Below are 56,301 nucleotides of genomic sequence, written 5' to 3'. Positions count from 1 at the left end.
GGTTTTCGGGTCGGCGGCTTTCGCAGTGTCGATCAGGCTGAACGGGTCACTCCACAACGAGGCTTTGTTGTCGCGGATGCGCAACAGGCTGAAGGCGGCGTCGGCGGCGGTGATCGGCGAACCATCGGAGAATTTCGCGTCGCGCAGGGTGAAAGTGTAAGTCAGGCCGTCCTTGGAAATGTCCCAGCGTTCAGCCAGGCCCGGTTCCATCTTGGTGCCCAGGTTATCCACGCGCACCAGGGTGTCGTAGACATTGGCGAACACCCAGGTATCGCGGTTCTGCGCACTTTTGATCGGGTCAAAGGTGGTGCTGTCTTCACGGCAACCAATGGTGAGCACACCGGCGGCCTGGGCGAAACCGGCGGTCAGCGACCAGGCGGTCAGCGTGGCGGCGGCGAGTAACTTCAAGTGGTGGGATTGCATGTCATAACTCCTTGTTCATGAATGGCAGAGGGTTAAAGCAAAGGCGTTTCAAGCACGCAACTGTACCGATGCTCGTGCAGGTGATGGGTAGGCGGCAACGCCACGGAACACATTGCCCGCGCATGCCGGCAACGGGGGTGGAAGGCGCAGCCGGTCGGCAAATTCAGTGGGCTTGGCGGCTCGCCCGGCAGGGGTTCGGCCGGCAATGGCCGCTGCGGGTCGATCTCGGGAATCGCCTGGATCAACGCCGCCGTATACGGATGACGCGGCGCACTGAACACCGCTTCCACCGGCCCTTCTTCGACGATCTTGCCCAGATACATCACCGCCACGCGGTCGCACAGGCGCCGCACGATGGCCAGGTCATGGGCGATAAACAGGATCGCCAGGTTCATTCGCTGTTGCAGTTCCAGCAGCAGGTTGATGATCTGGCCTTGGATCGACACATCCAGCGCCGCCACGCATTCATCGGCGACGATCAAACGCGGCTCCACCGCCAGCGCGCGGGCGATGCCGACCCGTTGGCATTGACCGCCGCTGAGAGCACCGGGTTTGCGCGTAGCCAGTTCAGGTCGCAGGCCCACCAGGTCGAGCAGTTCATTGACCCGCGCCGGAATCTGCGACGCGGCGACCTTGCGCTGCACCCGCAACACTTCGGCCAGGGTCTCGCCAATGCTGTGCCGTGGATTGAGCGCGGCGTACGGGTCTTGGAAGATCATTGCGGTTTCATGGCGCAGGCGCGTGATGTCGACGGCGCTGGCGTGGGCCATGTCGACACCATCGAACAGCACCTGCCCGGCGCTGATGGGGTTGAGGTGCAGAATCGCCCGGCCCAGGGTGCTCTTGCCGCTGCCCGACTCGCCCACCAGGCCCAGGGTTTTGCCGGCCGCCAGGTTCAGCGACACACCGTTCACCGCCCTCACCCACTGCTTGTTCAGCCCGAACACGCCGCTGCCGGACGCCGCGAAGCGGACTTCCAGGTCCTTGATCTGCAACAGGCTCATGGGCGGTCTCCCAAGGGGTAGTGGCACGCCACCCGCGCGCCATGGGGCAACTGCTCGGTGCATAACGCGCCCACTTGCGGGCACCGCGGGCTGAAGCGGCACCCGGCGGGCAATGCGTCGAGCAACGGCGGCTGGCCGGGGATGGTACGCAGCAAGGCGTGGCCACTGCTATGGGCCGGCTGGCAGTCGATCAGGCCGGCGGTGTACGGATGCTGTGGATGCGCCAGCACCTCGTACTTGCTGGCGTGCTCGCACAAACGCCCGGCATACATCACTGCGATGGAGTCGCAGGTTTGCGCCACCACGCCGAGGTCGTGGGTGATCATGATGATCGACAAGCCGCGCCGGTCGCGCAGGTCCAGCAACAGACGCAGAATCTGCGCCTGCACGGTCACGTCCAGGGCAGTGGTCGGTTCGTCGGCGATCAGCACCTTGGGGTTGCAGCCCAGTGCCACGGCGATCATCGCGCGCTGGCGCATGCCGCCGGAGAATTCGTGGGGGTAATTGTCGACGCGGGCCTGCGGATCGGGAATGCCGACCTGCCGCAGCACCTCGACGGCCTGACGACGCGCGTCCTTTTTCGACGCGCCCTGATGCAACCGAATGCCCTCGGCGATCTGCTCACCGATGCGCATCAATGGGTCCAGGTGGCTGCTGGGGTTCTGGAAAATCATGCCCAACTGCCCGCCGCGCACCGCGCGCATGTCGGCCTCGCCCATGGCCAGCAGGTCCTGACCGGCCAGGCGCACCGCGCCGCCCTGCACGCGCAGGTTGGGCGATGGCAACAGGCGGATCAGGCCGCGACAGGCCATGGTCTTGCCCGAACCGCTTTCGCCCACCAGGCCGAGAATCTCGCCTTCGGCCAGGTCGAACGAGACACGGTCCACCAGGGTCACGTCATGCCCGGCGTTGTTGGCGATCACGCTCAGGTCGCGTACCTGCAACAGGCTCATGAGCGGTCCCCCAGGATCTGCGCCACACCGTCGGCCAGCAGGCTGAAGCCCATGGCAAGGGTCACGATGGCCAGGCCGGGAAAAGTGCAGATCCACCACGCCGTGGTGATAAACGCCTGGCCTTCGGCAACCATAGTGCCCCACTCGGCTGTCGGCGGTTGCACCCCCAGGCCCAGGTAGCTCACGGCTGCGCCATTGAGCAGCACCAGCACCGCGTCGGACATGGAAAACACAATCGAGCCGAACATCGCATTGGGCAGCAGGTGCCGAAACAGGATGCGCCCGTGGCCAAAGCCCAGGCTCTTGGCGGCCAAGGCGAAGTCGCTTTCCTTAAGCACCAGGATCTGCGAGCGGATCAACCGCGCGTAAGACACCCAACCCACCAGCGCCATGGCGATATAGAAGCTCTTCAGGCCCGGACCGAGGATCGCCATGATCGCCAGCATCAACACCAGGAACGGGAACGCCAGAATCACATCGATCACGCGCATGCACACGCTGTCAAAACGCCCGCCGATATAGCCCGAGACCGCACCGATAAACGTACCGATGAGAAACGGGAAGATCACTCCGACCACCGCCAATTGCAGATCAATACGCGCGCCCCAGATCACACGCGAAAGAATGTCTCGACCGTAGTTATCCGTGCCAAATGGATGGGCCAGACTGGGCGCCAACAGGCTTAGATCGGTGTTCTGCGCAATCGGATCGTACGGCGCGATCCACGGCGCAAAAAGCGCCAAGCCAAGCCACACGCCTAAAACCAGCAGGCCCCACGCGGCCGTCAACCGGCCATTGCGCAAACCGAATCGTAGCCGCAGGCGCCACGGGGCAATCAGGGGGCGGCTACTCATTGCATTTTTACCCGTGGGTCGAGGGCGACGGTTACCAGGTCGGCGACGAAATTGACCAGCACGGTAGCGCACGCCAGCACCATTGCCACGCCCTGCACCACCATGTAATCGCGGGTAAAGATGCCGCGCACCAGCAACTGGCCGATGCCGGGAATGGCGAACAGGCTTTCGATGACCACCGTGCCGCTGATCAGCCAGCCAATATTGACCGCCAGCAAGTTGACCGCCGGTACTAGGGAGTTGGGCAACACATGCCGACGAAACACTGCCGCCTCCGACAGCCCACGCGCCCGGGCGGCGGTGACGTGGTCGGCCTGCAGCTCCATCAACATGCTCGCACGCAGGTTGCGCACCAGCACTGCCGACAACGCCAGGGCGATGGTCAAGCACGGCAACACCATGTGGTGCGCCTTGTCCAGCCAGGTACGGCCGTAGCCGGAGACCGGGAACAGCCCCCATTGCACGCTGAGCAGTAGGATCAGCATCAAGCCCAGCCAGAACGCCGGCATGCCCAGGCCGACTGTGGTGAAGACACGAATCAGATTATCCGCCCAGCCGCCCTTATGCCGCGCGGCCACGCTGGCCAGCGGCAGCGCGATCAGCAGCGCCAGCAATACGCTGCCGAGCACCAGCATCAGGGTCGGTTCGATCCGGGTCACGATCAGTTTCAGCGCATCGACCTTGTATAACAGCGACTGGCCGAGATCGCCCTTGAGCAGGTTCTTCAGGAAGTAGAAATATTGCAGCCACAGCGGCTGGTCGAGGCCGTACTGGGCGCGGATTTTCAACAGCGCATCGGGTGTGCTGCGCGAACCCAGCAGCGCCCGCGCCGGATCGCCGGGAATCGAGCGCACCAGCACGAACGTGATCACGCTGATGCCAAACAGCACCGGCAGCAGTTGCAGCGGCCGGTACAGCACGAAACGGTAACGCGCCAGGTTCATCCGTCAGCCTCGATGGCGAGCGAGAAAGTCCAACAGCACCGGGAAGTATGCCTGGGGTTCTTCGTAGAACGGCATATGGCTACTGTTGGGGAAGACATGCAATTCGGCGTGCCGGGCCGCCATTTTCATGCGCATGGCGCAGGCCGGCGTGAGTTCGTCGTGCTGCCCGGTGGTGATCAGCATGGGCATCGTGAAGTCGGCCATTTCAGGGATGCGGTTCCAATCCTTGAGGTTGCCGACGTAGAGAAACTCGTTGGGGCCCTGCATGGTTTCATAAGGCCCCATATTCCAGTCGCCGAGGGAGCGCTTGACCGGCTCGGGCCATTCGTCCAGACGGCACACATGGCGATAGTTGAGCAAGGTGATCGCGGCCTGATACTGCGGGTGGTCGAGGGTGCCCATGGCTTCGTGGCGTTGCATCATGGCCACGGTTTCGCTGCCCAGGGCACCGCGCAGGCGCTCCAGTTCCTGGGACAGGTGCGGGATATCGCCGACGGTGTTTTCCAGGATCAGGCTTTTGAGCGCGTCGGGATAATGAATGGCGTATTCGATGCCCAGCCAGCCGCCCCAGGAATGGCCAAGCAGATGCACGCGGCCCAGGCCCAGGGCCTGGCGCACGGTTTCGACTTCTTCGACATAACGGCGGATTTCCCACAGGGAAACATCGGTCGGTCTGGCTGATGCCCCCGTGCCGAGCTGGTCGAATGCGACCACTCGCAGGTTATGCTCCTTGAGCCAGCCATGGGCGTCGCGCAAGTAGTCACACGGCAGGCCGGGGCCGCCATTGAGGCACAACAGCACCTCATCGCCCTGGCCAAAGCTGTAGACCACGAGGTTATGGCCATCGACTTGCACGTTGTACCGCTGGTCGGGGGCAATTTCACGCCACATGCATACATTCCTTGTGTTGTATCGGCCTGGCAGGTAGCGGCCGTTTATCAGGCCAACACTACCGAGGATGCCGTGCGTCCATAACCTAGTATTTCTTATAGGTTTGGCCTGGCAGTCCTTCGCCGGGGCGTGGCATTCTACTTGGCGCAAGTCGAGATTCAAATGAAAACGGGAGCAGAACGGATGCTGACCAAGCTAACTGCATTCAACGACCGTCTGATGCCGGGCAGGAGCCTGGATGAACAGATGGACAACACTTTCATCCTCGCCCGGCAACTGGGCTTCGACGCCTTGGTGTATGACTACACACCGGTGCCGATGGACCAAAACGGCGCGTTGATCACCCCTTCGGTGCTGGAACTGCGCAACACCCCGCAGGACTGGCACGCCTTATGGTGCAGCGAAGGCTTCTATCAGATCGATCCAGTGCAGCACCTGGCGCTGAGCACAGTGTCGCCGTTTGTGTGGTCCTACGACGTCAAAGCCGATACCCCGCTTAAAAAGGTCATGGACCCCTGCCATGCGCCAGTGTCTTCCTACCTGCACGACCAGCAACTGACCTGCGGGGTCAGTGTGCCGATCCATTTGCCCCGAGGCGGTTTTGCCTCACTGACCGGCCTGCGCGTCGGCAAGACCCGCACGGTGCTGCAGGATGCGCAACACACCCTGGCGGATTTCAGCTTGATCACCCATGCCTTGCAGGAAGCGGCCTACCCGCTGTTCGGCAAAGAACTGCGCAGCTACCCGCATATCCGCCTGACCAAACGCGAACGCGAGTGCCTCAAATGGGCCGCCGAAGGCCTGACCGCGGCGGAAATCGCCACCCAGTTGAGCCGTTCACTGGCCGTGGTGACCCTGCACCTGGCCTCGGCGATGCACAAACTGGGGGCCAAGAATCGCGTACAGGCCGTGGTGCGCGCTACCCATTACCGCCTGCTGGAAGACTGATCCACCGATAAAACCTAGCTGTTTTGCTAGTTACCTAAATGTGCGCGGCGGCTTATCGTGACCCTGATCCTTTTTTTCAAAGAGCAGGGTACGAAATGGAATTCATCGAAAAAATCCGCGAAGGGTATGCGGCGTTCGGCGCCTACCAGACCTGGTACCGCGTCACCGGAGACCTGAACAGCGGCCGCACGCCGCTGGTGATCATCCACGGTGGCCCCGGCTGCACCCATGACTACGTCGACGCCTTCAAGGACGTCGCGGCCAGTGGCCATGCCGTGATCCATTACGATCAACTCGGCAACGGCCGCTCCACCCATTTGCCCGACAAAGATCCGTCCTTCTGGACGGTCGAACTGTTCCTCGCCGAGCTGAACAACCTGCTGGACCACCTGCAGATCAGCGATAACTACGCGATCCTGGGTCAGTCCTGGGGCGGCATGCTTGGCAGCGAACACGCGATCCTGCAGCCGAAGGGCCTGCGCGCGTTTATCCCGGCCAACTCGCCGACCTGCATGCGTACCTGGGTCAGCGAAGCCAATCGCCTGCGCAAACTGCTGCCTGAAGGCGTGCACGAAACCTTGCTTAAACACGAAGCCGCCGGCACCTACCAAGACCCGGAATACCTCGCCGCGTCGCGGATCTTCTATGACCAGCATGTGTGCCGGGTCAACCCATGGCCGGAAGAAGTGGCCCGCACCTTTGCCCAGGTCGATTCGGACCCTACGGTGTACCACGCCATGAGCGGCCCCACCGAGTTCCACGTCATCGGCAGCCTGAAGGATTGGAAATCGATTGGCCGTTTGTCGAAGATCAACGTACCAACCCTGGTGATCTCCGGCCGCCACGACGAGGCCACACCGCTGGTGGTCAAGCCGTTCCTGGATGAGATCGCCGATGTGCGCTGGGCGCTGTTTGAGGACTCCAGCCACATGCCCCATGTGGAAGAACGCCAAGCGTGCATGGGGACTGTGGTGAAGTTTTTGGATGAGGCGTGCGCAGTACCGCACGCAACACTCAAGGCAGGTTGAGTTGAGTGTGGGAGCAAGCGGGCTTGCTCCCCCCCTTCACACCTCGGAAGTCTCAGGCTTTGATGGCTGCCTTGCCGGTTCAGCCATCAGCGGAATCTCTTTGCCCTCGGCATCAAACAGCTTGCCGCCCCTGAAGTAATCCCCATCCCGCAGCGCCGCCACATCGTGGAAGCACAGGCTGCGTTCTGTCCCCGCGACAAACACCGACTGCTGGTCCGAGTTGCCGGCGGTGAAATGGTTGAACGCCAGGTTCAGCAGGATCGCCATGATCGCCGACGAACTGATGCCGGAATGGAAAATGGTCGCGAACCAGCTGGGGAAGTGATCGTAGAAGCTCGGTGCGGCGATGGGGATCATGCCGAAGCCAATGGAAGTGGCGACGATGATCAGGTTCATGTTGTTGCGGTAATCCACCTTGGACAAGGTGCGAATCCCACTGGCTGCCACCGTGCCAAACAGCACGATCCCGGCTCCACCCAGCACCGACGTCGGCACCGCAGCAATCACCCGCCCCATAAACGGCAGCAATCCGAGAATCACCAGGAATAGCCCGCCGGTGGCCACTACGAAGCGGCTTTTCACCCCGGTGACCGCCACCAGGCCGACGTTCTGGGCAAAAGCGCTTTGGGTAAACGAACCGAAAATCGGCGCGAACATGCTCGACAGCATATCGGCGCGCAGGCCGTTGCCCAGGCGTTTGGAATCGACCTTGGTGTCGATGATTTCACCCACGGCCAGGATGTCCGCCGAGGTTTCCACCAGGGTCACCATCACCACGATGCACATGGAAATAATCGCGGCGATGTGAAAGGTCGGCATGCCGAAATGGAACGGCGTGGGGAAGCCGAACATCGGCCCTTGGGCGACGCCCGAGAAGTCGGCCATGCCCAGCAACACCGCGATCAGCGTGCCGATCACCATTGCCAGCAGGATCGATAAACGCGAGATAGTGGCGCTGCCGATTTTGCTCAGCAGCAACACCAGCACCAGGGTCAACGCCGCCAGACCGATATTGGACATGCTGCCGAAATCCGCCGCGCGGCTGTTGCCACCCATGGCCCAGCGCGCCGCGACGGGCATCAGGGTCAGGCCGATGGTGGTGATGACAATACCGGTGACCAATGGCGGAAAGAACTTGGTAATCCGCGAGAACACCGGCGTGATCAGCAGCCCGATCAAGGACGCGGCCATCACCGCCCCCAGGATCGCCGGTATACCGCCCGCTCCGTCACTGCCAACGATCGCCACCATGGTGGCCACACCGGCGAACGACACGCCTTGCACCAGTGGCAACTGACAACCGAAAAATGGCAGGCCAAGGGTTTGCAGCAGAGTCGCCAAGCCACCGGCAAATAGCGACGCAGCGATCAGCAGGCCGATATCCGCCGGCGATAAGCCGGCCGCCTGGCCGACGATCAACGGGACGGCGACGATGCCGCCGTACATGGTGAGTACATGCTGCAGGCCGTAAGCCATATTGGCTGCGACGCCGAGATTTTCATCTTCTGGCCGCTGCGGTGACGCCTTCGGGGTAGTCATGGTGAGGGGTTCTCTGTTTTTGTTGTGGGGCCACTGTATGCAATCCTATGACTGTATGTCCATAGAGTTGTATACAATCATTCAGACAAGATACCCTCCGCCGGCGTTACAAAAACCATTCGGCCGTGATGAGCCGCAACGCCAAAGGACACAAAAACAATGAAAAAGGCATTACAGGGCGCTACCGTCGCACTCACTCTGCTGGGCGGCGGGGAGGCTGTCGCGGTGGAGTGGATGAACAACAGCGTAGGATTTCGCTACGGCCAGCAGTTCACCAACCCGAACAACCCCGATGAATTCAGCAAGCGTATCTACAGCTTCACCCACGCCAGCGGCTACCGGTACGGCAGCAACTTCCTCAACCTGGATGTGTTTCTGTCCGACAGCCGCGACCCGCGCAAGGGCACCGATCACGGCGGCAGCGAGGTGTACGCGGTGTACCGGCACCAGCTCTATGCGTCGCGGGTATTCGACAGGCCGCTGGGCACGGGTGCGATCAAGGATTACGCCCTGACCCTGGGCTTCGACGCTAACCGAAATAACAACTTCGCCTCCGCGAAGAAACGCGCGCTGGTGATCGGCCCGACCGTGAAATTCAATACTGTCGGCGTATTGGACTTGAGCCTGCTGTATTACAAGGAGCGCAACCACACTGGCATTCCCGGCGCCCAGGAATCCGACCACACCTTCGACGACACCTACATGCTTAACCTGACGTGGATGCGCCCGTTCGAGATCGCCAACCATGGGGCGAAATTCCAAGGGTTCATCAATTACGTCGGGGCTAAAGGCGAGGACTACCACGGCCGCGACACCGCCGCCGAAGCGCTGATGCGCACCGCGTTGATGGTGGCCGTGCGACCGGGCAAAAGCGTCAAACCGAACCTGTACCTGGGCGTGGGTTACGAGTACTGGCATAACAAATTCGGCGTGGACGGCGGGCGCGGCAGCCGCACCTCCACGCCGACCGTGAATATGGAAATCACCTTTTAATCACGGGTGCTGCTGTGAGTCAGACACACCGCATTCGCAGCCATTAGGGCCGCTGCGCAGCCCAACGCAGGGCAAGCCTGCTCCCCACAAGGAAGCAGCCCCCCGCAAGTTGTGGTGAGCGGGCTTGCCCCGCGCTGGGGCGCGAAGCGGCCCTGTCTCCAGACACTGCGGTGTGCCAGGCATAAACAGTTTGCAGGCTGTGGGGCAGCCGCTACGCAAGTGTTCTTTCAATTCAGCTCTGTCATCAGCTCGGCGCGATTGGCCTTCGGTCGGGCCAGCCAATATCCCAACACCGCCAGCGGCGCGGTCGCCAGCATCACGATCACGGTGATCAATAGCGGATGTTCGAGCATCGATGACACCAGCAGGCTGCTCACAAAGCACAAGCCCAGTTGCAGGGTGTTTTGCAGCGCTGCGGCCTTGCCGGAGTTTTCCGCAAAGGGCATCAGCGCATTCGCCACCACGATGGGGTAACTGGCACCGTTGCACAGCGCCATCAGGCAGAACGGAATCAGTAAGGTGGTCAGGATCGGCACGGTCAACGTGGCAACCAGGTACAGCGCGCCCATGCTCACGCAGTAGGCCAGCAACAGCCACGGCAGCAACGTTTTGCCCGGCAGATGCTGCAAGGCGCTGCGACAGCTGTAGCCGCCGATCAGGAACGCCAAGGTCGGTAGTACATAACTCAAACCGATATCGTTAGGGCTGTAGCCCATGCCGCCGAGGATAAAAGGAGAAGCCGTCAGCCAAGCGAAGAAACTGGCCGAGCACGCGGCAAAGATCATCACATTGCCGCTGAACACCCGCGATTTGAGCAACTGCCCATAACCCAAACGTGCCGACGCCTGTGTCAGCCGTTTCGGCACGCTGCGCAGGAACAAGGTGGGCACCAGCAGCACCAGCGACACACCCAACAGCACGCCGAAGATTGCCTGCCAGCCCAGATGATTCAATACCACCGCTCCCAACAACGGCGCCAAAGCCGGCGACAGCGACATCAACGGCATGATGCTGGCAAATACGCGATGAGCCTTATCGGCGGGGTAGCGATCAATCACCAGTGCTTGCCAACTCACGGCGGCGGAACACACCCCAACCGCCTGGATAAAGCGCAGGGCCAGCAGTTGCGCAGCGCTGTCGACCCAGAACATCCCGACGCAGCCCAGCACAAACAGGCTCAGGCCCGCGAGCAGGATTGGCTTGCGTCCTAGCCGGTCGGACAGCGGCCCCCAAATCAACTGCCCCAGCGCAAAACCGGCTAGAAATACGCTCAAGCTCGCGCCAACTGCGCTCGCGCTGATCTGCAAGTGCTCGCCCATGGCGCCGAACGCCGGCAAGTACATGTCCATGGCGAGATAACCGAGCATGCTCAGGCCCGCTAGATACCCGGTGAAACCAAACGAATTTTTCATTGAAGCCTTGCTGACATTGCCATCAAACTATTTGCTGACTAGCGCCCATTATGAAGCTGATAAATTATGTGTGAAGCGATAATAATTGGGCACTCTTATCAATATTTTTGAAGGCAATAGCCATGTGGTCCGAATATTCTCTGGACGTAGTAGACGCAGTGGCTCGCCATGGCAGTTTCAGCGCCGCCGCTCAGGAATTGCACCGCGTACCGTCAGCCATCAGCTATACGGTGCGTCAGTTGGAAGAATGGCTGGCGGTGCCGTTGTTCGTGCGACGTCACCGTGACGTGGAACTGACCCCCGCCGGCCGCCTGTTTATCGACGAAGCCCGGGGGGTGATGAAGAAAATGCTCGGCACGCGGCGCCTGTGCCAGCAGGTGGCCAATGGCTGGAGCGGCCAGTTGAAGGTGGCAGTGGACTCCATCGTCAAGCCCCAACGCTGCCGGCAACTGGTGCTGGATTTCTATCGACAGTTCCCCGAGGTGGAGTTGCTGTTGGAATACGAGGTGTACAACGGCGTGTGGGATGCCCTGGCCGACGAGCGCACCGACATTGTGATCGGCGCCACCAGCGCGGTGCCGGTGGCCAGCCACTTTACCTTCCGCGACATGGGCCTGTTGAACTGGCTGTGCGTGGTCAGCGCAGAACACCCGCTGGCGAGGGCCGAAGGCTTGCTCAACGACGACCAGCTGCGTCCCTTCGCTTCGCTGTGCATGACCGATACGTCGCGCAACCTGCCCAAGCGCGATACCTGGACCCTGGACAATCAACGACGCCTGGTCGTGCCCAACTGGGCGTCCGCCATCGATTGCCTGCGCGACGGCCTGTGTGTCGGCATGGCGCCGGCACATCAAGTGACGCCGTGGATCGAACGCGGCGAGCTGGTAGCGCTGCGACTCACCCGCCCCTTCCCCGCCAGCCCGTCCTGCGTGGCCTGGGCGCAGAACAAGCTGTCCCCGGCCATGGCGTGGTTGCTGGAATACCTGGGTGACACCGAAACCCTCAACCAAGAATGGCTCAATGGCCCTGATCCAATAACCGGCTAATGGCCCGCACGATCATCTCGACTTCCTTGCCGTCCAGGGTCAGCGGCGGCAGCAGGCGGATGATCTTGCCCCGCGTCACATTGATCAGCAGCCCATGTTCCTGGGCGGCGCGCTGGGCCAGGTCGCGATACGGGTTGGCCAGTTCGATGCCGATCATCAAGCCCTGCCCGCGAATCGCCAGCACCTGGGGGTGTTCCGCCAGCTCCACGCGCAGCCGCGCCAGCAAGCGTTCGCCCTGTTGCGCGGCGTTGTGCAGCAAGCCCTGCTCTTCGATGATGTCCAGCACCGTGCAGCCCACCCGGCAAGCCAGCGGGTTACCGCCAAAAGTGCTGCCATGACTGCCCGGCGTGAACAAGCGCGCCACACCGGCCCGCGCCAGGCAAGCTCCGATCGGCACGCCATTGCCAAGGCCCTTGGCCAAGGTCATCACGTCCGGCACGATGCCTTCATGCTGGAACGCGAACCACGCACCGGTGCGACCGATGCCGGTCTGGATCTCATCGAGCATCATCAGCCAACCGTGGGCGGTGCAATGATCGCGCAGGCCACGCAAATAGCCGGGCGGCGCGGGCAGTACGCCACTTTCGCCCTGGATCGGCTCCAGCAACACAGCCGCGATACGTGCGCCGTGGGTCCGGGTGATCGCCTCAATGGCGGCCAAGTCACCGAACCGGACCTTGAGAAAATTCCCCGGCAAGCGCTGAAACCCAAGGCGTACCGACGGCCCGTCACTGGCCGCCATGGTGCCCAGGGTGCGCCCGTGGAAAGCGTTCTCCATCACCACGATCAACGGCTCTTCGATATCCTTTTTCCAGCCATGCAAGCGCGCCAGTTTGAGCGCGGTTTCGTTGGCTTCGGCACCGGAGTTGTTGAAGAACGCGCAATCCAGGCCGGACAGCTGCGCAAGACGCTGGGCCAGCCGTTTTTGCCAGTCGATGCTGTAGAGGTTGGAGGTGTGCAACAACAGACCGGCCTGCTCGCTGATGGCCGCCACTAGGCTCGGGTGGGAATGCCCGACATTAGTCACCGCCACACCCGCCACCGCATCGAGGTACTCGCGACCCTGCTGGTCCCACAGACGCGTGCCCAGGCCACGGGCGAAGCTCAGGGCCAAGGGTTGGTAGGTGGTCATAAGGCAGGCGGCGGTCATGGTGCGGGCTCCAAGTCATCAGGTTGATGGTCTCAGTATCGTTAGCCACCTGAGCTGGATAAACTGCGCATTTGTGCAATGACTTTAAATCAGGGCTTGATAATGGATCTGTTCCAGGCAATGTCGGTGTACGTAAAAGTGGTGGAGACCGGCAGCATGACAGCGGCGGCCCACGCCTGCGGCATGTCGACCACGATGGTCGGCAACCACCTGCGAGCCCTGGAACAGCGCCTGGGAGTCAGCCTGCTCAAGCGCACCACGCGCAAGCAGAGCCTTACGGAGTTCGGCGGCCAGTATTACCAACGCTGTCTGGAGGTGCTGGGGCTGGTGGCCGACTCCGAACAACTGGCCGAACAGGCCCACAGCGACGTGCCTAGAGGCACCTTGCGCATCACCGCCCCACCCGCCTTCGGCACCGAGCGCCTGGCGCCGGCGTTGAGCGAATTCTCCCAACGTTATCCGCAGATCAAGCTCTATGTGGTGCTCAGCAACCAGCGCATGGACCTGGTCGACAGTGGCTTCGACGTGGCGATCCGCTTGGGCGAGTTGGAACCGTCGAGCCTGATCGCCCGGCCCATGCAGGACTACACCATCACCCTCTGCGCTTCGCCGAGCTACCTGGCGCGACGCGGCACGCCGACCAAGCCCGAAGACCTGCAACTCCACGACTGCCTGGCATTCGCCTATCCGTCCACCGACGACTGGCGCAACGCCGACAAGCTCTGGCGCATGACGGGAGCGGACGGCGAAGTGGAAATCCCGGTGTCCGGATCGTTGACCATCAATAGCTCACAAGCCCTGCGCCAAGCGGCGGTGCAAGGCATGGGCATCGTGATGCTGCCCGATGCGCTGGTCCAGCCCGATCTGCACAGCGGCAACCTTGTGGCGTTGCTGACCGACTATCAATTGCCCAGCCGTCCCATGCATGTGCTGTACGGCCAGGATCGTTATCGCCTGCCCAAGTTGCGAGCGTTTGTCGATTTTGTGATGGAGAAATGGGCGCGCTAAAAGCCCACGCCCAATTCACGCAACCGTGCCGATGTCTGCTCGGCCGATACATGATGAATGCCCTGCCAACCCAAAGCGCTGGCGGCTTCGGCGTTGTCGGCCACGTCATCGATGAACACCACTTCGCTCGGCTGGATATCGGCCAGATGGGCACGCACCTGCGCGAGGCTGGCGTGGTAGATCGCCGGGTCGGGCTTGATCAGTTTCACTTCGCCAGACACGACGATGTCACGCAAGCACTGCAGGAACGGGTAGTGTTTACGAGCATAGGGGAAGGTTTCGGCAGACCAGTTGGTGAGCCCGAACAAGGGCATGTTTGCGGTGTGCAAGGCCTGGAGAATCGCCACGCCTTCAGGCAATGGGCCGCGCAGCATTTCGTGCCAGCGGTCGTAATAGGCCGTGATCAGGTATCTATGCTGGGGGTGTTGATCGATCAGGATTTGCGTGGCTTCGGCCAGCGGCCGCCCCGCATCTTGTTCGGTATTCCAGGCCTGGGTGCAGATGTTATCCAGAAACCACTGCCGTTCTTGATCGTCGGCAATCAGTTTGCGGTAGAGGTGATGCGGGCTCCAATCGAAGAGAACACCGCCGAAATCAAAAACTACTGCACGAATCGTCATCAGATCCTCCGTTGGCTTGGCTTGATAGCGGGAGGAGTCTGGCAGATTTGAAGGGAGGGAACGGCGCGCTGAAGCGTAAGAAACCTCTGAAACGCACACAAATCAAAGTGGGAGGGGACTTGCCCCCGACGGCGGTAGCTCAGCTACAGCTGAGCTGTCTGACGCGACGCCATCGGGGCAAGCCCCCTCCAACATTTTTAACCGCGCTTTAGGCTTGGATCAGACCGTTGATCTTCACCGTCGGGTTCACGTCAGCCTCGTAGTCCACACCCTCGACTTCAAAGCCGAACAAGCGCAGGAACTCCGCCTTGTAGCCGGCAAAATCGCTGATCTCGTCGACGTTTTCATCGGTCACTTGGTTCCACAGCGCCGCCACGGCGTCCTGGACTTTCGGCTCCAGCTCAGCCAGGTCGGCACGCAGGCGGCCGTCGGTGTCGAGCTTCGGTGCCTTGCCGTACAGGCTGTCCTTGAACAGGCCGTAGACCTGCTCGATGCAACCTTCGTGGGTGCCCTGCTCTTTCATCACTTTAAACAGCAACGACAGGTACAGCGGCATGATCGGAATCGCGGAGCTGGCCTGGGTGACCACCGCCTTGAGTACCGACACGCGGGCGTCGCCTTTCAATGCCGCGAGGTTTTCACGCAGGGTCAGGACTTTCTTGTCCAGGTCTTTCTTGGCTTCGCCGATGGAGCCGTTCCAGTAGATGTCCTGGGTCAGCTTTTCGCCGAGGTAGGTGAACGCGGTGGTCTTGGCGCCTTCGGCCAGTACATCCGCGTCACGCAGGGCGTCGATCCACAGTTGCCAGTCTTCGCCACCCATGACCTTCACGGTGCCGTCGATTTCTTCCTGGGTCGCCGGCTCCAGGGTGGTGTCGACCACTACGCCTTTGTCGGTGTTGATACCACGCAGGGTCACGGCCTTGCCGATCGGCTTGAGCGTGGAGTTGTAGACTTCACCGGTCTTCGGGTCGGTACGGCGTGGCGCGGCCAGGCTGTAGACCACCAGGTCGATCTTGCCCAGGTCTTTCTTGATGGTGTCGATGGTCAGGCGCTTGATCTCGTCGGAGAACGCGTCGCCGTTGATGCTCTTGGCGTACAGGCCTTTTTCGACGGCAAACTTCTCGAACGCGGCGCTGTTGTACCAGCCGGCGGAACTCAGCTTGCCTTCTTCGCCTTCTTTCTCAAAAAACACGCCCAGGGTATCGGCGCCGCAGCCAAACGCGGCACTGATGCGCGCGGCCAGGCCGTAGCCGGTGGAGGCACCGAGAACCAGCACCTTCTTCGGGCCGCCTTCGATGGTGCCGTGTTGAGTCACGTAGTCGATCTGCTCTTTGACGTTCGCCTCACAGCCAACAGGGTGGGCGGTTACACAGATGAAGCCACGAACCCGCGGTTTGATGATCATAAAATTTCTGCCTCTTCCAAGGTGCCGAAGGCCAGTGGTAGCCATTCAACTTCAATCGTACCGGTCTATGACGTCCAAAAAACCGAAGCGTCACGATAGTCGCAAATCTTGCGTTTACAAAATCCAATGCACGGGACCCTGCGGGGTTAAAAACTGTGTAAAGCCTTCACAATTTCGCACTATTTAAAATGCCGACGAGGCGGCAAACGCCTTATGATGACGCAAATGTTTCAACATGTTTCAAAACCACCACTCGCGGCCACGGATACGGACCTGTCGAATGGCGTCCTGCTGGAGCTTGAGTGTCATGAATAAGTCTGCGTTGCGTAAAAAAGCGGTGTCTGTTGCCTGGGTTATCGGCGTGTTGCTGTTTATGGGAGTGTTTCCCATGACCACCGTGGTTTTTCTAAGCCTGGTGCTGGTCTGCGGGATCTACGATTTCCTGCGCAACGGCCTGTATGACGCGCCCACCGTCAAAAAGTATTTTATCGGCAGCGGCCGCAACACTTGGTTGCTGGCGCCGTTCAACACCCTGTTCGACCTGTTGAGTTCGCGCAATCGCCATGTGTATACGATGCGTGACTTGCCGCCTGCCTGGCGCGAGGAGCTGCAACAGGTGATCGACGATGCCATGGCCCACAAGGATGAAATCATCGGCTATCTGGATGAGCGCATGGCCGAGAAGAAACGCGGCATGTTGTTTTTCCAATGGTACGGTCGGCCGATCGAAACCACGCTGAACATCCCGCAACTGCGGCAAAAGCTGCCGTTCGTAAAAACCATCGGCGTGTCGGTATTCAACGAGAACCGCTCCACGTCTTTTCACTTCGGCCCGCTGCGCATGATGTTCCGCGTGCTCTACAACATGGCACCGGCGCCCCATCACGATGGGGTGTATATCCAGGTGGGCGAGCACAAGCACTACTGGCATGACGATCCGCTGTTTATCTTCGATGACACCCTGATGCACGCGTCCTTCAACAAAAACGACGCCAAGCGCTACTGCCTGTTTATCGACATTGTGCGGCCGACCCCGCTGCCGGCGGTGCTTAACGCCGTGATCGCCGGGTTTGCCGCCATGGTCTTTACCCTGCGTCGGGTTTTCTACAAAAACTGGAAGCTGATCGAGTAAGTTCTGCGGCATGATGGTGCTGGACGGTGTTTGCGCTCGGCCGTGTGGCTGAGGTAAAAACCGTCTCGTGCGACCGTGATCGGCGCCCACCTTTCTCAAGCCATCGCCCCCAAGGGGATGCGGTGGCTGCGCTTTCAAGGAATCAGAATGCCCCAACGTCAAGTCATCAATGCCTCCGTCAGCCCCAAGGGCAGCCTCGAAACCCTCTCCCAACGCGAAGTCCAGCAACTGAGCGAAGCCGGTACCGGCAGCATCTACACCCTGTTCCGCCAATGCGCCCTGGCGATCCTCAATACCGGCGCGCATATCGATAACGCCAAGACCATCCTCGACGCCTACAAAGACTTTGAAGTGCGCATCCACCAGCAGGACCGTGGCGTGCGCTTGGAATTGCTCAATGCCCCGGCCGACGCCTTCGTCGATGGCGAAATGATCGCCAGCACCCGCGAGATGCTGTTCAGCGCCCTGCGCGACATCGTCTACACCGAGAACGAGCTGGACAGCCAGCGCATCGACCTGAGCAACTCCCAGGGCATCACCGACTATGTGTTCCATCTGCTGCGCAACGCACGCACGCTGCGTCCGGGCGTGGAACCGAAGATCGTGGTGTGCTGGGGCGGTCACTCGATCAATACCGAAGAATACAAATACACCAAGAAAGTCGGGCACGAACTCGGCCTGCGCAGCCTGGACGTGTGCACCGGTTGTGGCCCAGGCGTGATGAAAGGCCCGATGAAGGGCGCGACCATTTCCCACGCCAAGCAGCGCATCACCGGCGGGCGTTACCTGGGCCTGACCGAGCCGGGCATCATCGCCGCCGAAGCGCCGAACCCGATCGTCAATGAACTGGTGATCCTGCCGGACATCGAAAAACGCCTGGAAGCCTTCGTGCGCGTGGGCCACGGCATCATCATCTTCCCAGGCGGCGCCGGCACCGCTGAAGAATTTCTGTACCTGCTGGGCATCCTGATGCACCCGGATAACCGCGATGTGCCGTTCCCGGTGATCCTCACCGGGCCACAACAGGCCGCGCCGTATCTGCAACAACTGCACGCGTTCGTCGGCGCCACCCTTGGCGAAGCGGCGCAGGCGCACTACCAAATCATCATCGACGACCCGGCCGAAGTGGCCCGCCAGATGAACGCCGGCCTCAAGGAGGTGAAGCAGTTCCGCCGCGAGCGCAACGACGCCTTCCACTTCAACTGGCTGCTGAAGATTGACGAAGGCTTCCAGCGCCCGTTCGATCCGACCCACGAGAACATGGCTAGCCTGCAACTGAGTCACGCCCTGCCGCCTCACGAACTGGCGGCGAACCTGCGTCGCGCGTTCTCCGGGATCGTCGCGGGCAACGTGAAGGACAAGGGCATCCGCCTGATCGAAGAAAATGGGCCGTACGAGATCCATGGCGATCCGGCGATCATGAAACCGCTGGATGAACTGTTGAAGGCATTCGTGGCCCAGCACCGCATGAAACTGCCCGGCGGCGCCGCGTATGTGCCGTGTTATCGCGTGGTGCAGTAAGCGCGTTCATAGTTTGTATTGCTTTGGCGCCGGATCGGGCGTGCGAGCGTTAAAAGTTCGGACTAGGTTTTGACCTACCCCACTTTTAACTTGAGCCGAACACGCTATGGACCAACGGACCTTGTCCTCCATCATTCCTTACCTTAGGGTAAGGAATACCCCGATGGAGCTCTTTGCTATGGCCACCGCCACCCTCACCTCTAAAGGACAAATCACGATCCCCGTACAAGTCCGTACCGCCCTTGGCCTGGAAACCGGCGACCGCGTGGAATTCGTCGAGATGGAAGACGGCCGGTTTTCAATCGTTGCAGCGAGTAAAACCGTTCGCGATCTGAAGGGACTGATCCCAATGCCAGCCAAAGCGGTCTCGCTCGATGACATGAACCAGGCTATCGCTGCGCAGGGAGCTAAAGCTCGATGATCGGGCTGGATACCAATGTCTTGGTGCGCTACATCACCCAGGACGACCCGGTTCAGTCCGCTCAGGCATCCGAATTGATCGAATCCCTCACTACAGTGTCTCCAGGGTTTGTCAGCCTGGTGTCGGTTGTGGAATTGGTGTGGGTCCTGCAGAGCTGCTACGCCTGCGCCAAGCGAGACGTGGTCAGCGTGCTGGAAACCCTGCTGCGCACCCGCGAGTTGACCCTGGAACATGCCGAAGTCATCTGGCAGGCGCTACGCAAGTTCGGCGCCGGCAAAGCCGATTTCGCCGACTGCCTGATCGAGCGGTGCGCCCATGGGGCCGGCTGTGAATACACCGCGACCTTTGACGCTAATGCCGCCAAGGCAGCCGGCATGAAGCGCCTGGGCTGAGCCGGGCTCAACGCACCCAGCCACCAATCTGCCAGTGAAAGCCATCACTGCGCTGCACCCAATGCGGATGCACATAGCGATAGCCTTCGCGCACTGGCTCCCAGTGGCCATGGACCGCCACGTAGCGACCGCCCTCCCAACGCCAATAACCGCGAGACCAGATATAGCCATAACGTGCTGGCGGTTCGACTTCGACCACTTGCACCGGCGGCGGCTGCGGCGCCACCACCTCGACATATTCCCGTTGCACCGGTCGGCGCTCATGCACCACACGCTCTTGCACACACCCGGACGCAGCCACGACCACCGCCGCCAATGCCGCATAACGTAGCAACATACAAACCCCTCGGGCGTAAGCGCCCAACACCTGCCGCTGTCAAAAATCCCCCCGTTGCCGCAGCCATGCTCCTGCGTGGCCATGGACAATTTGTAACAGGCGATATCTGTCGGCTTGCTGAAGCTGAGGGCATCACGATGTGCAGGCGACGGTCGGTCGCTTGAGTCGAACCAGAATCAGACCGGCGACAACCACCGCAATGCCGGCATAGGTGGAGGCGAGAATCGCATCGCCAAACATCAACGCCGCCCACACCAAGGTCACTGGCGGCTCAAGGTAAACCAGCACTGCCACATGGGTCGCGGTCATGAACCGCAGCAGCATCCAAAGACTCAAGTAGGCAATGAAGGTCGAGAACACCGTCAGCCAGACAATCGAGATCAGTACCTCAGGCTCACGGGGAATGCTCAGGGTGTCGGTATACAACACCGCAGCGGTAAACCCGATCAGCGTCAATAGCGATTGGATAAACAGCGGCAAGACCAGGCCCGTGCTGTGTTGTTGCGCCGAACGGCGCTCATACAGGGTTGCCAGGGTCAGCCCCAACGCCGACACCAGCGGCAACAGATACATGACCAGGCCGACACTTTGCCCGCTGCTGCCGTATTGCCCCGAGATGACGATCGACACGCCGACAAACCCGATCAGCAACCCCAACCACTGCCATCCACCACTGCGCTCCCCAGCGTTCCCCGTTGACAGCGCCGCCGTCATCAACGGCTGCAAGGCCGCGATAATCGCCGCGATCCCCGGCGGCAACCCGTTCTGGATCGCGACGTAAACGCAACTTAAGTAGAGGAATTGCGAGAGAAACCCGATCACCGCGTGATGGCGTATCTGCGCCCAGGAAACCTTGAGCAACCGCACATTCAAAAACATGCCCAGGCACAGCGAGACCAACAGAAATCGCCAGAACAGCAGGTTGAATGCACCGGCACTCTGCGCGCCCAATTTGGCGCCGATAAAGCCCGAACTCCAGGACAGGACAAACACCGCCTGCAGGAGCAGCAGCTTCACATAACCCATGCGAGGCGTGCCGTGAGTGGCGCTCACGGCGCCACGCTCAACGGATCGAGATCGGCGAAGGTGATCGGCTCGATGCCCAGCCGCTGGTACTGCTCGTGGGCCGGCCGTACCAGGTCGTGTTGTAAACGGAACCACGGCCGGATCGTCCGCAAGACCCCATCGTCCGAAGCCAGGTGCCAGAACTTGTTCACATCCTCCTGGCTATAAGGGCAATGAAACGAAAGCACCAACGACATACGACGACCGCGCGTAAGCGGACGCACTCCATGGAACACACGGCTGCCGTAGATATACACCGCATCACCACTGGATTTGACCGAGCAACTGCGCACACGCTGATCCAGCTCCTCGACATCGAACTGTTCAGCGGTGCCATCGAAGTAGACGAACTCGCCGCCGTCATACTCGTCGGACTCAGACAGCAGAATATTCAACACGAAACTGGTGCCGTCGGTGTGCCACATGCCGATCTGTGCCTTGTCGTGGTGTGCCTGAGGCGGATAGAAATAGTTGACCTGGGAACGCGCCCGCGGGAACGGATGGGGCACCAACGGAACCCCGGCAATGCGCGATACAGCCAGCAGAAAGGCCCGACTGTTCATCATCTCGCGTATCAATGTGGACGACTCGGTGACGCCGCGGGTGCGGTTCGAGATGATCCAGTCACTGGTGCTGGAACCCGCCTCCAGCTGATAACAGGCACGCCGCAGTTGGAGGATGCCCTGCTCGCTGAACAGCCCGGATACCTGGGCCAAGGCCGTCAACTGTTGAGACGTGGAAACCGCCAAGGGCGAGGCCACATAACCCAAGTCCGCAAGGGTGCGGCTCCCCATGAGACTGGGCCCATCCGTTCGCAAATAGCTGTCACGCCAAGGTTGCAACGTATCGAGCAATGCGCCCGGATGTTTACAACGGGATGTGGGGGCCAATGACGCCTGCAAGGCTGATCTGACGCGCGCGAAGCCTTGGGCGAATACCGGTAGCTCACTTTGTCTTTTCATGGTGATGCCTCACTCAATTGACGGCCGCGTGATCCGCGCAATATTCCGACAGCTGAAACAGCACGCTGCCGTCACCGCTGCAGTACTCGCCGATGACGCGGCAACCGCCGTAGTCCTGGCGTACGCGGGTAAATTGTTCGCGGGTGTACTTCAAACAGACATTGGTCAACAGGTAGCCCTGTGCCGAGCCTTTGCTGACGGGCAACAAGGTGGCGGCAACGCGGTAGCGATCCACCCCGTGCTCGATTTCTAAAACAACCACTTCGTGCTCGCCGGTTTTCTGGAAGCCGAGCTTCATGCCGATCAGGTCGGAGAATCGATACATACAGTCGTGCCGGTAAAAGCGCTGGATGTGTTCGTCGCCCTGGGCAGTGGACAGTTGCATCTCCGAAAGCACGTAGGTTCGCGCGCCACCAATACGCCGTAGGATCTGTCCGATGGTGTCGGGCAGTTCATTGCCTTCCTGAAACCCCAGCATGGTGATCAGCGTCACATCCTGCCCGCAGTCGATGTGACGCCTGTACAGCGAGCGAAAATCCGTCGACAAGTAGCGAAACCCTTGCGGCGCTGCGAGCAATGGCTCGACCGATCGGCGCATGACCCCGTGTGATGCCTGGTTGATATCAACGGCGGTGTAATGCAACGGCTCAGCGCCGTTCTCCAGCAGGTGTCGCATCAGCGCGCAGGTTTTGATCGGCTCAGGGCCCAACTCCACATAGTGCAAGCGGTCTTGACCGACCAGCTCCACAAGGTCATCCGCCACCGCGCGCAACAGTTGACCCAATGCGCCTTGGCCACAGGGTGCGGCGCACAGATCCACGCGGTCGACGCCCTCCTGATTCAGCGAGGTCATCAGGTGCAGGATTTCTTCGCTGACCAACCGGTCCCATTCCGATAAATCAGCGCCTGTGGCCGCGTATTTAGCGGCATTTTCAACCGTCCATATCGGGCTTTCAAAGCCGTGGTTGTTCTTCAACGACGACACCACCAGCTCATTGATATCCATAAGCGCTCCCTTTCTTATTGTTCTCAGGCACGCCGGCGTACCTGCTTGACCCAAAGCCTAGGGAGCGAGCATGATTTTGTATATTTGAATAATCTGCACAACTGATCCTTAAAAGAAGAATCATGAGCAAACAATTGAATGTCGACCTGTTGCGCACCTTTCATGCGGTGGCCCGCTTTCGGCGCTTCAATGAAGCCGCCCAACATGTGCACCGCAGCGCCTCGACGGTCACCACGCAGATCCAGAAGCTCGAAGCGTTGATCGGTCAGCGTTTGTTTATCCGCAGCAATCAGGGCGTGGAGCTGACGATGTATGGCAAGAAGCTGCTCAGCGAAACCACTGACTTTCTAAAGAGCCATGACCGACTCCTCGCTTCCCTGACCCCACAACGCATGCAGGGGAAAATCCGCCTGGGCTTGCCGGACTCCTACGCACCGGCCTTTATGCGGGACTTCCTGCCGCAACTGATCGCCGACAATCCGCTGCTCGAACTGGAAGTCGAAGCCCGATCCAGTGGTGAATTGTTCACCATGTTCAGCCGTGAGCAGATCGATCTGGCGTTGATTGTCAGCGCCCAGCCGTTGGAACAAGGGGAGCTGTTGGGGTCGATACAACCGGTGTGGGTGGTTTCCGAAGATTTCACAACACCCGAACAGGCGCCGCTGCCGATCGCCGTGCAATTGAACGGTTGCCCCTACCGCGCCTCCGCCATGCGGGTGCTCAAGGACAACGGCACCTACTACCGGGTGCTACTGGAAAGCGCCAGCTCCACGGCAGTGGAGGCGGCCATCAGTTGTGGCCTGGCCGTGGGCATGATCGAAGAAAGTCGCATCACCGCCGGGCTGACTAAAAACATTCCAGGGGTGCAACTGCCCGAACTGCCACGCCACCATCTCTACTTGCTGTCCGATAGCGCGAACTACTTGGCGCTCGATCTGCATGAGCAGTTGAAGCAGGGCTTCACCCTCTGACAGATGCCCACAAAAAAGCCCGCTGACCGTTACCGGTTCAGCGGGCTTTGTTGTGTCTTACAGCATTTTTTACAGCGCCAGGTCAGACGCCGGCTTGCTTGGCTGGGCCGCAGGCTTGGCAGCCTCGGTAGCCGTTGGTGCCGACCGCTGTGGGATTGCAGGCGGTGGTGTCAGTTGCAGGACACCGGCGGTGTAGGCCCATTCCTTGGCAACCGCTTCCGGGCTGTCGTTCAGCTTGGTGCCATAGCTCGGCACGATCTGGTGCAGTTTTTCCTGCCAGGCCGGGGTGGCGACCTTGTCCTTGAACACTTTCTGCAGCACGGTCAGCATGATCGGAGCCGCGGTGGACGCGCCTGGCGATGCACCCAACAGGCCGGCGATGGTGTTGTCGGCGGAGCTGACCACTTCGGTGCCGAGTTTCAGGACGCCGCCCTGCTCTTCGTCACGCTTGATGATCTGCACGCGCTGACCGGCCTGCCACAGACGCCAGTCGGATTGCTTGGCGTTCGGGAAGTACTCTTGCAGCGCCTTGAAACGGTCGTCATCGGACAGCATCAGTTGGCCGGCGAGGTACTCGACCAGTGGGTATTCACGAATACCGACTTTGGTCATTGGCCAGATGTTGTGGGTGGTGGTGCTGGTCAGCAGGTCCAGGTACGAACCTTCCTTCAGGAACTTGGTGGAGAAGGTCGCAAATGGGCCAAACAGGATCACGCGTTTGCCATCCAGCACACGGGTGTCCAGGTGCGGCACCGACATCGGCGGCGCGCCGACCGAAGCTTTACCGTAGGCTTTAGCCAGGTGCTGCTCGGCGATGGTCGGGTTCTCGGTCACCAGGAACGAGCCACCCACCGGGAAACCTGCGTATTCCTTGGCTTCAGGAATGCCGGACTTTTGCAGCAGGTGCAGTGCACCGCCGCCAGCGCCAATGAACACGAACTTGGCGTCGGTTTCAGTCTTGGTGCCGTCTTTCAGGTTTTTGTAGCTGACGCGCCACGAACCGTCATCGTTCTTGGTGATGTCCTGCACTTCGCTGGACAGCTTCAGATCGAACTTCGGAGTGGTTTGCAGGTGCGCGACGAACTGGCGCGTGATTTCGCCGAAGTTCACGTCGGTGCCGATCGGGGTCCAAGTGGCCGCGATTTTCTGGTTCGGGTCACGCCCTTCCATCATCAGCGGCACCCATTTGGCGATCTGCGCCGGGTCTTCGGAGTACTGCATACCGGCGAACAGCGGGCTGGCCTGCAGGGCTTCGTAGCGTTTTTTCAGGAATTTGATGTTGTCATCGCCCCACACGAAGCTCATGTGCGGTGTGGAGTTGATGAACGAACGTGGGTTCTTCAGCACGCCCTGCTGGACCTGCCAGGACCAGAACTGACGGGAGATCTGGAACGCTTCGTTGATCTCGACCGCTTTCGGGATCTCAACGTTGCCGTTCTTGTCTTCTGGGGTGTAGTTCAGCTCAGCCAGAGCCGAGTGACCAGTACCGGCGTTGTTCCAGCCGTTGGAGCTTTCTTCGGCGACGCCGTCGAGACGCTCGACCATCTCCATCGACCAATCCGGCTCCAGCTCGTTGAGCCATACGCCGAGGGTCGCGCTCATGATGCCGCCGCCGATCAGCAGCACATCGACTTTCTTAGGCTCTTGCGCTTGCGCGGTCGTGATCCCCATCGACAACGCCAGCCCCAGCAGGGCAGTGTTAACTTTCTTAAACATCAGTAGCACCTATGATAAAACGCCATCCGCCCCGCAGCCCCTGCGCCTGGGCACGCCGCTATCGCGCTGCGCCAGGCAACGCACCGCGAGGTGTGCACAGTCAATTCAGGGTCGCAGGGTGGGCACACAAAGCCGACGTATCGACTTCACTTTTATGTCCCTTCTGCGCTGACTTCTTATCATTATTGGCTTCAGCTACCCGGCGACAGCCGCCCCACGCGACGTATACAGGAGTACGTTGCGGGAACAGACCAAACCAGGACGGCGCGCAGAATATCACGGCAAAAGGCCGTTATGCGCTGTTTGGCTAATTGACAACGCCAAAACAACCGCTTTAGCGCGCTGGATCGGCCACAGTGTCAAGCCTGGCGGGCGCGACGTGGGGTCACAGCCTGGCAATCGCGCGGGAACTCTGGTGCAAATGGCTGTTCTAGACACCTTCGTCGTTGCTTGCGTAGCATCGGCGGCTGTCTTTCGTGCCCTTCATCAAAACAGAGCGATTCATGTCTATCCAGCAAACACCCGGGCATGTGCTGCCCGCGCGCAGTGCCGCCAAAATGGAAGCGGCCATGGCCGTGGGCGCGTTCGCAATCGGCACCGGCGAATTCGCCATCATGGGCCTGATGCCCGACATCGCCCATAACCTGAACTTGAGTGAACCCCAGGTCGGCCACGCCATCAGCGCTTATGCGTTGGGCGTAATGGTCGGCGCGCCGCTGCTGGCGATCCTCGGCGCCAAATTGCTGCGCAAACACATGTTGCTGTTGCTGATGGGGCTGTATGCGTTGGGCAATCTGGCCACGGCGTTTACCCCGACCTTCGGCTCGCTGGTAGCGTTTCGCTTTATCAGCGGCCTGCCCCATGGCGCCTACTTCGGCATTGCCGCCGTGGTGGCCTCCAGCATGGTGCCCACCGACAAACGCGCCGGCGCCGTGGCCCGCGTGATGATGGGCCTGACCCTGGCCATGCTGTTGGGCAACCCCATCGCCACCTTCCTCGGCCAGTACCTAGGTTGGCGCTCGGCGTTTGCACTGGTGAGTGCGATTGCTCTGTGCACCATCGCTCTGGTCTGGCAGTTCGTGCCCCACCGCCATGACGAACAACGCAGCGACCCGCGCAAAGAACTGCGCGCCTTCACCAAACCCCAGGTCTGGATGGCCCTGGCCATCGGCGCCATCGGCTTTGCCGGGATGTTCTGCGTATTCAGCTACCTGGCGCCGACCATGCTGGAAGTGACCAAGGTGTCGCCCCAGTGGATCCCCTTCGGCCTGGCAGCCTTCGGTGTGGGCGGGATCATCGGCAATATCGCCGGCGGTAAGCTTTTCGACCGCCTGCAATTTCGCGCGGTGGGTCTGATATTGGTGTGGTCGATGGCGGTGCTGCTGTTCTTCCCCGTCGCCGCATCCTCGTTATGGGGCGTGCTGCTAAGCATGGGCCTGGTCGGCACCATGGTGTCACTGGCCGCACCGCTGCAAATCCGCCTGATGGACATCGCCCACGAAGCCCCCAGCCTGGCAGCGGCCTCCAATCATGCGGCATTCAACCTCGCGAACGCCCTGGGGCCGTGGTTCGGCGGCATGGCGATCACCGCCGGGTACGGCTGGACCAGCACCGGCTACATCGGCGCCGCCACCGCACTGGTCGGCCTGGGCATCTATTTGATCGCCCGCCGCATGCAAGGCGGCCACTAACGCCACCCGCTCCACTGGAGATCAAACTGTGGGAGGGGGCTTGCCCCCGATAGCGATGGGCCAGTCAATACACCACTGACTGACCCATCACCCCATCAATCATCATGCAACAACCCCGCCCCATACTCCCCATAACTGCTCCCCAACCCACTGCCGCCAAAATTCATCTTGGCGGCTTTGTTGGGGCTGTGGTCGCCAAAGGCTTGGCACCCGCCTGAAAAACACGGGTCGCTGCTGACAGCAGAAGACGATGAACACGCGCTCAACAACAACGCACCGGCGATCAACACGACTTTGACAAGGTTTGAAGTCATTTTCGGTTCCCTAGGGGCTGGAGGCTCGGCGGTCCTCGCTTGAGCAGATCGTAGACCTACCGGGCAGAAACGATGATGAAACTTTAATGCGCGACAGGGTGGGTTCAGGCTCCTGCCGGACGGAGACGAGGCTCTTGAACGCGCAACGTTTCGGATGCATCCCTGATAAACTGCGCCCCATTCGCCTCGCTGACTCAGATCCCCCATGCTCTTACAACCCGCTCCACTCTCCCGCCGCTTCTCCGTCGCCCCGATGATGGATTGGACCGACCGCCACTGCCGGTTCTTCCTACGCCTGCTCTCCAAGCACGCCCTGCTCTACACCGAGATGGTCACCACCGGTGCGATCCTGCATGGCGATCACGAGCGCTTCCTGCGCCACAACGAAGCCGAGCACCCGCTGGCGCTTCAACTGGGCGGCAGTGTTCCCGCCGATTTGGCGGCCTGTGCGCGCATGGCCGAGGCGGCTGGTTACGATGAGGTGAATCTGAACGTCGGCTGCCCCAGCGACCGTGTGCAGAACAATATGATCGGCGCGATCCTGATGGCGCATCCGGCGCTGGTGGCCGATTGTGTGAAGGCGATGCGTGATGCAGTGTCGATTCCGGTGACGGTCAAGCATCGCATCGGTATCAACGGCCGCGACAGCTATGCCCAGTTGTGTGATTTCGTCGGGACCGTGAACGAGGCAGGCTGCACCAGTTTTACGGTGCATGCGCGGATTGCGATTCTTGAAGGCTTGTCGCCGAAGGAAAACCGCGACATTCCACCGTTACGCTATGACGTGGCGGCGCAGTTGAAGCAGGATTTTCCGGCGTTGGAGATCGTGCTCAATGGTGGGATCAAGACGCTTGAGCAGTGCCAGGAGCATTTGCAGACGTTCGATGGGGTGATGCTCGGACGTGAGGCATATCACAATCCCTATCTGCTCGCGGAGGTGGATCAGCAGTTGTTTGGCAGCGAGGTGCCGGTGATTAGTCGTGCCCAGGCGCTAGCGCAGTTGCGCCCCTATATTGCTGAGCATCTGGCGAGTGGTGGGACGATGCATCACATTACTCGGCATGTGCTGGGCTTGGGCACCGGTTTCCCTGGGGCACGCAAGTTCAGGCAGTTGTTGTCGGTGGATATTCATAAGGCGGCGGATCCGCTGGCGTTGCTGGATCAGGCTGGGGCTCTGCTGGAAGGGCGTTGATGGGATTGCTTGCAGGGGGCAGCCAAGCGTGGATTGGCTGGCGCTGCTATAGGGGGCAAGCCCCCTCCCACATTTTGACCTGGTTTCGTCAGCAGGTATTCGGGCAGTTGGGTTGAACCTGCGAGCGCTTTTGTCCTCCTATTGATCACCACGGCCGGTAATTCAAACGGCTGTTTTCAGGTTGTTGCCCTCGCAAACGATCGAACGCATTTGCGCCCTTGAGCGCTTGTTGGCGCTCGGGTAATGTCATCAGACCCATAGGACAGAGCACGCCCATGACTTCCAAGCTGGAACAACTCAAGCAGTTCACCACCGTCGTAGCCGATACCGGCGATTTTTCCACGCTCGCCAAGCTCAAGCCGCAGGATGCCACCACCAACCCTTCCCTGCTGCTCAAGGCCGCATCGATTCCAGGCTATGCCAAGCTGTTGGATGAATGCGTGCAGGACTGCAACGGCGATGTAGGCCTGGCCAGCGACCGGTTTGCGGTGGCGGTGGGTCAAGAGATTCTCAAAGTGGTACCGGGCCGTATTTCCACCGAGGTGGACGCCCGTTTGTCGTTCGACGAAGGCGCGATACTCAAGCGTGCGCACCGTCTGATCGACCTGTACGAAAAAGCCGGCGTTGGCCGTGACCGTGTGCTGATCAAAATCGCCTCCACCTGGGAAGGCATTCGCGCTGCGGAAAAGCTGGAAAAAGAAGGCATCCAGACCAACCTGACGCTGCTGTTCTCCTTCGCTCAGGCTGTGGCCTGTGCCGAAGCCGGTGTGTTCCTGATTTCGCCGTTCGTGGGCCGCATCTACGACTGGTACAAGAAAGCCAATGGCAATGACTACACCGGCGCCGACGATCCAGGTGTGCAGTCAGTGACGCGCATCTACAACTACTACAAGGCCAATGGCTACAAAACCGTGGTCATGGGCGCGAGCTTCCGCAATCTGAGCCAGATCGAAGAACTGGCCGGCTGTGATCGCCTGACCATCAGCCCGGACCTGCTGGAAAAGTTGGCGGCGGATGAAGGAAAGTTGGAGCGTAAGTTGTCGCCAGGCCATGCGGGCGAGGCGCGCGTGCATATGACTGAAGCGCAGTTCCGTTGGGAGTCCAACGAGGATGCGATGGCAACCGAGAAACTGGCCGAAGGTATTCGCCAGTTTGCGCGGGACCAGGAGAAGCTGGAGGCGCTGCTGTCCGCTAAGCTGTAAACGGCGGAGGCGACAAAAAGGGCGGTACCTGTGAGGGTACCGCCCTTTTTTGTGTCGATGTCTCAGGCCGATGTCATTTCAACAGTGGAAGATACATTGATTGACACTGCGTTATAGGGGGCAAGCCCCCTCCCACAATGGGGCGAATGATAGGCAGAGGCTCAGTGGCGCTCTAGGGCGTTGACCAGATCGTGGAAGGCTTCGCGATTGGATTCGTTGAGACCCATCAGGATCTTGTGCGCCTCCAGCACCTTAACCCGCACCACTTCCTCGGACTGGTCCTGAGAGGGCAGGTCAGTCAGGCATTCCGGGCAAGGTATCGGGCGATCGACGATGTTGAACACCTGATCGAAGCCCATGGATTGCAATAGACGGGTGATGTCCTCGTGGGTCGTCACCACCGTCGGCAACAGGCCGACCTTCTGGCGCGACAGAATGGACAGCTTGGCCAGCAGCCCCAGCGTGGTGCTATCGATACTGCGGGTTTCGGTCAGATCGATCACGATCGCCGAGAAATTCAGCGCAGTGAAGATCCGCTCAATCGTCGCATCCAGCGCCGAACACAAGGTCAGGCGCACTTCACCGACAAACTTCAGGACAAACGTCCCGTCTTGCTCGGCGAATTGGATTCTTCCGGTACTCATCAAAGATTCCTGCTCAACACCAGTAGGGCGATATCATCCGGCATCTCCCCCAGCGTGGCCAATCCAAAAACCTGCCGCAAGCCATCCAGGCTGCCGCCCGCCGACTTGACCCGTTGGGGCAAGGCAGCTTCTTTCTCTTTGAGTGTAGGCTCTGGAAGAAGATCCAAAATGCCGTCGGACATCAGCGTAAGACTGAACGTCGGCGGCAGTTCCAGAATATGGTCTTCGTAGGTGGCTTCATTGAACAAGCCTACGGGCAGGCCACGGCCTTCCAGGTAACGCACACTGTCGGGAGTGTATAAAACAGGCATCGGCAGGTGACCGCCGATACTGTAGGTCAAAAGACCAGTTTCTTCGTCAATTACGCCGCCGACCATCGTCACATGCTTGCCCAGCTTGCAGCTGATCAGGCCTCGATTGATGTGGCCCAGTACCTGTGACGGAGTGAACTCCGGCAAGGTGCCATTGCGTTTGGATTCAAACAACAGTCGTGTGGTCATGAACTTCAACAGCACGGTCACAAAGGCGGATGAAGCACCGTGGCCGGACACGTCCGCCAGGTAGAACGCAACGCGGCGCTCATCGACGCGGAAATAGTCGACAAAATCTCCCGACAGGTACAGCGACGGGATGATCTGGTGGGCAAACCGGAACTCATCGATCGTCCACGGGCTTACCGGCAGCATGTTCATCTGTACCTGACGACCGGCGTTCTGGTCTTCCTGCAGCAGATTCAGGCTGGCTTCCAGCTCGCGGTTGGCGGTTTCGAGCTTTTCACGGTAGCGCTGGTTTTCCAGCAGCAGACGCGCACGGTCCAAGGCACGGCGTACCGAGTGCTCCAGCACCGCCAGGTCTTCCAGGGGTTTGATCAGGTAATCGGCGGCGCCCAAGCGCAAGGCTTCGACGGCATCATTCATCACGCCAGCGCCGGACACCACAATCACCGGCGTCTGCGGCGCCAGCTCGGTGACTTGGCGAATCAGCTCAAGGCCACCCATCTGGGGCATGCGCAGGTCGCAGATCACGAGGTCGGGCTTATCGCGCTCGAACACCTGGAGACCCTGTTGGCCATTACTGGCCTGCAGGACGCTGAAGCCACTGTCTTCCAAATAGGCCGCGAGGCTCGCGCGCACTACTTCGTCGTCATCGATTATCAGCAGCGTGGCACTGGTTTTTTGCATGTGGGCAAACGGCGCCAGAATTAGGTTGGCGTAGGCGGCGCGGCAATGGCCGGGCTCATACTACTGGATTCGCTTTCTAGCCTCTCTGTCCTACAAAGCATAGGCCTTTTGCCCACGCACAACTGTAAAGCAGAGGTGCCCTTCTAAGGCGCAGACGGTACTCCCATCCGCCAGGTGTTTCAAGCTCATGCCGATGGTCGCCGGGCGTCTTTACACCGCAAATCACCGGGAGTTATAAGAACAGCCAAGACCACAACACAAAGTAAGGATGAAACCGATGAGCGACCGAGAGCGCGACTACGCCGAAAAACGCGATTTCATCCGCATGCGGGTGGATACCAATGTGTCTTTGATCCACGCAGGCCAGGAAATTGAAGGTGTTTGCCTGGACCTTTCCAGCTCCGGTATGCAGGTGCAGGCGCCTCGTCAATTCAGCGTCGGTGACCTGCTGAGCGTGCGCATTGACTCCGAGCACGCAGCACTCAAGGGCCTTGAAGCCGATACCGAGGTGGTTTGGGTCAACGCGCAAGACGAGCAACAGAAGCTGGGGCTCAAAATCTTGAAAATGAGCTGAAAAGCGCGCACAAAAAAGGCGACCCTACAGAGGTCGCCTTTTTCATTTCAATATGTCACAGCTTAAAAGTCGTCAACCACCTTGCCATCTCGAACCTTGAACTCGCGGTTCTGCAGGTAAGCATTGCGGATGAAGGTGTACTTGTCACCGGTGATCAGCTTCTCGCTGTCGAGCAAGCTGGCACGGGTGTCGATGATGTTCAGGCCCATGGTGCTGTTGCGCCAGTCGATATCGTTCATATAGCGATACGGCTGGGTGTAGCTATCGACATACTTGGACGGCGCATCACGCAGCGTACTTGGCCCCAACAGTGGCAGCATCACGTAAGGACCGCTGCCCACGCCCCAGTAACCCAAGGTTTGGCCGAAGTCTTCGTCACTGCGTTGCAGCCCCATTTTGGTGCCGACATCAATAAAACCCAGCACGCCAAATGTGGTGTTGACCAGCAAACGGGCCGTATCCACACCTGCGTTATGGGGCTTGAGTTGCAGCACGTTGTTGGCCAGGTTGCCGACATCGCCGATGTTGCGGAAGAAGTTATGGATGCCGTCTTCGACAAATTGCGGGGTGATCCACTGATAGCCTTGAGCCAAAGGCTTGAGGGCGTAGGTATCAACCGTGTCGTTGAATGTGAAGATCGGGCGGTTGATGCTTTCCCATGGATCGTCTTCCGATGCAGCCTGTACGGCGAACGGCGCCAGCATCACAGTGGCACACACCGACAGCTGAGCGAAATAATGGCTCCAGCGCATAGCTTTAGCTCCTTGAATGGTCTGTCATGGGCGCTATGCCCTGAATAAGGCCGTTAGTATATGACGGAAGTATCCAATTAGGCAGCCGCTAGGAAACGACATACGCAAAATGGACAAAATTCCTACAATTAAATAAAGCTGTCATCGCCTTGTCATCCCGTCTCGATAGCGTTTGAGCTATTTCAGGGACGTCGACATGCCACACGCCGAAATTGCCAACGCCAGCGCTCCTACCCTGACTGCCGTGTTGTTCGGCCTGAGTGGCTGCCTGGTGGACTTTGGTTCCCAGGCGCGCACCGATTCATCGTCGCCACACTCCCAAGCCACCCCAGGCGCTCTGAACGTCCTACGCAGCCTGAAGGAACAAGGCGTGCCGTGCGCCTGGTTGGATGAGCTGCCTCCTACCGTGACCACGCCATTGGCAGCCGTACTGCCGCGCTGGCTCAAGGCCGCGACGCCCTCCCCGATCCGCTGGCCGGCGCCCCATGCCTGCTGGCAAGCCTTGATGGAGTTGAATATCGAGCGCTTGGAAGGCTGCGTACTGGTCAGCGGCGAGCCGCGCCTGTTGCAGTCAGGCTTGAATGCCGGACTGTGGACCATCGGCCTGGCCTCCTGCGGCTCGCTGTGCGGCCTGGCGCCCGAGCAATGGCAAGCGCTCAGCGAACAGGAACGCGAGTACAAGCGCGGTAAAGCCACCGTGGCGTTGTATGGGCTGGGCGTGCACTCGGTGATCGATCACCTCGGCGAACTCGGCACCTGCCTGGCGGACATCAGCCTGCGCCAACTCAAAGGCGAGAAGCCCTGATCGAGATCATGCACAGTCGCCGCCAGTGAATTAATCTACGAGTAAGTCCGTAGACCTTTCCCGGCGTGCCGCGGTCTATGCCAGTGCCTATCGATAAAAGGAAGAATGTGATGCCTGATCGCGAGAAGTTAAAACAGCAGGCCGATATTGTGAGCAAACAACTGGAAGAGCATCCAGATTTGCCCCTCGAAAAGCGCCAAGCACTGGAAAAACTGGTTGCCGATTTGAATTTTCAACTTCAAATGGAACCGGGCGCCCAGTCACCCAGCATTGCCGACGATTTCAACAAAGCGGCGATCGAGTTTGAATCCAGTCATCCCGGGCTGGCTGGAGCGTTTCGCAATATAGTCACTACCCTGGGCAGTATGGGCATCTAACCCGAGCCCAAGCCGAACCCAAGACCAAATGTGGGAGCTGGCTTGCCTGCGATACCGGCGTATCAGTCACTGGATAAATGACTGAAAGATCGCAATCGCAGGCAAGCCAGCTCCCACAGTATTTTTGGATAAAGGCTTACTGACGCGCGAGCCTCATGTTTAAGAACTGAGTATTCTCGGTGCTTCGATATGGGTTGATGTCCAACCCACCCCGCCGCACATACCGTGCATACACCGTTAGCTTCTCCGGGTTCAGCAAACGTTGCACATCCAGGAAAATCCGCTCCACGCACTGCTCATGGAAGTCTGAGTGCTGGCGGAAGCTCACCAGGTATTCCAGCAAACTGGCGTGATCTAGCGCCGCCCCCCGGTACTCCACCACCACGCTGCCCCAGTCCGGCTGACTGGTGACCGGGCAATTGGACTTGAGCAAATGGCTATGCACGCTCTCCTCGACGGTGCGCGATGCATCGCAGCGCAGCAGCTCTGGGCGCGGATGTTCGTAACTGCTGACCTTGATATCCAAATCGTCGATACATACACCCGGCAGCGCCTGTACGCCTTCGGCTTCAACATCGGCCAGGCTGCGGATGCGCACGCCCACCGGTTTGCCGGCGGCCGCGCTGAGGTCGGCGCGCAGGGTCGCTTCCAGGCTCTGGCTATCGGCAAAAGCACTCTGGTTCAACGAGTTGAGGTACAGCTTGAAAGACTTGGATTCGATGATGTTCGGCGAATCGGCGGGGATGCTGAATTCACCGATGGCCACCACCGGTTTGCCCGATGGCAACAGCCACGACAGCTCGAAGCAGTTCCAGAAATCCACGCCTTGGTACGGCAGGGTTTCGGCGCTCAGGCCCAGCTCGGCCCACTTGGCGGCGCGGGGAATCGGGAACAGCAACGACGGAGTGTAAGTGGAGATGTATTCACTGGACTTGCCCAGCGGCGAATGTTCGGCTGCGGGATGCATGGCGGAAACCTGGCTAAATAAACCGCGCCAGTCTAACAGCCTTGCCCCCGCCTTTGCGCCTCAGCCGCTCACTGGCTGACGTTGACCTTACCCACCATGCCGGCCTGATAGTGGCCCGGTAGGTTACACGCGAACTCCAGGCCAGTGGCTTGCTTGAAGGTCCACGTCAGTTCAGCCGTCTTGCCCGGCTCCACCAGCACGCTGTTGGGATCGTCATGTTTCATCATCCCATCGTGCCCCATGGCGCTGTGGTCCATTTTTCCCATGCCGGTGGCGGTGAGCATGCCGCTGGCCTGCATCTGCAACATTTCCTTCTGGTGCTGTGCATGCATCGCCGCGTCGCCCAGGTTGAATTCGTGCAGCAGGTTGCCTTTGTTGACCAGTACGAAACGCACCGTCTCACCGGCCTTTACATCGATGGATGCTGGCGAGTAGGCAATGTCCTGCATCGTCACTTCCACGGTACGCGTGGCTTTGTCGGCCGGCGCCGGCTGGCCGAACGCATAGGTGGAAGCACCATCGGCCAGCGCATTGAAGCTCAACGCCAACAGGCAGCCCGCCAATAGCAGGGGTGTACGCAATGCCATCGCTATTCTCCAAAAAAATGTAATCCGCTTGAGACGCACTCTAAGATGGCGCCGCTGCCAGCCAGCTGACTGCTAGATTACAACTTTGTCAGGTTGCGCCTTTGCCCTGGCGCCCACGGTATAAAGCCCTTCGTTACTCGTTGCCTAGAGCCGCCCATGAAACTGCTGATCGTCGAAGACCAACCGAAAACCGGCCACTACCTGCGCCAGGGCCTGGCCGAGGCAGGTTTCACCACCGAATTGGCGATCGATGGTACTACCGGGCAGCACCTGGCATTGTCCGGTGACTACGACCTGTTGATCCTCGACGTCATGCTGCCGGACCGCGACGGCTGGCAAATCCTGCAAGCGGTGCGTGCCGCCGGCCTGGAAGTGCCGGTACTGTTCCTCACCGCGCGTGACGCCGTGGAAGACCGCGTGCATGGCCTGGAACTGGGCGCCGATGATTATCTGGTCAAACCGTTCGCCTTTTCCGAACTGCTGGCCCGCGTGCGCAGCCTGTTACGACGCGGTAGCAGCACGCCCCAGGAGACTGCGCTGCAGTTGGCCGACCTGCGCCTGGACCTGATCCGCCGCCGCGTCGAACGCGACGGCCAACGTATCGACCTGACGGCCAAGGAATTCTCCCTGCTCGAATTGCTGCTGCGGCGCCAGGGCGAAGTGCTGCCCAAGTCGCTGATTGCCTCCCAGGTGTGGGACATGAATTTCGACAGCGATACCAACATCATCGAAGTGGCGATCCGCCGTCTGCGCCTGAAAGTCGATGACAACTTCCCCAATAAACTGATCCACACCGTGCGCGGCATGGGCTATGTGCTGGAGGAGCGAAGCAATTGATCCGACGCCTGTCCCTGGCCAGTCGCCTGGCGCTGTTGTTTGCCGCCTGTACTGCGGTGGTCTCGTTGTTGGCCGGCGTGCTGTTCAATCGAGCCAGCGAGGCGCATTTCCTGGAGTTGGACCAGCAACTGCTAGACAGCAAACTGACTGCGCTACGCGGCACCCTGCAAGGCGTCGATTCCCCGCACGCGTTCGCCCAACACCAAGCCCCTTTACAGGCCGAACTCAGCCGCCAACCGGACCTGGCGCTGCGCATCACGGCCGCCGGCCAGCGCTGGTTTGACAGCACAGCGAACCTGACCCTGCCGGAATCGCCCGGCCTGCATAGCCTGCGACTGGCCGGCACGGACTATCGGGTGCTCAACACACCGCTGATTGTGGGCCAGGCCGATTCGCCGCAACTGAGCCTGCTGCTGGATATCACCCACCATCAGCATTTCCTGCAACGCATGCAACAGTTGATCTGGCTTACCGTCGGCCTCTCGGCACTGGCCACCGCCCTGCTCGGCGCCTGGGCTGCGCGCAGCGGGTTGCGGCCTCTGCGGCGCATGGGCGAAGTCGCGGCCAGTGTGTCGGCCAACTCCCTTACCCAACGCCTGCCCCAGCAACATATGCCCGCCGAACTGGCGGAACTGGCCCAGGCCTTCAATGCCATGCTCGGTCGCCTGGATGACGCATTCCAGCGCCTCTCGGCGTTCTCCGCCGACATCGCCCATGAACTGCGCACGCCGCTGTCGAACCTGCTGACCCACACCCAGGTCATCCTCACCCAGCCGCGCCCGCTGGAAGATTATCGCGAGGCGCTGCACAGCAACCTGGAAGAACTGCAATGGATGGCGCAGTTGGTCAACGACATGTTGTACCTGGCCAAGGCCGACCATGGGTTGCTCACGCCCAAGCGCGAGCCCCTGGCGCTGGCGGATGAAGTGGAGGCGCTGCTGGAGTTTTTTGCGCTGCTGGCCGAAGACGCCAATGTGCGCCTGGTGCGTGAGGGCGCTGCCCAAACGCGCGGCGATCGCGGCATGTTGCGCCGGGCGTTGTCGAACCTGCTGGACAACGCGCTGCGCTTCACCCCGGCCGGGGGCGAAGTGCGGGTGACGATGCTTGAGGATGCGCACGGGGTGAGGTTGGCGGTGGAAAACACTGGCGATGGCATCCCGGCGCCGTTGCTGCCGAGGTTGTTCGACCGCTTCTATCGGGCAGATCCAGCGCGGCGCGAAGGCAGCAGCGAGCATGCCGGCTTGGGCTTGGCGATTACCCAGTCGATCGTGCGAGCCCATGGGGGGCGGATTTTTTGTGAATCCGCGGCTGGAGTGACAAGGTTTGTGATTGAGTTGCCCAGGGTAAATTGATGCAAGACAGGCCGGCTCTATCGGGGGCAAGCCCCCTCCCACACCTTGAACGCCGTTCTTATGTGGGAGGGGGCTTGCCCCCGATAGCGGTCCAAATAATTACGAATATCTCAGCGCATGTGCCGGCTCGATCTTCGCCGCGCGATACGCCGGGTAGATCGTCGCCAGAAAGCTCAGCACAAAACCGGCCGAGCAGATCAGCAGCACGTCGCCGCCCTGCAGCTCGGAGGGCAGGTTACTGACAAAATACACATCCGAACTGAAGATATGCTGCCCGGTCACGCGCTCCAGCCAGCCCACCAGTTCGCTCACGTTCAGTGCCGCGATCACGCCGAGTACGCCGCCGATCAAGGTGCCGACGATGCCGATCACGGTGCCCTGCACCATGAAAATCGCCATGATCTGCCGCGGCGTGGCGCCGATGGTGCGCAGGATCGCGATGTCCGCGCCCTTGTCGTTCACCACCATGATCAACGTGGCGATGATGTTGAACGCGGCCACGGCGACGATCATCAGCAGCAACAGGCCGATCATGGTTTTTTCCATTTTCATGGCGCTGAACAGGCTGCCCTGGGTGTGGGTCCAGTCATCGGCCTTGTAGCCCGCGCCCAAACTGGCGGCGATATCCGCCGAAACCTTGGGTGCCGCGTACAAGTCTTTCACCGCCAGACGCACGCTTTGCACCTGGTTGGGCTGCCAATGCTGTATCTCGGCGGCGTCGGCCATGTTGATCAGCGCCATGGAACCATCCAGCTCGGCGCCTACCTTGAAGATCCCCACCACATTCAACCGCTGCATGCGCGGGGTGATGCCGCCCGGCGCGCTACTGAGTTCCGGCACGATCAGGGTCAGCTTGTCGCCCACATTGAGGCGGAAACGCCGCGCGGTGATCTCACCGACCACCACGCCGAACTCGCCGGGCCTCAAGTCTTCCAGTTTGCCGCGCACGATATGCTGGGCCACGATCGACACCTTGCCTTCCTGGGCCGGGTCGACGCCGCTGATTTCAATCGGCTGCATGGCACCCTTATAGGAAAACATGCCGTCCATTTGCGTGAAAGGCACTGCGGCGGTGACCTGCGGGTTCTTCATCGCCGCGGCGGCCACTGGCTGCCAATCGTCAATGGGCTTGACGCCGACAATGGTCGCATGGGGCACCATGCCGAGAATGCGCGAACTCATTTCGCGCTGGAAGCCGTTCATCACCGACAGCACCACGATCATCGCCAGTACGCCGAGGGCGAGGCCGATCATCGAGGTCATCGAGATAAACGAGACAAAACGGTTGCGGCGCTTGGCGCGGGTATAGCGCGTGCCGATAAAAATCGATAACGGTCTGAACATTCGCGGGCACCGTTGGAAAAATAGAAAACCCGGCATCATGCGCCGGGCTTGAAACAGGTCAGATGGCGACCAGATGACCTTCCTGCAAGTGCAACACGCGGTCCATCTGCCGGGCCATGCTCATGTCATGGGTCACCACCAGGAACGCGGTGCGCATCTGGGTGCTCAGTTCCAGCATCAGGTCCTTGATGCCCTGGGCAGTGTGCGAATCAAGGTTGCCGGTGGGCTCGTCGAGCATCACCAGGCCCGGGTTGTTCACCAGGGCACGGGCAATGGCCACACGCTGACGCTCGCCGCCGGACAACTCCGCGGGTTTGTGCTCCAGGCGATGGCCGAGGCCGACACGCTCCAGCAGCGCCGTCGCACGTTGACGGGCCTCGGGGATCGCGGTTTTGCCGATCAGCAATGGCATGCACACGTTTTCCAGAGCGGTGAACTCCGGCAACAGGTGGTGAAACTGATACACAAAGCCCAGCGAGCGGTTGCGCAACTGGCCACGGGCTTTCTCACCCAGGGCCGACAACTCTTCACCGGCCAACCAGACGCTGCCCTGGGACGGCGTATCGAGGCCGCCCAACAGGTTGAGCAAGGTACTTTTGCCGGAACCGGAACTGCCGACGATCGCCACGCGCTCGCCCGGATGCAGTTCAAGCTGCAGGTTGGACAGCACCACCACGGACTCCGGGCCTTCCTCGTAGGATTTGCCCAGGTTGCGGCAGCTCAGGATTGCTTTTTCACTCATGCCCGATTCACTCATAACGTAAGGCCTGTGCTGGCTGGGTACGTGCCGCGCGCCAGGCTGGATACAGGGTGGCAAGGAAACTCAGGACCAACGCCGCGCCGCCTACCATCAACACGTCCTGGGTCTGGACCTGGGACGGCAGATAGTCGATGAAGTAGACGTCGGCGTTAAGAAACTTGTGGCCGATCAGGGTTTCCAGTGCGGCGATGGCCGCGCTGACGTTCAACGCAGCAAGGATCCCGACGGCGGTGCCGATCAAGGTACCGACCACGCCGATCACGGTGCCCTGCACCATAAAGATCGCCATGATCTGACCCGGCGTGGCGCCGAGGGTGCGCAGGATGGCGATGTCGCCTTTTTTATCGTTCACCACCATCACCAGGGTGGAGATGATGTTGAACGCCGCCACGGCAACGATCAGCAACAACAGCAGACCGATCATGGCTTTTTCCATGCGGATGGCCTGGTACAGGTTGCCGTGGGTGCGGGTCCAGTCGCGGGCGTAATACTCGGACTCGCCCAGGTGCTGGGCAATTTCCCAGGCACCGCGCGGGGCGTCGAACAAGTCACTGAATTTCAGGCGCAGGCCCTGCACCTGGTCCGGCTGCCAGCGATGCAGGCGCGCCAGGTCGGTGAGATTGGTCAGACCGAGGTAGCCGTCGATCTCGCCAGCGCCGACGTGGAAGGTGCCGACCACGGTAAAACGCTTCATGCGCGGAAACATGCCGGCCGGGGTCACGGTGACTTCCGGGGCGACGAAGGTGAGCTTGTCACCGATACCCACGCCGAGCTTGGCCGCGGCCTTGTCACCGATAACGATGCCAAAACTGCCCGGGGCCAGGTCGTCGAGCCGGCCCTGCAGCATAAACTGGTCGATGATCGAGACCTTGCGTTCCTGAGCCGGGTCGATGGCGTTAAGCAGGATCTTCTGCACCTTGCCGTCGTTGGTCAGCAACCCCTGCATCTGGGTGAACGGCGCAACGGCCACGACCTTGGGGTTCTGCTTGACCTTATCGGCCAGGCTTTGCCAGTCGCTGATGGGCTCGCTGGCTTCGATGGTCGCGTGGGGCACCATGCCCAGCACGCGGGTGCGCATCTCATGATCGAAACCGTTCATCACCGACAGCACCACAATCATCACGACCACGCCCAAGGCGAGCCCGATCATCGAGGTCAAGGAAATGAACGACACAAAATGATTGCGACGCTTTGCACGGGTATAACGCGTGCCGATAAATACGAAGAGAGGTCTGAACATGTCGGGGCTTGTTCGGAGGAAAAGAAGACGTCCCGGTGGCGGGGTCTGGTAAGCAGCTTTACACTCAGACCATTACCGCCAGCAGGGGTTCGCCATGACGACATTAGATGAAGAAGAGCGCCGCGAATACTACCGTATCGACGACATGATCGCACTTCAAATCAAAAGCCTGTCTGCCCCTGAAGCAGCGGGCAAGGAAGTATTGCTGGATGATTCACCGCTGTTCAACCTGCTCAGTGAATTGCACTTGAGCGAATTCGAAGCTCAGCACCTGTTGCGCCAGATCAGCGAGAAAGATCGAAGCCTGGCGGCGTTCCTCAAAGTCCAGAACAAACGCCTGGACCTGCTCAGCCAAGTCATGGCGCTCGGCCTGCTGGACGAAGTGGGCGCGCCGCAGCCCGTGATCATCTCCGAAGGCGGCATCGACTTCCAATACCCCTCATCCTTGACTGTGGGTGCCCACCTGGCGGTCAAGCTGGTGCTGATGCCCCAGGCGCTGGGCCTGTTGCTGCGCGCCAAGGTCACCCATTGCGAAGCCAAGGGCGACGGCTTCGACGTCGGCACGGAATTCGAATCCATGACCGATGCCCAACGCCAGTTGCTGGCGCGCTACATCCTGCAAAAACAAGCCCAGGAGCGGCGCCTGGCGCGGGAAAAAAGCGACGCCCAGGCCACCTGAATTCGTATACACCCGCCGGACGACCTGGCGAAAAGGAGCAACTGTGACCCTGATTTACGGCCATCGCGGCGCCAAAGGCGAAGCACCGGAAAACACCCTGACCAGCTTTCAGCAATGCCTCAAGCACGGCGTACGCCGCTGCGAACTGGACCTGCACCTGTCCATGGATGGCGAGCTGATGGTCATCCACGACCCGACCCTCAAGCGCACCGCCGACCGGCGCGGCAAGGTGGTCGAGTATTCGGCGGCCGACCTGGTGAAAATGGACGCGCGCAAGGGCGGCCCGGGCTGGGTCTCGCCCTGCCCTATCCCGCGCCTGGAAGAACTGTTCGAACAATGCGATTTCGATCACTGGCAACTGGAAGTCAAAAGCGCTTCGCGCACCCGCGCCGCGACCACTGTGTTGGCGATCCGCGAGATGGCGGTGCGCTTCGGCCTGATGGACAAGGTCACCGTTACGTCCAGCTCAAGGGAAGTGCTCAAGGCGGCGGTGGAACTCACCCCGGACCTGTCACGCGGGCTGGTGGCAGAATACGCCTGGCTCGACCCGCTGAAGGTCGCGCAGAACTATGGCTGTGAGTACTTGGCATTGAATTGGACGTTGTGCACACCCGAGCGCCTGGCCAAAGCCCAACGCCAGGGTTTGCACGTATCCGTGTGGACGGTCAACGAACCCGCGCTGATGCGCAGGCTCGCCGACTTCGGCGTAGATAGCCTGATTACAGACTTTCCCGGTTTGGCCACTGCCACCCTCGGGAATTACTGAAATCGGTCTCCCCGGCCGGCTCAGGCCACCGGCCGGAGCCGCTCAAAAAAGCCGGTTGAGGCCGTCGTAGGCCGCTACCCGATAGGCTTCGGCCATGGTCGGGTAGTTGAAGGTGGTGTTCACAAAATACTTGAGGGTATTTTGCTCACCTGGCTGGTTCATGATGGCCTGGCCGATGTGCACGATCTCCGACGCCTGGTAGCCGAAGCAATGCACGCCGAGGACCTCCAGGGTTTCACGGTGGAACAGAATCTTCAGCATGCCTTGCGGCTCACCGGCGATCTGCGCACGCGCCATGCTCTTGAAGAACGCCTTGCCCACTTCGTAGGGCACCTTGGCCTTGGTCAGCTCGTGCTCGTTCTTACCAATGGAGCTGATTTCCGGAATCGTGTAGATGCCGGTGGGCACGTCGTTCACATAGCGCCAGCTGCCGTTATCGACGATGCTGCCGGCGGCCGAACGGCCCTGGTCATGGGCGGCACTGGCCAGGCTAGGCCAGCCGATCACGTCACCGGCGCCATAGATGTTGGCCACGCAGGTACGGTAATTCTCGTCCACTTCGATCTGGCCACGGTTGTTGACCTTGACCCCGATGTTTTCCATGCCCAGCTTATCGGTGTTGCCGGTACGCCCGTTGCACCACAGCAAGGCGTCGGCCTTGATCTTCTTGCCGGACTTGAGGTGCAGGATCACCCCGTTGTCCAGGCCTTCGACCCGCTCGTACTCTTCGTTATGGCGCACGGTGATGTTGTTGTTGCTGAAGTGGTAACTCAACGCCTGGGAAATTTCCGAGTCGAGGAAACTCAGCAACTGATCGCGGTTGTCCACCAGCTCCACCAGTACACCCAGGCCACTGAAGATCGACGCATACTCACAGCCGATCACGCCGGCACCGTAGATGATCAGTTTGCGCGGGGTGTGGCCCAGGCTCAGGATGGTGTCGCTATCGTAGATACGCGGGTGATGGAAATCGATATCCGCCGGGCGATACGGGCGCGAGCCGGTGGCGATGATGATGTGCTTGGCCACCAGTTTCTCGACCACGCCGTTGGAACACACCACTTCAATGGTCTGCTCGTCGGCGAAGCTGCCGGTGCCGAAGAACAGGTCGACACGGTTACGGGCGTAGTAACCGGTGCGCGAGGCCACCTGCTTGGAGATGACTTTCTCGGCGCTTTTCAACACATCCGGGAACGAAAACCAACGCGGCTCACCAATAGCCCGGAACATCGGGTTGGTGTTGAACTGCATGATCTGGCGCACCGAGTGACGCAAGGCCTTGGACGGGATGGTACCCAGGTGGGTGCAGTTACCGCCGACTTGGCGACGGCTATCGACCATCGCCACCTTGCGCCCTGCCTTCGCGGCGTTCATCGCCGCACCTTCTCCAGCTGGGCCGGAACCCAGTACCACCACGTCGTAGTTGTAGACAGCCATGCGTACTCCTCAGAACAGGCCAGGCGTACGGTAGGACGCCGGGCTAAATCATGCCGCGGCCAGCGGTCATGAAGGACAATTTGGCTCAAGTGTGTGAACCGGGGCACAGTCTATATAAGGCTCAACGCCGCGCACATTAACCCTTGGTCGCGTCATAGGCCAGTCTTGCCATACTACAGGACGCAAATCAGCGCCGATTTCAGGATGAGCCCATTATGCGACAACTATTGTTTTGTTTAATGCTGATGGTGTCGATCACGGCGCACGCCAGCGATGCGCAGCGCCTTAAGCAAGCTGGCTTCCCGGCACAGGTCGAAGGACTGACGCGAAAAAACCAGGCGGTGCTCAACTATCTGTGGGCAGACGTGTATGCCGCAGCGCTGTATGCCCCGGCAGGGCTCAGCGCAAGGCACGCCTGGGACCAGCAGAAAGCCTTGCGCCTGACGCTGTATTACTTTCGCGACATCGACCGCAGTGACGTGATCAAGGCCGCCACGACCACCCTGGCGCGCCAACACGCCAACGCTCGATTAAAGCCGGAACTGGATAAATTGCACGCCAGTTTTCGCGACATCCGCAACGGTGATCGTTATGCCCTGGATTTTCATCCCGGTCGCGGTTTGAAGCTGGAGATCAATGGGCAGGTGGTTTTCAGCAGTGTTGATGATGAACTGGCGAGGGCCTACCTAGGCATCTGGCTCGCGCCCGGGGGGTTGTCGGACAGTTTGCGGGATCGATTGCTGAATTGATGTGTCGGCTGCACCACCACTATCGGGGGCAGCCCCCTCCCACCTTTGAATATATTCACAAATCAAACTGTGGGAGGGGGCTTGCCCCCGATCAGGCACCCCAGGCCACACAAAAACCTGGCCACAAAAAAGCCCCGAACCAGTCGGGGCTTTTTCATTCAGCGCAGAGGCTTAGCGCGGAAACGCAGGCGGGTTGACCCCGGCCATGTCTTCCATCACACGCACCACCTGGCAGCTGTAACCGAACTCGTTGTCGTACCACACGTACAGCACAACGCGGTTGTCCTGGGTGATGGTCGCTTCTGCGTCCACCACACCGGCGTGGCGCGAGCCGACGAAGTCGGTGGACACCACTTCCTGAGAATTGACGAAGTCGATTTGCTTGTGCAGATCGGAGTGCAGCGCCATGTAGCGCAGGTACTCGTTCATCTCTTCGCGGGTAGCGGCTTTCTCAAGGTTCAGGTTGAGAATGGCCATCGACACGTTAGGCGTCGGAACACGGATCGCGTTGCCGGTCAGCTTGCCGGCCAATTCAGGCAGGGCCTTGGCAGCGGCGGTGGCGGCACCGGTCTCGGTGATCACCATGTTCAACGCGGCGCTACGACCACGGCGATCGCCTTTGTGGAAGTTATCGATCAGGTTCTGGTCGTTGGTGTACGAGTGAACGGTTTCAACGTGACCATTCACGATGCCGAACTTGTCGTTGACGGCCTTGAGCACCGGCACGATGGCGTTGGTGGTGCAGGACGCGGCAGACACGATCTTATCGTCAGCGGTGATTTCAGCGTGGTTGATGCCGTGCACGATGTTCTTGAGCTTGCCCTTGCCAGGCGCGGTCAGAACAACGCGAGCGATACCTGGGCACTGCAAGTGCTGGCCCAGGCCCTCGGCATCACGCCATACACCGGTGTTATCCACCAGCAGGGCGTCCTTGATGCCGTACTGGGTGTAGTCCACCTCGGTCGGGTTCTTCGCGTAGATCACCTGGATCAGGTTACCGTTGGCGGTAATGGTGTTGTTTTCTTCGTCGATGACGATGGTGCCGTTGAACGGGCCGTGGACCGAATCGCGACGCAGCAGGCTGGCGCGCTTGGTCAGGTCGTTCTCGGCGCCTTTGCGCACCACGATGGCACGCAGACGCAGGCCGTCGCCGCCACCGGTTTTTTCGATCAGGATGCGCGCCAGCAGGCGGCCGATACGGCCAAAGCCATACAGCACGACGTCGGTGCCCTTGCGAGCGGCGGCGTTTTGCTGGCCAACCACATCGGCCATTTCCTCACGCACGAACTGCTCGGCGCTACGGCCGTTGGCTTCGGTACGGAATTTGTAGGCCAATTTGCCCAGGTCTACCGAAGCCGCGCCGAGCTTGAGCTCGCTCATGGCCTTGAGCAGGGGGAATGTTTCGTGGACGGAGAGTTCGCTGTCGTCGGCAGAACGATGGCGAGCAAAGCGATGCGCCTTGAGAATCGCGATGACTGACTGGTTGATCAGGCTGCGGCCATAGATCGAACTCACCACATTGTTATTGCGGTAGAGCTGACCGATGAGCGGGATCATCGCTTCTGCGAGTGCTTCACGGTCGATCCATTCACCAAGACACTGGTCGGGCTTCTGAGTCACGGGAACCTTCCACATGTAGGGGCTGAAAAAAGGGGCTACATTATGACGCCCGACCGCCCTCGGAGCAATGCGCCGACCACAACAAAAAGGCCTCGCGAAAAAAAGCGACCCCGCTGCAGCCCAGTAAATACGCGGCTTTCAGAAGGCCACCATTGGAACGCCTCGGGCGACTTGTCCGTAACCCTCCGAAAACCCCACGCGTTTTGGCACTACATATTGAGTCAAAACACCGCTTTGTTTGTCTTAGCCACTACATTTCCTACAAACCGTAATAGGCTCAGTCAGCAACTGACAGGCGGCACCTGGGGCCGTTACAATTACCGACTTTGTCGCAACGCTTGGAGCTCAACCTTCCGTGCCCGTTCTGCGTCTACCGCAACTCCCTGCCGCGGCAGGTAAACAGCACTGGGGCAACCTGCCCGGTGCCGCCCTGAGCCTGGCCATCGCCGAGGCTGCCAGCGCAGCCAAGCGCTTTACCCTGCTGCTTACCGCCGATAGCCAAAGCGCCGAACGGTTGGAGCAGGAGCTGAGCTTCTTCGCCCCCGATTTGCCGGTGCTGCATTTTCCCGATTGGGAAACCCTGCCTTACGACCTGTTCTCACCGCATCAGGACATCATTTCCCAGCGCATCGCCAGCCTGTACCGTCTGCCGGAACTGGCCCACGGCGTGCTCGTGGTGCCAATCACCACGGCGCTGCACCGCCTGGCGCCGACCAAGTTCCTGCTGGGCAGCAGTCTGGTGCTGGATGTCGGCCAGAAGCTCGATGTCGAACAGATGCGCACGCGCCTGGAAGCCAGTGGCTACCGCTGTGTGGACACCGTGTACGAGCACGGCGAGTTCGCGGTGCGCGGCGCGCTGATCGACCTGTTCCCGATGGGCAGCAAGCTGCCTTATCGCATCGATCTGTTCGACGACGAAATCGAAACCCTGCGCACCTTTGATCCGGAAAACCAGCGCTCCATCGACAAGGTCGAATCGATCAAACTGCTGCCGGCGCGGGAATTTCCGTTGCAAAAAGATGCGGTGACCCGCTTCAAAGCGCGTTTCCGTGAACGCTTCGACGTCGACTTCCGCCGCTGCCCGATCTTCCAAGACCTGAGCAGCGGGATTACACCCGCCGGTATTGAGTACTACCTGCCGCTGTTTTTCGACGAAACCTCCACCCTGTTCGACTACCTGCCCCAGGACACCCAAGTGTTCTCGCTGCCGGGCATCGAGCAGGCCGCGGAAAACTTCTGGAACGACGTGCGCAACCGCTATGAAGAGCGCCGCGTCGACCCTTCCCGTCCTTTATTGCCGCCCGCCGAGCTGTTCCTGCCGGTGGAAGATTGTTTCGCGCGCCTGAAAAACTGGCCGCGGGTCGTCGCCAGCCAGCAGGACGTGGATGCCGGCAGTGGCCGCGAGCGCTTCCCCGCGCAAGCGCTGCCTGACTTGGCGATTGAAGCCAAGGCCAACCAGCCGCTGGAAGCGCTGTCCACCTTCCTTGGCGACTTCCCGGGCCGCGTGTTGTTTACCGCCGAATCCGCCGGGCGCCGCGAAGTGCTGCTGGAGTTGCTCGAACGCCTTAAACTGCGCCCGAAGAACGTCGACAGTTGGCCGGACTTCGTCGCGAGCAAGGATCGCCTGGCGATCACCATCGCCCCCCTGGACGAAGGCTTGCTGCTGAATGACCCAGCCCTGGCGTTGATTGCCGAGAGCCCATTGTTCGGTCAACGCGTGATGCAGCGTCGGCGCCGGGAAAAACGCGCGGACGCCAACAATGACGCGGTGATCAAAAACCTCACCGAACTGCGCGAAGGCGCGCCGGTGGTGCATATCGACCACGGTGTCGGCCGCTACCTGGGCCTGCAGACCCTGGAGATCGACAACCAGGCCGCCGAATTCCTCACCATGGAATACGCCGAGGGCGCCAAGCTCTATGTGCCGGTGGCCAACCTGCACCTGATTGCGCGTTACACCGGCAGCGACGACGCCCTGGCGCCGCTGCATCGCCTGGGTTCCGAGACCTGGCAAAAAGCCAAGCGCAAGGCCGCCGAGCAGGTGCGCGATGTGGCCGCCGAGCTGCTGGACATCTACGCCCGGCGCGCGGCGCGCGAAGGTTATGCATTCGCCGACCCGAAAGCCGACTACGCCACCTTCAGCGCCGGTTTCGCCTTTGAAGAAACCCCGGATCAGCAGACCACCATCGAAGCCGTGCGCGCCGACATGCTCGCGCCCAAGCCAATGGACCGCCTGGTGTGTGGCGACGTGGGCTTCGGCAAGACCGAAGTGGCCATGCGCGCCGCCTTCATCGCGGTGCACGGCGGCAAGCAAGTGGCAATTCTGGTGCCCACCACCCTGCTCGCCCAGCAGCACTACAACAGCTTTCGCGATCGCTTTGCCGATTGGCCGGTGACCGTGGAAGTGATGAGCCGTTTCAAGTCCGCCAAAGAAGTGAACGCCGCCGTCGCCGACCTGGCCGAAGGCAAGATCGATATCGTGATCGGCACTCACAAACTGCTGTCGGACGATGTGAAGATCAAAAACCTGGGCCTGGTGATCATCGACGAAGAACACCGTTTCGGCGTGCGCCAGAAAGAACAGCTCAAGGCCCTGCGCAGCGAAGTCGATATCCTCACCCTGACCGCCACGCCGATTCCGCGCACGCTGAACATGGCGGTGTCGGGCATGCGCGATCTGTCCATCATCGCCACGCCACCGGCGCGGCGCCTGTCGGTGCGCACGTTCGTGATGGAGCAGAACAAAAGCACGGTCAAGGAAGCGCTGCTGCGGGAGTTGCTGCGCGGCGGCCAGGTGTATTACCTGCACAACGACGTCAAGACTATCGAGAAATGCGCTGCCGACCTCGCCGAACTGGTGCCCGAAGCGCGGATCGCCATCGGCCACGGCCAGATGCGCGAGCGCGAACTCGAACAGGTAATGAGCGACTTCTACCACAAGCGCTTCAACGTGCTGATCGCCTCGACCATCATCGAGACCGGCATCGACGTGCCGAGCGCCAACACCATCATCATTGAGCGCGCCGACAAGTTCGGCCTGGCGCAACTGCACCAGTTGCGCGGCCGGGTCGGACGCAGCCATCACCAGGCTTACGCTTACTTGCTCACCCCGCCACGCCAGCAGATCACCGGCGACGCGGAGAAACGCCTGGAAGCCATCGCCAACACCCAAGACCTCGGCGCCGGCTTTGTGCTGGCCACCAACGACCTGGAAATCCGTGGCGCCGGCGAACTGCTGGGTGACGGCCAGAGCGGGCAGATCCAGGCCGTGGGTTTCACCTTATATATGGAAATGCTCGAACGGGCAGTCAAAGCCATCCGCAAGGGCGAACAGCCGAACCTCGATCAGCCTTTGGGCGGCGGTCCGGAAATCAACCTGCGCCTGCCGGCGTTGATTCCCGAGGACTACCTGCCGGATGTGCACGCGCGACTCATCCTGTACAAACGCATCGCCTCGGCCACCGATGAAGAGGGGCTCAAGGACCTGCAAGTGGAGATGATCGACCGCTTCGGCTTGTTGCCGGAGCCGACCAAGAACCTGGTACGCCTGACCCTACTCAAATTGCAGGCCGAGCAACTGGGGATCAAGAAGGTCGACGCCGGGCCCCAGGGCGGGCGTATCGAATTCGAAGCGCAGACGCCGGTCGACCCGCTGGTACTGATCAAACTGATCCAGGGCCAGCCCAACCGCTACAAGTTCGAAGGGGCTACGCTGTTCAAATTCATGGTGCCGATGGAACGCGCCGACGAACGCTTCAATACCCTGGAGGCGCTGTTCGAGCGCCTTATCCCGAAATCTGTTTGAAGGACGCCCCAATGCGCCTGTCCCGCATTCTGAGCCTGTTGTTAGTGATACTTGCGCCCCCGGCGTTTGCCGACAGCCCGTACCAGGTGGAAATGATCCTGGTGCGTCAGAACGCCGAACCGGTGATCTACAGTCGCGCCGCGCCGGAAACCTGGGATGACGGCGCTGAGCGCCTGGGCGACAAAATGAGCCCACCGCGCCTGAGCGCTATCGTCGACAAACTGCGTGGCGACGCCAACTACACGGTGTTGGCCCATAAGGCCTGGGAGCAGAACCTCGGCGAACAACCGGTGAAAATCGCCATCGCCGAGGGTAAGGAGCAGTTCGGCCAATTCCCCATCGAGGGCGTGCTGAACCTGCAACTGGGCCGTTTCACCGATATCGATGCGGATTTCTGGATCAACCAATTCGACAGCAACGGCAGCGTGGTCGCCAGCGAACACCTGGCGCAGAAAGACGTGCGCACCAAGAACAACCAGCTCAACTACCTGGATGGCGGCCATTTGGCGCTGCTGATCAAAATCACCTCACTGACCGCCAAACCGCCCAGCGCACCACCGCCCGACCTGCAGGACTGATCCAGCGCCATGCCCCTCACCCCGCCGTTGACCAAGCCCCTTGCCCCTTCATGGGCCAATCGCTTCAAAGAACAAAGCCTGGAGCGTGGGCGGCGTTATGCGTTGGAAAACCGCGTGCGGATTGTCGAGTCCGGCGACAGCACCATTATCGCCAGTTGCGAAGGCTCGGGCGGCAATGTGTACCGGCAGACCATTTCGCTGCGCGAGTCGGCCAAAGGCGCGCTGCTCCTGGTGGACAGCCGCTGCACCTGCCCCGTACACAGCAACTGCAAACATATCGCGGCTGTGCTACTCAAGGTTCAGGAAACCCTGGCCTACCCGGCGGCGGCTCAAGATGCCGAGTTGCTGGAAAAACTCCAGGCCGTGCTGGATAACCGCGTGGTCCTGCCGCAAGTGCTGATGGAGGACGTGCAACCGGTGCCGCGCCTGTGGCTGGCCAGCGCCGAGTTCAGCGCATTCGAACCGCGCAACGGCAAGATGCAACGCTATATCCAGCACCGCGCGGCACTGGCGTTCAACTACCTGGGTAACTACGTCAGCGGGCAAAAACACGCTGACATCATCGTGCGTCAAGAAACCCAAAGCCTGCGGATCAAGCGACACCCGGAGGTGGAACAGGCCTACCGCGAACAGCTGCGCCTGCTGGGTTTCAAGATCGCCACGCGTCAGAGCAAAGCCTTGCCGGAAAGCGCCGGCGAGCTGTTCGAGATGATCAACGACAGCGCCTGGCTGAATTTCACCCTCAACGACTCGCCGACCCTACGCGCCGAGGGCTGGGAATTGCTGCTCGACGACGATTTCGGCTTCGACCTCAGCGCGGTGGACGACTGGTACGCCACCGTCGATGAAGGCCCGGAACGTGATTGGTTCGACCTTGAGTTGGGGATTATCGTCAATGGCCAGCGACTGAGCCTGTTGCCGATCCTGCTGAACCTGATGCGCTCTCACACCGAAATCCTCAACCCGGAGAAGCTCGCACGGCGCCGCGACGATGAACTGATCCTGGTGAACATCCCCGCCGCGCCCAACGGCGACCATGGCCCCGTGCAGGTGGCGCTGCCCTACGGTCGCTTGAAACCGGTGCTGGCCACCCTTGGTGAGTTCTACCTGCAGGAACCGGGCAGTACTGCGCTGCGCTTGGCCAAGGCCGATGCGGTCCGACTCAACCCGCTGGAAGGCCTGCCTCTGCAATGGGAGGGCGGTGACAAAATCCGCAACTTCGCCCAACGCCTGCGGGACATCAAGGACTTCACCTGCGCGGCCCCCGAAGGCTTGAACGCGACGTTGCGCCCTTACCAGTTGGAAGGCTTGAGCTGGATGCAATCGCTGCGGCAATTAGAGGTGGGCGGCATTCTGGCGGATGACATGGGCCTGGGCAAAACCCTACAAACCCTGGCGCATATTCTCAGCGAAAAAAACGCCGGGCGCTTGGACCGGCCCTGCATGGTGGTGATGCCCACCAGTCTGATCCCTAACTGGCTTGATGAAGCAGCGCACTTCACCCCGCAACTGAAAGTACTGGCACTGTACGGTGCCGGACGTAAGAAACATCTCCCAAATTTGCAGGACTATGACCTGCTGCTCACCACCTATGCACTGCTGCCCAAGGACATCGAGCATCTGGCCACCCTGCCCTTGCATGTGCTGATCCTCGACGAAGCGCAGTACATCAAGAACCCGACCAGCAAGGCCGCCCAGGCGGCACGCGAGCTGAACGCACGGCAGCGCCTGTGCCTGAGCGGCACGCCGCTGGAAAACCACTTGGGCGAGCTGTGGTCGCTGTTTCACTTTCTGCTGCCGGGCTGGCTGGGCGATGTGAAGAGCTTTAATCGCGACTACCGCGTGCCCATCGAAAAGCGCGCCAGCGATGTGCGATTGCAGCACCTGAACGGTCGGATCAAGCCGTTTCTACTGCGTCGCACCAAGGAACAGGTGGCTACCGAACTGCCGCCGAAGACCGAGATCATCCACTGGGTCGACCTCAACGAAGCCCAGCGCGACGTGTACGAGACCATGCGCCTGGCCATGGACAAAAAGGTCCGCGACGAGATTACCCGCAAAGGCGTGGCACGCAGCCAGATCATCATCCTTGAGGCGCTGCTCAAGCTGCGCCAAGTGTGCTGCGACCTGCGCCTGATCAACGATGCCACCCTGCCCGCTCGCGGCAGCAGCTCGGGCAAGCTCGACAGTTTGATGGACATGCTCGACGAGCTGTTTGCCGAAGGTCGGCGGATCCTGTTGTTTTCCCAATTCACGTCGATGCTGAGCCTGATCGAAGCCGAGCTGAAAAAACGCGGCATTGCCTACGCACTACTGACCGGGCAGACCCGTGATCGGCGCACGCCGGTCAAGGACTTCCAGAGCGGCAAGCTGCAGATATTTCTGATCAGCCTGAAGGCCGGCGGTGTGGGCCTGAACCTGACAGAAGCCGACACCGTGATCCACTACGATCCCTGGTGGAACCCGGCCACGGAAAACCAGGCCACTGACCGTGCCTATCGCATCGGCCAGGAGAAACCGGTATTCGTCTACAAGATGATTGCGCGCGGCACGGTGGAAGAGAAAATCCAGCACCTGCAAAAGGAGAAATCCGATCTGGCGGCGGGGGTGCTGGATGGACGAACCACGGGTGATTGGCAGTTGGGCAATGAGGATATCGAGGCGTTGTTCGCGCCGTTGCCCAATAAGCAGGAGAAGCGGTGACGGAGCGAGGTATCAGTCGATCAACTGGGCTTCGCGTAACGCCGTAAGCGCCGCCAACCAGCGCGGGTCTTGCTTGTACTCCGTTGAAGCCATTGCCTGACCGCGCATGCGCGCGATGCGAGGCGACGGCGTGACCTTCATACGCTGCGCAGCACTCAACGCCAACTCCGCCGCCGCGCGATCATTGCACACCAAGCCCATGTCGCAACCGGCGGTCAACGCGGCCTCGATACGGCTGGCCGCGTCACCGACCACATGGGCACCGGCCATGGACAAGTCGTCACTGAAAATCACCCCATCGAATTGCAACTCGCCGCGCAGAATGTCTTGCAACCAGCGACGCGAAAAACCGGCAGGCTGGGCGTCCACCTGCGGGTAGATCACGTGGGCCGGCATCACCGCCGCCAATTGCTGGCTCAGACGTGCGAAAGGCACCAGATCATTGGCGCGAATCTGCTCCAGGCTGCGCTCGTCATTAGGAATTGCGACGTGGGAATCGGCCTCAGCCCAGCCGTGGCCTGGGAAATGTTTACCGGTGGCAGCCATACCGGCGCTGTTCATGCCACGGATAAAGGCACCGGCGAGTAAGGCGGCACGCTCCGGGTCGCCCTCGAAGGATCGGGTGCCGACCACAGCGCTGCGTTGGTAATCAAGGTCCAGTACCGGGGCAAAACTCAGGTCAAGGCCAACCGCCAGCACTTCCGTAGCCATGATCCAGCCGCATTGCTCGGCCAGGTATTCAGCGTTGGGGGTGTCCGCGAGCGCTCGCATGGCCGGCAGGCGCACAAAGCCCTGGCGTAGGCGCTGCACGCGGCCGCCCTCTTGGTCGACGGCCAGCAACAGGTCGGGGCGCACCGCGCGAATGGCCGCGCTCAGTTCACGCACCTGGCGCGGATGTTCGATATTGCGCGCGAAAATAATCAGCCCACCCACTTCAGGCTGGCGCAACAAGTGGCGATCCTCAGCCGTGAGCCAGGTACCGGCCACGTCGACCATCAAAGAACCTTGCAGGGCAGCAGTCATAAACCTTCCTTATATAACGCACACAACCCGTTGCGCTCACGGCGCACGAAGGGCGCGGCGAGCACAACGGGTTGCGAATAAATAGCTGAAATCGGCATGGCGGCTAGCTTAGCGGATGCCAATGGCCGCGCACACCCAGGGCAATCAAACCTTGGCGGGAATGGGCACTGTTTTGCTGCGTGGGCGCAGTTGCGCGGCGGCCATGGTTGGGTCGGTCACGCCGGTTTCGGCACGCATGCCGGCGGCGAGGAAAGGCACCATCAAACGCATCACTTGCTCAATGGAAGTGTTAACGCCGAAGTCGGTCTCGGCAATCGCGCGCAATGCCTTGATCCCGGACATACTGAACGCCGCCGCGCCGAGCATAAAGTGGACGCGCCAGAACAGTTCGACCGGTGGAATACGTGGGGCAGCTTCGTTGACCAGCAACATATAGCGACGAAATACCTTGCCGTACATGTCTTCCAGGTAACGCCGCAGGTGGCCTTGACTCTGACTGAACGCCAGGCCGAGCAAACGCATAAAGATCGACAGGTCGTTACCGCTACGCGGTTGCACTACCAGCGCCTGCTCAACGAGAATTTCCAGCAATTCTTCAAGGCTGGGCTTGTTGTCGGCCTTGGCCTGGCGACGTTCAAGCTCGCGGTCGAGGCTGGCGCAGAAAGGCCCCAGAAAGCGTGAAAAAACGGCCTGGATAAGGGCTTTCTTCGAGCCGAAATGGTAATTCACCGCCGCGAGGTTGACCCCGGCTTTGCTGGTAATCAGCCGCAATGAAGTTTCAGCAAATCCTTTTTCCGCGAACAATTGCTCAGCAGCATCGAGAATGCGCTCAACGGTTTCCGACTGGGCCATGGCTACTCCGCCTGACAAACACTTGTTTGAAACATACGTTTCAGGGTGTGTCTTGTCAAGCCTGAGGAGCCGTTTTCCGGCCGGGCAGTCATGCATGTGCGTGCTATTTAATCACATCCGTATCCGTCTGTAGGTAGCGCTATCCGTGACTTGTAGGACGGATATCGAATGACCGTCCAGCGGAGTGCCGAAAAAGGATGATTGCCAAGCGCAGTTCACTGTATATAATCCCAGTCACTGTATAAAAAGACAGAGCGATCAACATGCTAAAACTGACGCCACGCCAAGCTGAGATTCTGGCTTTTATCAAGCGCTGCCTCGACGACAACGGCTACCCGCCGACACGAGCCGAAATTGCGCTGGAACTGGGGTTCAAGTCCCCTAACGCCGCCGAAGAACACCTCAAGGCCCTCGCACGCAAAGGCGCTATCGAGATGACCCCCGGTGCTTCGCGGGGCATTCGCATCCCTGGCTTCGAGGCCAAGGCCGACGAGTCGACGCTGCCCATCATCGGCCGTGTCGCCGCCGG

Annotated in this window: 54 protein-coding genes (2 of these 54 cut by a window edge); 25 read left to right on the top strand and 29 right to left on the bottom strand. The window is 60.4% G+C overall.

The window, feature by feature from the left end; all coding sequences use genetic code 11:
- The 6 genes in view from YA0848_RS03685 to YA0848_RS03660 are tightly spaced (at most 32 nt apart) and all read right to left on the bottom strand, a layout consistent with a single transcriptional unit that may run on beyond the window.
- Positions 1-423, bottom strand: partial view of an ABC transporter substrate-binding protein gene (locus YA0848_RS03685; RefSeq protein ID WP_169903458.1) — the 5' portion only. Its footprint begins 1,092 nt before the window's first position; the window shows 423 of its 1,515 coding nt (coding positions 1-423); its start codon is at positions 421-423; the stop codon falls past the left edge of the window.
- A gap of 32 nt (positions 424-455) precedes the next feature.
- Entirely contained in the window at positions 456-1,427 is a 972-nt protein-coding gene (locus tag YA0848_RS03680) for an ABC transporter ATP-binding protein (RefSeq protein WP_169903457.1), read from the bottom strand.
- The gene (locus YA0848_RS03675) at positions 1,424-2,380 is read right to left on the bottom strand and encodes an ABC transporter ATP-binding protein (RefSeq protein WP_040266097.1); all 957 of its coding nucleotides are present in this window, start codon (positions 2,378-2,380) and stop codon (positions 1,424-1,426) included. Before YA0848_RS03675 ends, YA0848_RS03680 begins: the two co-directional genes overlap by 4 nt.
- Complete coding sequence (locus tag YA0848_RS03670; protein WP_169867527.1) at positions 2,377-3,234, bottom strand: ABC transporter permease; 858 nt, start codon at positions 3,232-3,234, stop codon at positions 2,377-2,379. Before YA0848_RS03670 ends, YA0848_RS03675 begins: the two co-directional genes overlap by 4 nt.
- Entirely contained in the window at positions 3,231-4,178 is a 948-nt protein-coding gene (locus YA0848_RS03665; RefSeq protein WP_034096523.1) for an ABC transporter permease, read from the bottom strand. Before YA0848_RS03665 ends, YA0848_RS03670 begins: the two co-directional genes overlap by 4 nt.
- Positions 4,179-4,181: 3 nt before the next feature.
- Positions 4,182-5,069, bottom strand: a complete 888-nt coding sequence (locus tag YA0848_RS03660; protein ID WP_034096522.1) for a proline iminopeptidase-family hydrolase — start codon at positions 5,067-5,069, stop codon at positions 4,182-4,184.
- A 183-nt stretch (positions 5,070-5,252) separates the two neighbouring features.
- Here YA0848_RS03660 and YA0848_RS03655 point away from each other — a divergent pair, with 183 nt between their 5' ends.
- Together YA0848_RS03655 and YA0848_RS03650 are read left to right on the top strand one after the other, a co-directional pair.
- A complete protein-coding gene (locus YA0848_RS03655) occupies positions 5,253-6,017 on the top strand; it encodes a LuxR family transcriptional regulator (protein WP_034112490.1) in 765 nt (254 codons plus the stop codon).
- Between the two features lie 95 nt (positions 6,018-6,112).
- The gene (locus YA0848_RS03650; protein WP_034096520.1) at positions 6,113-7,045 is read left to right on the top strand and encodes a proline iminopeptidase-family hydrolase; all 933 of its coding nucleotides are present in this window, start codon (positions 6,113-6,115) and stop codon (positions 7,043-7,045) included.
- A 36-nt stretch (positions 7,046-7,081) separates the two neighbouring features.
- On the opposite strand, the gene YA0848_RS03645 is transcribed toward YA0848_RS03650, so the two are convergent.
- The gene (locus tag YA0848_RS03645) at positions 7,082-8,584 is read right to left on the bottom strand and encodes a nucleobase:cation symporter-2 family protein (protein ID WP_034096519.1); all 1,503 of its coding nucleotides are present in this window, start codon (positions 8,582-8,584) and stop codon (positions 7,082-7,084) included.
- A gap of 159 nt (positions 8,585-8,743) precedes the next feature.
- Between YA0848_RS03645 and YA0848_RS03640 the strand changes: the two genes are divergently transcribed.
- Positions 8,744-9,577, top strand: a complete 834-nt coding sequence (locus YA0848_RS03640; RefSeq protein ID WP_034137430.1) for a nucleoside-binding outer membrane protein — start codon at positions 8,744-8,746, stop codon at positions 9,575-9,577.
- 227 nt (positions 9,578-9,804) lie between these two features.
- On the opposite strand, the gene punC is transcribed toward YA0848_RS03640, so the two are convergent.
- The gene (gene punC / locus YA0848_RS03635; protein ID WP_169903456.1) at positions 9,805-10,989 is read right to left on the bottom strand and encodes a purine nucleoside transporter PunC; all 1,185 of its coding nucleotides are present in this window, start codon (positions 10,987-10,989) and stop codon (positions 9,805-9,807) included.
- Positions 10,990-11,111: 122 nt separating this feature from the next.
- On the opposite strand from punC, the gene punR reads away from it, so the two are divergent.
- Positions 11,112-12,035, top strand: a complete 924-nt coding sequence (gene punR, locus YA0848_RS03630; RefSeq protein WP_034096516.1) for a DNA-binding transcriptional activator PunR — start codon at positions 11,112-11,114, stop codon at positions 12,033-12,035.
- Here the strand turns inward: punR and YA0848_RS03625 are convergent.
- Entirely contained in the window at positions 12,007-13,185 is a 1,179-nt protein-coding gene (locus YA0848_RS03625) for an aspartate aminotransferase family protein (RefSeq protein WP_034112486.1), read from the bottom strand. The two genes, punR and YA0848_RS03625, sit on opposite strands and share 29 nt — an antisense overlap.
- 102 nt (positions 13,186-13,287) lie before the next feature.
- Between YA0848_RS03625 and YA0848_RS03620 the strand changes: the two genes are divergently transcribed.
- Positions 13,288-14,193: a LysR family transcriptional regulator gene (locus tag YA0848_RS03620; RefSeq protein ID WP_034112485.1), complete on the top strand. Its 906-nt coding sequence runs from the start codon at positions 13,288-13,290 to the stop codon at positions 14,191-14,193.
- Here YA0848_RS03620 and YA0848_RS03615 read toward each other — a convergent pair.
- The gene (locus YA0848_RS03615) at positions 14,190-14,813 is read right to left on the bottom strand and encodes an HAD family hydrolase (protein WP_034096513.1); all 624 of its coding nucleotides are present in this window, start codon (positions 14,811-14,813) and stop codon (positions 14,190-14,192) included. The two genes, YA0848_RS03620 and YA0848_RS03615, sit on opposite strands and share 4 nt — an antisense overlap.
- 208 nt (positions 14,814-15,021) lie before the next feature.
- Positions 15,022-16,218 (bottom strand): enoyl-ACP reductase FabV, encoded by a 1,197-nt coding sequence (fabV, locus tag YA0848_RS03610; protein WP_034096512.1) that lies wholly within the window; start codon positions 16,216-16,218, stop codon positions 15,022-15,024.
- A 307-nt stretch (positions 16,219-16,525) separates the two neighbouring features.
- Between fabV and YA0848_RS03605 the strand changes: the two genes are divergently transcribed.
- The 4 genes from YA0848_RS03605 (at position 16,526) to YA0848_RS03590 (ending at position 19,684) form a co-directional block, all read left to right on the top strand.
- Positions 16,526-17,350: an aspartyl/asparaginyl beta-hydroxylase domain-containing protein gene (locus YA0848_RS03605; protein ID WP_034112483.1), complete on the top strand. Its 825-nt coding sequence runs from the start codon at positions 16,526-16,528 to the stop codon at positions 17,348-17,350.
- 147 nt (positions 17,351-17,497) lie between these two features.
- Complete coding sequence (gene ppnN, locus YA0848_RS03600; protein ID WP_034096510.1) at positions 17,498-18,871, top strand: nucleotide 5'-monophosphate nucleosidase PpnN; 1,374 nt, start codon at positions 17,498-17,500, stop codon at positions 18,869-18,871.
- 163 nt (positions 18,872-19,034) lie between these two features.
- Positions 19,035-19,292 (top strand): AbrB/MazE/SpoVT family DNA-binding domain-containing protein, encoded by a 258-nt coding sequence (locus tag YA0848_RS03595; RefSeq protein ID WP_034096509.1) that lies wholly within the window; start codon positions 19,035-19,037, stop codon positions 19,290-19,292.
- Positions 19,289-19,684 (top strand): PIN domain-containing protein, encoded by a 396-nt coding sequence (locus YA0848_RS03590; RefSeq protein WP_099312541.1) that lies wholly within the window; start codon positions 19,289-19,291, stop codon positions 19,682-19,684. Before YA0848_RS03595 ends, YA0848_RS03590 begins: the two co-directional genes overlap by 4 nt.
- A 7-nt stretch (positions 19,685-19,691) precedes the next feature.
- Here the strand turns inward: YA0848_RS03590 and YA0848_RS03585 are convergent, their stop codons facing one another.
- From YA0848_RS03585 to YA0848_RS03570, 4 genes are all read right to left on the bottom strand, one after another.
- On the bottom strand, positions 19,692-20,021 hold the full coding sequence (locus YA0848_RS03585) for a YXWGXW repeat-containing protein (RefSeq protein WP_034096507.1): 330 nt from the start codon (positions 20,019-20,021) through the stop codon (positions 19,692-19,694).
- A gap of 132 nt (positions 20,022-20,153) precedes the next feature.
- Positions 20,154-21,047, bottom strand: a complete 894-nt coding sequence (locus YA0848_RS03580) for a DMT family transporter (protein ID WP_169867561.1) — start codon at positions 21,045-21,047, stop codon at positions 20,154-20,156.
- 23 nt (positions 21,048-21,070) lie between these two features.
- Positions 21,071-21,880 carry a 2OG-Fe(II) oxygenase family protein gene (locus YA0848_RS03575; protein WP_232925022.1) on the bottom strand — a complete coding sequence of 270 codons (810 nt, stop codon included), beginning with the start codon at positions 21,878-21,880 and terminating at the stop codon, positions 21,071-21,073.
- A 181-nt stretch (positions 21,881-22,061) separates the two neighbouring features.
- Positions 22,062-23,054, bottom strand: coding sequence for a hypothetical protein (locus tag YA0848_RS03570; protein WP_034096505.1), 993 nt, complete (start codon positions 23,052-23,054; stop codon positions 22,062-22,064).
- Positions 23,055-23,176: 122 nt separating this feature from the next.
- On the opposite strand from YA0848_RS03570, the gene YA0848_RS03565 reads away from it, so the two are divergent.
- Entirely contained in the window at positions 23,177-24,025 is an 849-nt protein-coding gene (locus YA0848_RS03565; RefSeq protein ID WP_034096504.1) for a LysR family transcriptional regulator, read from the top strand.
- Between the two features lie 69 nt (positions 24,026-24,094).
- Here the strand turns inward: YA0848_RS03565 and mqo are convergent, their stop codons facing one another.
- Positions 24,095-25,741 (bottom strand): malate dehydrogenase (quinone), encoded by a 1,647-nt coding sequence (gene mqo, locus YA0848_RS03560; protein WP_034112477.1) that lies wholly within the window; start codon positions 25,739-25,741, stop codon positions 24,095-24,097.
- Between the two features lie 503 nt (positions 25,742-26,244).
- Between mqo and YA0848_RS03555 the strand changes: the two genes are divergently transcribed.
- Complete coding sequence (locus YA0848_RS03555) at positions 26,245-27,432, top strand: MFS transporter (protein WP_034096502.1); 1,188 nt, start codon at positions 26,245-26,247, stop codon at positions 27,430-27,432.
- A gap of 95 nt (positions 27,433-27,527) precedes the next feature.
- Here YA0848_RS03555 and YA0848_RS35855 read toward each other — a convergent pair whose 3' ends face one another.
- Positions 27,528-27,746 carry a hypothetical protein gene (locus YA0848_RS35855; protein ID WP_082238613.1) on the bottom strand — a complete coding sequence of 73 codons (219 nt, stop codon included), beginning with the start codon at positions 27,744-27,746 and terminating at the stop codon, positions 27,528-27,530.
- Between the two features lie 205 nt (positions 27,747-27,951).
- Here YA0848_RS35855 and dusA point away from each other — a divergent pair, with 205 nt between their 5' ends.
- Positions 27,952-28,938, top strand: coding sequence for a tRNA dihydrouridine(20/20a) synthase DusA (dusA, locus tag YA0848_RS03550; protein ID WP_034112474.1), 987 nt, complete (start codon positions 27,952-27,954; stop codon positions 28,936-28,938).
- A gap of 275 nt (positions 28,939-29,213) precedes the next feature.
- Positions 29,214-30,140 carry a transaldolase gene (tal, locus tag YA0848_RS03545; RefSeq protein WP_034096500.1) on the top strand — a complete coding sequence of 309 codons (927 nt, stop codon included), beginning with the start codon at positions 29,214-29,216 and terminating at the stop codon, positions 30,138-30,140.
- A gap of 161 nt (positions 30,141-30,301) precedes the next feature.
- Here the strand turns inward: tal and rssC are convergent, their stop codons facing one another.
- Together rssC and rssB are read right to left on the bottom strand one after the other, a co-directional pair.
- On the bottom strand, positions 30,302-30,784 hold the full coding sequence (gene rssC / locus YA0848_RS03540) for an anti-sigma factor antagonist RssC (RefSeq protein ID WP_003172602.1): 483 nt from the start codon (positions 30,782-30,784) through the stop codon (positions 30,302-30,304).
- Positions 30,784-31,965: a two-component system response regulator RssB gene (gene rssB, locus YA0848_RS03535; protein ID WP_034096499.1), complete on the bottom strand. Its 1,182-nt coding sequence runs from the start codon at positions 31,963-31,965 to the stop codon at positions 30,784-30,786. The genes rssC and rssB overlap by 1 nt, the downstream gene beginning before the upstream one ends.
- A gap of 277 nt (positions 31,966-32,242) precedes the next feature.
- Here rssB and YA0848_RS03530 point away from each other — a divergent pair, with 277 nt between their 5' ends.
- Complete coding sequence (locus YA0848_RS03530) at positions 32,243-32,539, top strand: PilZ domain-containing protein (RefSeq protein ID WP_034112472.1); 297 nt, start codon at positions 32,243-32,245, stop codon at positions 32,537-32,539.
- Between the two features lie 62 nt (positions 32,540-32,601).
- Here YA0848_RS03530 and YA0848_RS03525 read toward each other — a convergent pair whose 3' ends face one another.
- Positions 32,602-33,291 carry an MlaA family lipoprotein gene (locus tag YA0848_RS03525; RefSeq protein ID WP_034096497.1) on the bottom strand — a complete coding sequence of 230 codons (690 nt, stop codon included), beginning with the start codon at positions 33,289-33,291 and terminating at the stop codon, positions 32,602-32,604.
- A gap of 196 nt (positions 33,292-33,487) precedes the next feature.
- Between YA0848_RS03525 and YA0848_RS03520 the strand changes: the two genes are divergently transcribed.
- Together YA0848_RS03520 and YA0848_RS03515 are read left to right on the top strand one after the other, a co-directional pair.
- Complete coding sequence (locus tag YA0848_RS03520; protein WP_034096496.1) at positions 33,488-34,096, top strand: hypothetical protein; 609 nt, start codon at positions 33,488-33,490, stop codon at positions 34,094-34,096.
- Between the two features lie 110 nt (positions 34,097-34,206).
- Entirely contained in the window at positions 34,207-34,473 is a 267-nt protein-coding gene (locus tag YA0848_RS03515; RefSeq protein WP_034096495.1) for a DUF4404 family protein, read from the top strand.
- 136 nt (positions 34,474-34,609) lie between these two features.
- On the opposite strand, the gene queF is transcribed toward YA0848_RS03515, so the two are convergent.
- Both queF and copI read right to left on the bottom strand, forming a co-directional pair.
- Positions 34,610-35,440, bottom strand: a complete 831-nt coding sequence (queF, locus tag YA0848_RS03510) for an NADPH-dependent 7-cyano-7-deazaguanine reductase QueF (RefSeq protein WP_169867494.1) — start codon at positions 35,438-35,440, stop codon at positions 34,610-34,612.
- Positions 35,441-35,508: 68 nt separating this feature from the next.
- Entirely contained in the window at positions 35,509-36,027 is a 519-nt protein-coding gene (gene copI, locus YA0848_RS03505; protein ID WP_040267649.1) for a copper-resistant cuproprotein CopI, read from the bottom strand.
- A gap of 156 nt (positions 36,028-36,183) precedes the next feature.
- Here copI and YA0848_RS03500 point away from each other — a divergent pair, with 156 nt between their 5' ends.
- Together YA0848_RS03500 and YA0848_RS03495 are read left to right on the top strand one after the other, a co-directional pair.
- Positions 36,184-36,864: a heavy metal response regulator transcription factor gene (locus YA0848_RS03500; RefSeq protein ID WP_034096492.1), complete on the top strand. Its 681-nt coding sequence runs from the start codon at positions 36,184-36,186 to the stop codon at positions 36,862-36,864.
- Positions 36,861-38,216 (top strand): heavy metal sensor histidine kinase, encoded by a 1,356-nt coding sequence (locus YA0848_RS03495; protein WP_169867493.1) that lies wholly within the window; start codon positions 36,861-36,863, stop codon positions 38,214-38,216. Before YA0848_RS03500 ends, YA0848_RS03495 begins: the two co-directional genes overlap by 4 nt.
- A 99-nt stretch (positions 38,217-38,315) precedes the next feature.
- Here YA0848_RS03495 and YA0848_RS03490 read toward each other — a convergent pair whose 3' ends face one another.
- Genes YA0848_RS03490 through YA0848_RS03480 form a run of 3 tightly spaced genes read right to left on the bottom strand, consistent with a single transcriptional unit; the run spans position 38,316 to position 41,560 of the window.
- Complete coding sequence (locus YA0848_RS03490) at positions 38,316-39,560, bottom strand: lipoprotein-releasing ABC transporter permease subunit (RefSeq protein WP_167416529.1); 1,245 nt, start codon at positions 39,558-39,560, stop codon at positions 38,316-38,318.
- Between the two features lie 58 nt (positions 39,561-39,618).
- Positions 39,619-40,302 (bottom strand): lipoprotein-releasing ABC transporter ATP-binding protein LolD, encoded by a 684-nt coding sequence (gene lolD, locus YA0848_RS03485; RefSeq protein ID WP_162830773.1) that lies wholly within the window; start codon positions 40,300-40,302, stop codon positions 39,619-39,621.
- Between the two features lie 7 nt (positions 40,303-40,309).
- The gene (locus YA0848_RS03480) at positions 40,310-41,560 is read right to left on the bottom strand and encodes a lipoprotein-releasing ABC transporter permease subunit (protein WP_034096489.1); all 1,251 of its coding nucleotides are present in this window, start codon (positions 41,558-41,560) and stop codon (positions 40,310-40,312) included.
- A 94-nt stretch (positions 41,561-41,654) separates the two neighbouring features.
- On the opposite strand from YA0848_RS03480, the gene YA0848_RS03475 reads away from it, so the two are divergent.
- Both YA0848_RS03475 and YA0848_RS03470 read left to right on the top strand, forming a co-directional pair.
- Complete coding sequence (locus YA0848_RS03475) at positions 41,655-42,239, top strand: PilZ domain-containing protein (protein ID WP_034112467.1); 585 nt, start codon at positions 41,655-41,657, stop codon at positions 42,237-42,239.
- 43 nt (positions 42,240-42,282) lie between these two features.
- Positions 42,283-43,005, top strand: coding sequence for a glycerophosphodiester phosphodiesterase (locus YA0848_RS03470; RefSeq protein WP_034096487.1), 723 nt, complete (start codon positions 42,283-42,285; stop codon positions 43,003-43,005).
- A 42-nt stretch (positions 43,006-43,047) separates the two neighbouring features.
- On the opposite strand, the gene sthA is transcribed toward YA0848_RS03470, so the two are convergent.
- Positions 43,048-44,442 carry a Si-specific NAD(P)(+) transhydrogenase gene (gene sthA / locus YA0848_RS03465; RefSeq protein ID WP_034096486.1) on the bottom strand — a complete coding sequence of 465 codons (1,395 nt, stop codon included), beginning with the start codon at positions 44,440-44,442 and terminating at the stop codon, positions 43,048-43,050.
- 215 nt (positions 44,443-44,657) lie between these two features.
- On the opposite strand from sthA, the gene YA0848_RS03460 reads away from it, so the two are divergent.
- The gene (locus YA0848_RS03460) at positions 44,658-45,191 is read left to right on the top strand and encodes a chalcone isomerase family protein (protein WP_040267645.1); all 534 of its coding nucleotides are present in this window, start codon (positions 44,658-44,660) and stop codon (positions 45,189-45,191) included.
- 171 nt (positions 45,192-45,362) lie between these two features.
- Here the strand turns inward: YA0848_RS03460 and YA0848_RS03455 are convergent, their stop codons facing one another.
- On the bottom strand, positions 45,363-46,826 hold the full coding sequence (locus YA0848_RS03455; protein WP_034096484.1) for a glyceraldehyde-3-phosphate dehydrogenase: 1,464 nt from the start codon (positions 46,824-46,826) through the stop codon (positions 45,363-45,365).
- Positions 46,827-47,166: 340 nt separating this feature from the next.
- On the opposite strand from YA0848_RS03455, the gene mfd reads away from it, so the two are divergent.
- From mfd to YA0848_RS03440, 3 genes are read left to right on the top strand one after another with little or no spacing between them, the layout of a single operon-like run.
- Positions 47,167-50,616, top strand: a complete 3,450-nt coding sequence (gene mfd, locus YA0848_RS03450; RefSeq protein WP_034137408.1) for a transcription-repair coupling factor — start codon at positions 47,167-47,169, stop codon at positions 50,614-50,616.
- Positions 50,617-50,627: 11 nt separating this feature from the next.
- Positions 50,628-51,194 carry a CsiV family protein gene (locus YA0848_RS03445; protein WP_034096482.1) on the top strand — a complete coding sequence of 189 codons (567 nt, stop codon included), beginning with the start codon at positions 50,628-50,630 and terminating at the stop codon, positions 51,192-51,194.
- Positions 51,195-51,203: 9 nt separating this feature from the next.
- Positions 51,204-53,897 carry a DEAD/DEAH box helicase gene (locus tag YA0848_RS03440; RefSeq protein ID WP_034096481.1) on the top strand — a complete coding sequence of 898 codons (2,694 nt, stop codon included), beginning with the start codon at positions 51,204-51,206 and terminating at the stop codon, positions 53,895-53,897.
- 12 nt (positions 53,898-53,909) lie between these two features.
- On the opposite strand, the gene nagZ is transcribed toward YA0848_RS03440, so the two are convergent.
- A complete protein-coding gene (gene nagZ / locus YA0848_RS03435; RefSeq protein ID WP_169903453.1) occupies positions 53,910-54,920 on the bottom strand; it encodes a beta-N-acetylhexosaminidase in 1,011 nt (336 codons plus the stop codon).
- A 144-nt stretch (positions 54,921-55,064) separates the two neighbouring features.
- Positions 55,065-55,772: a TetR/AcrR family transcriptional regulator gene (locus tag YA0848_RS03430; protein WP_169903452.1), complete on the bottom strand. Its 708-nt coding sequence runs from the start codon at positions 55,770-55,772 to the stop codon at positions 55,065-55,067.
- Positions 55,773-56,035: 263 nt separating this feature from the next.
- On the opposite strand from YA0848_RS03430, the gene lexA reads away from it, so the two are divergent.
- A protein-coding gene (gene lexA / locus YA0848_RS03425) for a transcriptional repressor LexA (RefSeq protein ID WP_003172575.1) crosses the window boundary here: on the top strand, positions 56,036-56,301 show its beginning. Its footprint extends 343 nt past the window's final position; 266 of the gene's 609 nt are visible here — the first part of the coding sequence; the start codon lies at positions 56,036-56,038; the stop codon falls past the right edge of the window.

The sequence above is a fragment of the Pseudomonas sp. S4_EA_1b genome (genome assembly GCF_016307435.1).
GTDB lineage: Bacteria > Pseudomonadota > Gammaproteobacteria > Pseudomonadales > Pseudomonadaceae > Aquipseudomonas > Aquipseudomonas rhodesiae.
Note: the sequence above shows the minus strand (reverse complement) of the source record. Positions and strands in the feature narration are given on the sequence as shown.

Excerpts from the sequence above, each read along its gene's own strand:
- YA0848_RS03445 (WP_034096482.1), top strand. The coding sequence starts at position 50,628 with ATGCGCCTGTCCCGCATTCTGAGCCTGTTGTTAGTGATACTTGCGCCC.
- YA0848_RS03680 (WP_169903457.1), bottom strand. The coding sequence starts at position 1,427 with ATGAGCCTGTTGCAGATCAAGGACCTGGAAGTCCGCTTCGCGGCGTCC.
- YA0848_RS03490 (WP_167416529.1), bottom strand. The coding sequence starts at position 39,560 with ATGTTCAGACCGTTATCGATTTTTATCGGCACGCGCTATACCCGCGCC.
- YA0848_RS03530 (WP_034112472.1), top strand. The coding sequence starts at position 32,243 with ATGAGCGACCGAGAGCGCGACTACGCCGAAAAACGCGATTTCATCCGC.
- tal (WP_034096500.1), top strand. The coding sequence starts at position 29,214 with ATGACTTCCAAGCTGGAACAACTCAAGCAGTTCACCACCGTCGTAGCC.
- fabV (WP_034096512.1), bottom strand. The coding sequence starts at position 16,218 with ATGATCATCAAACCGCGGGTTCGTGGCTTCATCTGTGTAACCGCCCAC.
- YA0848_RS03590 (WP_099312541.1), top strand. The coding sequence starts at position 19,289 with ATGATCGGGCTGGATACCAATGTCTTGGTGCGCTACATCACCCAGGAC.
- YA0848_RS03655 (WP_034112490.1), top strand. The coding sequence starts at position 5,253 with ATGCTGACCAAGCTAACTGCATTCAACGACCGTCTGATGCCGGGCAGG.
- YA0848_RS03665 (WP_034096523.1), bottom strand. The coding sequence starts at position 4,178 with ATGAACCTGGCGCGTTACCGTTTCGTGCTGTACCGGCCGCTGCAACTG.
- YA0848_RS03615 (WP_034096513.1), bottom strand. The coding sequence starts at position 14,813 with ATGACGATTCGTGCAGTAGTTTTTGATTTCGGCGGTGTTCTCTTCGAT.
- ppnN (WP_034096510.1), top strand. The coding sequence starts at position 17,498 with ATGCCCCAACGTCAAGTCATCAATGCCTCCGTCAGCCCCAAGGGCAGC.
- YA0848_RS03555 (WP_034096502.1), top strand. The coding sequence starts at position 26,245 with ATGTCTATCCAGCAAACACCCGGGCATGTGCTGCCCGCGCGCAGTGCC.
- YA0848_RS03475 (WP_034112467.1), top strand. The coding sequence starts at position 41,655 with ATGACGACATTAGATGAAGAAGAGCGCCGCGAATACTACCGTATCGAC.
- YA0848_RS03605 (WP_034112483.1), top strand. The coding sequence starts at position 16,526 with ATGAATAAGTCTGCGTTGCGTAAAAAAGCGGTGTCTGTTGCCTGGGTT.
- YA0848_RS03440 (WP_034096481.1), top strand. The coding sequence starts at position 51,204 with ATGCCCCTCACCCCGCCGTTGACCAAGCCCCTTGCCCCTTCATGGGCC.
- YA0848_RS03625 (WP_034112486.1), bottom strand. The coding sequence starts at position 13,185 with ATGACCGCCGCCTGCCTTATGACCACCTACCAACCCTTGGCCCTGAGC.
- YA0848_RS03480 (WP_034096489.1), bottom strand. The coding sequence starts at position 41,560 with ATGTTCAGACCTCTCTTCGTATTTATCGGCACGCGTTATACCCGTGCA.
- YA0848_RS03525 (WP_034096497.1), bottom strand. The coding sequence starts at position 33,291 with ATGCGCTGGAGCCATTATTTCGCTCAGCTGTCGGTGTGTGCCACTGTG.
- YA0848_RS03500 (WP_034096492.1), top strand. The coding sequence starts at position 36,184 with ATGAAACTGCTGATCGTCGAAGACCAACCGAAAACCGGCCACTACCTG.
- YA0848_RS03660 (WP_034096522.1), bottom strand. The coding sequence starts at position 5,069 with ATGTGGCGTGAAATTGCCCCCGACCAGCGGTACAACGTGCAAGTCGAT.
- YA0848_RS35855 (WP_082238613.1), bottom strand. The coding sequence starts at position 27,746 with ATGACTTCAAACCTTGTCAAAGTCGTGTTGATCGCCGGTGCGTTGTTG.
- YA0848_RS03670 (WP_169867527.1), bottom strand. The coding sequence starts at position 3,234 with ATGAGTAGCCGCCCCCTGATTGCCCCGTGGCGCCTGCGGCTACGATTC.
- queF (WP_169867494.1), bottom strand. The coding sequence starts at position 35,440 with ATGCATCCCGCAGCCGAACATTCGCCGCTGGGCAAGTCCAGTGAATAC.
- YA0848_RS03460 (WP_040267645.1), top strand. The coding sequence starts at position 44,658 with ATGCGACAACTATTGTTTTGTTTAATGCTGATGGTGTCGATCACGGCG.
- rssC (WP_003172602.1), bottom strand. The coding sequence starts at position 30,784 with ATGAGTACCGGAAGAATCCAATTCGCCGAGCAAGACGGGACGTTTGTC.
- punR (WP_034096516.1), top strand. The coding sequence starts at position 11,112 with ATGTGGTCCGAATATTCTCTGGACGTAGTAGACGCAGTGGCTCGCCAT.
- YA0848_RS03430 (WP_169903452.1), bottom strand. The coding sequence starts at position 55,772 with ATGGCCCAGTCGGAAACCGTTGAGCGCATTCTCGATGCTGCTGAGCAA.
- punC (WP_169903456.1), bottom strand. The coding sequence starts at position 10,989 with ATGAAAAATTCGTTTGGTTTCACCGGGTATCTAGCGGGCCTGAGCATG.
- YA0848_RS03575 (WP_232925022.1), bottom strand. The coding sequence starts at position 21,880 with ATGGGGAGCCGCACCCTTGCGGACTTGGGTTATGTGGCCTCGCCCTTG.
- copI (WP_040267649.1), bottom strand. The coding sequence starts at position 36,027 with ATGGCATTGCGTACACCCCTGCTATTGGCGGGCTGCCTGTTGGCGTTG.
- mqo (WP_034112477.1), bottom strand. The coding sequence starts at position 25,741 with ATGTTTAAGAAAGTTAACACTGCCCTGCTGGGGCTGGCGTTGTCGATG.
- YA0848_RS03675 (WP_040266097.1), bottom strand. The coding sequence starts at position 2,380 with ATGAGCCTGTTGCAGGTACGCGACCTGAGCGTGATCGCCAACAACGCC.
- nagZ (WP_169903453.1), bottom strand. The coding sequence starts at position 54,920 with ATGACTGCTGCCCTGCAAGGTTCTTTGATGGTCGACGTGGCCGGTACC.
- YA0848_RS03565 (WP_034096504.1), top strand. The coding sequence starts at position 23,177 with ATGAGCAAACAATTGAATGTCGACCTGTTGCGCACCTTTCATGCGGTG.
- rssB (WP_034096499.1), bottom strand. The coding sequence starts at position 31,965 with ATGCAAAAAACCAGTGCCACGCTGCTGATAATCGATGACGACGAAGTA.
- dusA (WP_034112474.1), top strand. The coding sequence starts at position 27,952 with ATGCTCTTACAACCCGCTCCACTCTCCCGCCGCTTCTCCGTCGCCCCG.
- sthA (WP_034096486.1), bottom strand. The coding sequence starts at position 44,442 with ATGGCTGTCTACAACTACGACGTGGTGGTACTGGGTTCCGGCCCAGCT.
- YA0848_RS03570 (WP_034096505.1), bottom strand. The coding sequence starts at position 23,054 with ATGGATATCAATGAGCTGGTGGTGTCGTCGTTGAAGAACAACCACGGC.
- YA0848_RS03585 (WP_034096507.1), bottom strand. The coding sequence starts at position 20,021 with ATGTTGCTACGTTATGCGGCATTGGCGGCGGTGGTCGTGGCTGCGTCC.
- YA0848_RS03520 (WP_034096496.1), top strand. The coding sequence starts at position 33,488 with ATGCCACACGCCGAAATTGCCAACGCCAGCGCTCCTACCCTGACTGCC.
- YA0848_RS03650 (WP_034096520.1), top strand. The coding sequence starts at position 6,113 with ATGGAATTCATCGAAAAAATCCGCGAAGGGTATGCGGCGTTCGGCGCC.
- YA0848_RS03620 (WP_034112485.1), top strand. The coding sequence starts at position 13,288 with ATGGATCTGTTCCAGGCAATGTCGGTGTACGTAAAAGTGGTGGAGACC.
- YA0848_RS03595 (WP_034096509.1), top strand. The coding sequence starts at position 19,035 with ATGGAGCTCTTTGCTATGGCCACCGCCACCCTCACCTCTAAAGGACAA.
- lolD (WP_162830773.1), bottom strand. The coding sequence starts at position 40,302 with ATGAGTGAAAAAGCAATCCTGAGCTGCCGCAACCTGGGCAAATCCTAC.
- YA0848_RS03640 (WP_034137430.1), top strand. The coding sequence starts at position 8,744 with ATGAAAAAGGCATTACAGGGCGCTACCGTCGCACTCACTCTGCTGGGC.
- YA0848_RS03515 (WP_034096495.1), top strand. The coding sequence starts at position 34,207 with ATGCCTGATCGCGAGAAGTTAAAACAGCAGGCCGATATTGTGAGCAAA.
- YA0848_RS03645 (WP_034096519.1), bottom strand. The coding sequence starts at position 8,584 with ATGACTACCCCGAAGGCGTCACCGCAGCGGCCAGAAGATGAAAATCTC.
- YA0848_RS03580 (WP_169867561.1), bottom strand. The coding sequence starts at position 21,047 with ATGGGTTATGTGAAGCTGCTGCTCCTGCAGGCGGTGTTTGTCCTGTCC.
- YA0848_RS03455 (WP_034096484.1), bottom strand. The coding sequence starts at position 46,826 with ATGTGGAAGGTTCCCGTGACTCAGAAGCCCGACCAGTGTCTTGGTGAA.